We start from the raw sequence: 52044 nt of genomic DNA on the forward strand, positions 1-52044 counted from the left end.
CGTCAACTCGGCGATCTGCTGCAACGTCGCACCGATGTCCGACGTCCTCGTCGTGGTCATGGACTGCACCGAGACGGGTGCGTCCCCGCCGACCGCCACGGAACCGACCTGGATCTGACGGCTCTTGCGACGCTCGGCCAGCCTGGTCGGTACGGACGGCATTCCCAGTGAAATCGCAGTCATCTGCTGTGCAACCCCAAGGTGTGGATCAAGGTCCCGAGATCGGCGGGCTCCAGCCTTCGAGGTTACGTCACCCTGAGGGCCCCGAGCACACGGTGCCCCCAGAGTTCACGCGAAGGGGCGGCCCGGGCACGCTGTGCACCCGGGCCGCCCCCGTCCGCGTACGCCGACGACGTACATCGGCCACGTACGGCAGACCTCTCCCCCGCGACCGGCTAGGTGATCTTCACCGGGTTCACCACGTCCGCCACGAGCACGAGCAGCGTGAAGCAGATGAAGATTCCGGCCACCACGTACGCGACCGGCATCAGCTTCGCCACGTCGAACGGGCCCGGGTCGGGGCGCTTGAGGACGCGGGCCAGGTTGCGGCGCAGCGACTCCCACAGGGCGCCCGCGATGTGGCCGCCGTCCAGCGGCAGCAGCGGCAGCATGTTGAACAGGAACAGCGAGAGGTTGAAGCCCGCGAGCAGGAACAGGAACGTCGCGATGATGTTCTGTGTCGGGGCGTCCAGGTTGAGCACCTCGCCGCTGAGGCGGGCCGCGCCGACCACGCCGACCGGGGAGTCGGCCTTGCGCTCGCCGCCGTCGAAGGCCGCGTTCCACAGGTCCGGGACCTTGCCGGGCAGGGCGATGATCGAGTGGACGCCGTTCTCGACCATGTCGCCCATGCGGTTCACGGAAGCGCCGAAGCTGAGCGGCTGGATCTCGGTCTTGGCGGCGAAGCCGAGGTAGCCGGCCGGGACGTACTGGTCGGGGACGGGCTGGCCGTCCGAGTCCTTCTTGGCCACCATGTTCTTGGCGAGCGTGGCGTGCAGGACGACCTGCTGGCCGGCGCGCTCCACGGTGATCGTGGCCGGGCCGATGGTCTCGCGGATGCGGTCCGAGAGGTCGGACCAGTCCTTCACGGGCGTCCCGTTGAAGGCGACGATCTTGTCGCCGGTCTTCAGGCCGGCGGCCTCGGCGGGCGAGACCGCGTCGCCCGCCTTGCAGGTCTCGCGCTTCTCGCTCTGCGCGATCACGCACTTCTGGACGCCCGCGACCTGGGTGGTCTGGGTGGCCATGCCGAAGCCCATGAGCACGGTGAGGAAGATCGCCACCGCGAGGATCAGGTTCATGAACGGGCCGGCGAACATGACGATGACGCGCTTCCAGGGCTTGCGCGTGTAGAAGAGCCGGTCCTCGTCGCCGGGCTGGAGCTCCTCGAAGGCCGCGGCCCTGGCGTCCTCGATCATGCCGCGGAACGGCGAGGTCGACCGTGCCTCGATGCGGCCGTCCGCGCCGGGCGGGAACATGCCGATCATGCGGATGTAGCCGCCGGCCGGCACCGCCTTGATGCCGTACTCCGTGTCGCCCTTCTTGCGCGACCAGATGGTGGGGCCGAAGCCGACCATGTACTGGGGCACGCGGATGCCGAAGAGCTTGGCCGTGGAGAGGTGGCCGAGCTCGTGCCACGCGATGGAGATGAGCAGCCCCACGGCGAAGAGCGCTATGCCGAGGACCGTCAACAGGATCGTCATGCGCGTGCCTCCGCTGTTGCCTTCACCGCGAGTTCCCGGGCCCGGGCTCGTGCCCAGGTCTCCGCTTCCAGGACGTCCGAGACCGTGAGGGAAGTTCCCGCCCGCGGCGTTCCGTGTTCGGCGACGACCTCCGTCACCGTCTCCATGATCCCGCTGAAGGGGAGCCGCCCGGCCAGGAACGCGTCCACGCATTCCTCGTTCGCGGCATTGAACACCGCCGGAGCCGTCCCGCCCAGCTCCCCGACGTGCCGGGCGAGTCCCACCGACGGGAACGCCTCGTTGTCGAGCGGGAAGAACTCCCAGGTCGAGGCCTTGGACCAGTCGAAGGCGGGCGCCGCGTCCGGGATCCGCTCGGGCCAGCCGAGACCGATCGCGATCGGCCCGCGCATGTCCGGCGGGGTCGCCTGCGCCAGCGTGGAGCCGTCGGTGAACTCGACCATGGAGTGGACGTAGGACTGGGGGTGGACGACGACCTCGATGCGCTCGAAGGGGATGTCGTAGAGCAGGTGGGCCTCGATCACCTCCAGGCCCTTGTTGACCAGGGTCGCCGAGTTGACCGTGATGACGGGGCCCATCGCCCAGGTGGGGTGGGCCAGCGCGTCGGCCGGGGTGACGTCGGCGAGTTCGCTCTTGGTACGTCCCCGGAACGGCCCGCCGGACGCGGTCACGACGAGCTTGCGCACGTCGGCGCGCTTGCCGGCGGCCAGCGCCTGGAACAGTGCGGCGTGCTCGGAGTCGACGGGGATGATCTGGCCGGGCCCGGCGATCGCCTTGACGAGCGGGCCGCCGACGATCAGCGACTCCTTGTTGGCGAGCGCGAGCGTGCGGCCGGCCCGGAGCGCGGCCAGCGTGGGGGCGAGCCCGATCGAGCCGGTGATCCCGTTCAGGACGGTGTGGCAGGGGGAGGCCGCGAGTTCGGTGGCCGCGTCGGGGCCCGCCAGGATCTCGGGGAGCGGCTCGCCGCCGTACTGCGCCGCCAGTGCCTCGCGCAGCGCGGGCACGGCGTCCTCGCGCGCCACCGCGACGGCGGCGACCCGCAGTCGGCGGGCCTGCTCGGCGAGCAGCTCGACCCGGCCGCCGGCCGCGGAGAGCGCGGTCACGCGGAAGCGGTCGGGGTTGCGCAGGACCAGGTCGATGGCCTGGGTACCGATGGACCCGGTGGATCCGAGGACCACCACGTCGCGTCGGCCTTCGGCTGGATCGAAGGCGATGTGGGGGTCGGCGAGGGGGGCTGGGCTGTCGCTCATGCCCCCCATTGTTGCCGCATCGGCTGTGCGCCCGAACAGCGCTCCTGCCAATAGGACCGCGATGAGTACGCGGGCGCCGTCCCGTACCCCGCTGTCGGGGCGGCGCCCGCGGGCCGGGCACCGGAGCGGAGCCGGCCGCTCCGGCCTTCACATCCCGTACGGGACCGGTCCGTACCGGCTCAGCGGATGGGGCGGTGGACGTTGTCGCGCTTGGCCGGGCCTGGGGTCGCGTCCGCGATCCAGGGGCCGTCGTCGGACGGGTCGAGGACGCCCTCCTCCAGCCAGGTGTAGGAACCGGCGAGGACCTCGCCGACGATCTTGCGGTCGAGGTCGTCGGTGTTGCTCCACAGCCGGGTGAAGAGCTCCTCCACGCGGATGCGGGACTGCCGGCAGAACGTGTCGGCCAGCTGGACCGCCTCGCGGCCGTTCTCGCCGGTCGCCCGCAGGTGCTCGGCCCGTACGCAGGCCGCGCTGATGGCGAACAGTTCGGCCCCGATGTCGACGATGCGGCCGAGGAAGCCCTGCTTGGTCTCCATCCGGCCCTGCCAGCGCGACATCGCGTAGAACGTCGAGCGGGCGAGCTTGCGCGCGGAGCGCTCGGCGTAGCGCAGATGCTGGGCGAGGGGCCCGAACTCGCCGTACGAGCGCGGGAGTTGACCCGGACCCGCGACCAGCTTGGGCAGCCACTTGGCGTAGAACCCGGCGGCGTTCGCACCCGCCTTGGCCTTGTCCTGGAGGGACTTGTCGGGGTCGATCAGGTCGCCCGCGACGGACAGGTGGGCGTCGACCGCCTCGCGGGCGATCAGCAGGTGCATGATCTCCGTCGAGCCCTCGAAGATCCGGTTGATCCGCATGTCGCGGAGCATCTGCTCGGCGGGGACGGCGCGCTCCCCGCGGGCGGCGAGCGAGTCCGCGGTCTCGAAGCCGCGGCCGCCGCGGATCTGGACCAGCTCGTCCGTCATCAGCCAGCCCATCTCGGACCCGTACAGCTTGGCGAGGGCGGCCTCGATGCGGATGTCGTTGCGGTCCTCGTCGGCCATCTGCGCCGAGAGGTCCGTCATGGCTTCGAGGGCGAACGTGGTCGCGGCGATGAAGGAGATCTTCGCGCCGACCGCCTCGTGCCGGGCGACCGGACGGCCCCACTGCTCGCGTACGCCCGCCCATTCGCGGGCGATCTTCAGGCACCATTTGCCGCTACCCACGCACATCGCGGGCAGCGAGAGGCGGCCGGTGTTGAGGGTGGTCAGGGCGATCTTGAGGCCGGAGCCCTCGGGGCCGATCCGGTTGGCGGCCGGGACGCGGACCTGGTGGAAGCGGGTGACGCCGTTCTCGATGCCGCGCAGGCCCATGAACGCGTTGCGGTTCTCGACGGTGACGCCCGGCGAGTCCGCCTCTACGACGAACGCCGTGATGCCGCCCTTGTGCCCCTCGGACCTGGGCACCCGGGCCATCACGACGAGGAGGTCCGCGACGACGCCGTTGGTGGTCCACAGCTTCACGCCGTCCAGGACGTACTCGTCGCCGTCGGGCACCGCCGAGGTCGCGAGCCGGGCCGGGTCGGAGCCCACGTCGGGCTCGGTGAGCAGGAAGGCCGAGATGTCGGTACGGGCGCAGCGCGGCAGGAAGGTGTCCTTCTGCTCCTGGGTGCCGAACAGCTTCAGCGGCTGGGGCACCCCGATCGACTGGTGCGCGGAGAGCAGCGCGCCGATCGCGGGGCTCGCCGAACCGGCCAGCGTGAGCGCCTTGTTGTAGTAGACCTGGGTCAGCCCCTGGCCGCCGTACTTCGTGTCGATCTTCATCCCGAAGGCGCCGAGCTCCTTGAGCCCGTTCACGACCTCGTCGGGGATCCGCGACTCGCGCTCGATGAGGCGGCCGTCCACACGGGTCTCGCAGAAGTCGCGCATCTTGGCGAGGAAGGCCTCGCCTCGCTCCACGTCGTCGGGGGCGGGCAGCGGATGGGGGTGGATCAGATCGAGGCGCAGCCGGCCGAGGAAGAGTTCCTTCGCGAAGCTGGGCTTGCGCCAGTCCTGCTCGCGGGCGGCCTCGGCGACCTGGCGCGCCTCGCGCTCGGAGACCTTGGGCGTGTGCTGTGGTGCGGTCATTGAGGGGTTCTCCTCGCCGCGGGCTGACGGGTGCGGGCGGCTGCCCGTTACCGGGTGGTGCTACTCGTCCGTATGTACCCGATTCCCGGCGCTTGGACCACCCCTCGCGCCCGCCCGGACGTACGACGGCGGCCGGAACCCCCGCACAGTGGGTTCCGGCCGCCGGTCTCGTGGCGCGGTGTCCTAGAGGGCGAGGCCCGTCAGGACGAGGACGCGCTCGTAGGTGTAGTCGTCCATCGCGTAGCGGACGCCCTCGCGGCCGACGCCGGAGGCCTTGGCGCCGCCGTACGGCATCTGGTCGGCGCGGTAGGACGGCACGTCGCCGATGATCACGCCGCCGACCTCCAGGGCCCGGTGGGCGCGGAAGGCGGTCTGCAGGTCGTGCGTGAACACCCCTGCCTGGAGGCCGTACTTGGAGGAGTTGACCGCGGCGAACGCCTCGGCCTCGCCGTCCACCTTCTGTACGGTCAGGACGGGTCCGAAGACCTCCTCGCAGGCGAGGGTGGTGTCGGCGGGCAGCTCGGTGAGCACGGTGGGCGCGTAGCTCGCGCCGTCGCGCTTGCCGCCGGTGAGCAGCTTGGCGCCGGCCGAGACGGCCTCGTCGACCCAGGACTCGACGCGCTTGGCGGCGTCCTCGCTGACCAGCGGGCCGACGTCGGTGGCCGAGTCGGACGGGTCGCCGGTGACCTGTGCCTCGACGGCGGCGACGACCTTGGGCAGCAGCCGGTCGTAGACGGCGGCGTCCGCGATGACCCGCTGCACCGAGATGCAGGACTGGCCGCCCTGGTAGTTGGAGAAGGTGGCGATGCGGGTGGCCGCCCAGTCCAGGTCCTCCTCCGAGGCCCAGTCGGCGAGGACCACGGCCGCGCCGTTGCCGCCGAGCTCCAGGGTGCAGTGCTTGCGCGGCACCGAGTCCATGATCGCGTAGCCGACCTTGTCGGAGCCGGTGAAGGAGATGACCGGGAGGCGGTCGTCCTGCACCAGGGCCGGCATCTTGTCGTTGGCGACCGGCAGGATGCTCCACGAGCCGGCGGGCAGCTCGGTCTCGGCGAGCAGTTCGCCGAGGACGAGGCCCGAGAGCGGGGTCGCGGGGGCGGGCTTCAGGATGATCGGGGCGCCGACGGCGATGGCCGGGGCGACCTTGTGGGCGCACAGGTTCAGCGGGAAGTTGAACGGCGCGATGCCGAGGACGACGCCCTTGGGGAAGCGGCGGGTCAGGGCGAGGCGGCCCACGCCGCCGCCGTCGGTGTCCAGGCGCTGGGCCTCGCCGCCGTTGAAGCGGCGGGCCTCCTCGGCCGCGAAGCGGAACACGGACACCGCGCGGCCGACCTCGCCGCGGGCCCACTTGATCGGCTTGCCGTTCTCGGCGGAGATCAGCTGGGCGATCTCCTCGGTGCGCTCGGCGAGCCGCTTCGATACGTGGTCGAGGGCTGCGGCGCGGACGTGCGCCGGGGTCGCCGCGAACTCCTCCACGACGGCGTGCGCCGCTGCCACGGCCTCCTCGACCTGGGCGTCGGTGGGCACGCTGACCGAGGCGACGTGACGGCCGTCCCAGGGCGAAGTGACATCGAAGCGGTCGTCGCCGGTGGCCTCGCGGCCGGCGAGCCAGAAGGCGTGGGTAGAAGTCATGCCCTCACGGTAGGCCGGGGGGCGGGGGTGCGCGTTTGTCCGGGGTGGAGTGATCGGAGCGCGGGTTGCGCCGCTTTGTCATCCCGACCGGGCGGAGCGAGCTGGGGCTCCGCCCCAGACCCCGGGAGCCCCCACCCCACCCCTTCCCGAAACCCGCCGGGGGAGTTCGTTCGGCTGCGGACCGTGCGTGGCTGGGCGCGCAGTTCCCCGCGCCCCTAGCAGGATGGTGCTGGCCCGGATCGGCATCTTCAGCCCGTCCGGCGATTGAGGACGAGCGCCCTTAAGGCGCGAACGGGGTCTGGGGCGAAGCCCCAGAAGGCCAGTTCAGCCCAATCCATACCCCCGGAGGGTCTCGGGAAGGGGCGGGGTGGGGAAACCTCAGGCGTCCGGCGCCGAGGTCGCCTTCAGCGCCAGCCACAGCTCCATGCGGACGTCGGGGTCGTCCAGGGAGCGGCCCAGGATTTCCTCCACGCGGCGCATCCGGTAGCGCAGGGTGTGCCGGTGGACACCGAGGTCCGCCGCCGCGTCCCACTGGCCGTGCCGCGACAGCCACGCCCGCAGCGAGGCCACCAGATCGCCACGCCCCGTCGCATCGTGCTCGTGCAGCGCACGGAGCATGCCGTCAGCGAAGGCCCGCACCGCGTCGTCCGCGAGGAGCGGCAGCACGGACCCCGCCACCAACTGCTCGTGTTCCACGAGTAGTTGGCCCCGCCGCCGCGCCACCGACAGCGCCTGCTCGGCCTGCTTGTACGCGGAGGCCGCCGCGATCGGCCCGGCCGGCGCGGAGAGGCCGATGACGAGTTCCTCGCCCTCGGCGGCCTCGTGGGACTGGCAGGCCGCGACGGCCTCGCCGCCGTCCGCCGCCAGCACCACCAGCCGCGCCCCCTCGGGCACCACGAGCACCGCCTCGCCGCAGCGCGCCGCGGCCGACTCCATCGCCTCGGCGAGCGCGCCGAGCCCCGCGGGGTCGCCCTCCCCCGCGGGTTCGGCGATGACCAGCCGGAACGGCGCGTCCAGGAGGCCGCCGTAGAGATCGCCCGCCACCGCGCGCGCGTGGTCCTGCTGCCCGGAGAGCAGCATCCGGAGCACGGCCGCGCCCAGGCGCTGCTCGGCGGACTGGAGCGAGCGGGAGCGTTCCGTCGTCAAGGTCAGCAGAGCGACTGCCGAGTGCACCGCGTACCGTTCCGCCGTGCCGAGGGGCGCCCCCGTACCCACGGCCAGGGCGCCCCGCACGCGGCGTCCCGTGCCGAGCGACTGGAGCTCGACGCGGTCGCCGGACGAGTCGTCGGCGCCGACGACGGCGCTGGCCGGGGCCGCGCGTTCGCGCAGCCGGGCGACGTCCGGGGCGAGCCGGGCGGCGCGCCGGGCGGCCCACTCCGGGGCTGCCGCCACGACCGCGCCGGAGGTGTCGTACAGCGCGGCCCAGCCGTCGACGTGCGCGGCGAGCTTGGTGATCAGGACGGCCGGACCGTCGGACAGCGCCGCCTTCGTCAGCTCGCGCTGCGCCTCGAACCCGGCGGTGACCGCGCGGTACTGGTCGGCCGAGATGGCCGCCGAGACCGCCTTGGAGATGGCCAGGAACGGGGTGCGCCGGGGCACCTCAAGGAGCGGGAGGTCCTCCTCGCGGGCCGCGGTGAGCAGCGCCTCCGGCACGGTGTCGTAGTTGACGCCGATCGCGAAGCCGATCCCGACCACCCCGGCCCTGGCCAGCCTGCGCACGTACCGGCGCATGGCCTGGGGGTCCTCGGCGTCCAGCGTCATCGCGGTGATGAGCAGCAGCTCGCCGCCCTCCATGTACGGGACGGGGTCGGCGAGTTCGCTGACGTGGGCCCAGCGCACCGGGCGGTCCAGGTGGTCCTCCCCCGCGCGCACGGTGAGCTTGAGGGCCGAGTGCTGGACGAGCGAGGCGAGCGTGGGCGGCATGGGACCGGGTTACCTTCGCGGCAGGAAGTCAGGAACTACGGGACGCGGCGATGGCACGTAATTGCGTAATTGCTACGTCCCGTATGAACGGGCAACTCCATTTTGCCAGCTCGGCCAGGTTCCGCCGAGCCGGTCAACCGCTCAGTACCGGTCTCAGGCCCGTAGGTCCACCAGGAGCGGCGGCGCGTGCTCTCCCTTCACGGTGGTCAGCGAGAGCACCGCGTGCCCGGCGGGCACCTGGTGGGCGAGCTCGGAGGCCGACCAGCGCTCCCGTTCGACCTTGCGCACGGTGACGGCGTCGGTGGTGACGGCCTTGCCGGTGACGAGTTTGCGCAGCGCGTGGACCGCCCGGGTGAGCGGCTGGTCGGCGAAGACGGTGTGCTTGGCGACCTCGGTGGTCTCCACCCACTCGGTGCCCCATGCCTGCGCGAAGAGCCGCCCGTCCCAGGTGGTGACCCCGGAGAACGTCATGTGGCAGCCGACCGAGCCGAGCAGCGAGGTGTGCAGCTGTTCCGGTACGTCGCCGAGCGCCCGCAGGGTGAGCAGCACCCCGGCGTTGCAGTTCCGCAGCCGTTGCAGGGCCCGTACGGACTCGGCGGTGACGGCGTGCGTGGCGTCGTCGACGGCGAGGAAGGCGAAGAGCGAGCGGTCCCGGCGGGCGGCCGCGCCGGCGGTGAACTGGGCCAGCATCAGCCGGGTCAGCAGGTGCGCCGCCTCCGGGTGGCCGCGTTCGGGCACGTCGACGCGGACCCGCAGCGGGTGTTCGAGCGAGCGCAGCGAGAACGGCCGGGTCTCGCCGGTGGTGTCGAAGAAGCCCTCGAAGGCAGGGCGGTCGAGCACCGCGACGCGCGCGGCGAGCGCGAGCCCCGGGTCGCCCGGGGTGCCCAACTGCCGCTCCCTGGCGTCGAGTTCGCGATGATAGGAGCGGTGCTCTTCGGCGTCGAGGCTCGCCCGGAGCTCTTCGATGGCGCCGGGTGATCCGTCGAGCAGCTCGCGCAGGACGGGGACGGCGGGGAAGCGTCCGTGGGCCGCGCGGTAGGGGCCGAGCAGTTGCGCGAGGGCGGTCGCGGCCCGCCGCGAGTCGACCTCGGGGATGTCCCCGGCGAAGGCCTCGGCGAGCAGGCCGGCGGCCTCGTCGGGGTCGGCGGTGCCGCCGTACAGGTCGAGGTCGTACGCCGAGGAGGCGTCGCCGGGCTTGATCACCACGTCGTAGCCGTCGTCGGCGCCGAGCGGGGTGCCCGCCGCGCACACCGCGACGACGGCGGCCTTCCCGGCCAGCGCCTGGAGCGCGAGCGACTCCACCACGGGCCGCACCAGGTGCCGGGTCTTGCCCGAGCCGAACGGTCCGACCGCGAGCAGCGAGGAGCCGAGCGCGGCCGGGTCGACGGCCGCGCCCGCGCCCCTGCGGGCAACCGGGGTGCGCTCGGCGTCCGGGTAGCGGCCGAGCCGGACCTGCGAGGTGAGGAGGTCGTGGGTGGCCGCGCGGGCGGGCAGCTCGCGATCGCCCGAGGGGTGCAGACAGGCCCGCGCGCCCTGCCCGGCGACCGCCTCGGTGAACGCGCCGAGCCGGGCCGGGTCGGCCTTCACCGATGCCCAGGCCCGCCGGATCCGTACGCAGTCGACGTCGTTCATCCGCCCGGACCGCTCCTCGGCCACCAGCCGGTCGGCGGCCGCGGCGAGACCCGCTGCCCGCAGCTGGGGCCAGTCGGCCGGGGAGGCGACAGAGGTGGGGGGTGCGGACGCCTGCGCCGCGGGGTCGGCCTTGCGCTTGCGGAAGTGGCCGAGCCAGTCGCCGGCCTTGGCGAAGGGCCACAGCACGGCGCCTCCGACCAGCACGTACAGCGCGTAATTGACGAACGTGGCCACCGCCCGGTCGCCGTTGCCGGTGGTCCAGGACAGCGGGAACAGGCTCCAGACGGTGAAGAAGAACGGGAACAGGCTGGTCCCTATCACCAGCCATACCGCCACGCCGCCGGCCAGCGCGGTGCGCAGGGTCCGCTCGGGCTGGGGGCAGTCGACCGCGTACCGCCGGAACACCTCCAGCCAGTTGCCCATCCGGCCGAACACGTAGATCAGCAGCGCCGCGAAGAGGCTGTTGTAGACCTCGATGGCGGTGATCGCCTCGGGCGGCCTCGGATACCTCCACCACTGTGTCGGCGTGAACAGCTCAAGCAGCACCCGGCTGTGCGGGACGTACCCGTTGGTCCACAGCGACCAGACGAGGGTGGCCGCGAGCAGGGCCACGAGCGCGCCGACGAGGAGGGCCCGGTCGGGCACCCGGTCCGGGTCGGCGTCGGGGCGCGGCTTGTGGCCGAAGCGCCACAGGCCGGGTTCGGCCGGGGCGCGCGGGGTGCGCAGCCAGTCACCGAGGGCGGGCGCGGCCGCGGGCGCCTCGACGGGCCGAGGCGGGAGCGGCGGGCGCGGCGGCGGCACTACGGGGCGCGGGACCGCCCCCGAACGGGTGCCGCGTGCGTCCTGCGTGCCTTCGGTGTCCATCGACCCCTTGCCCCCTGACCAGCCAGGTCCGTTCCGAGCGCTGCGAACGCTCAATCTAGCGGCAGGGCACGAGCGTTCACCGCCGCAGCGCACCACATGCTCGCCCGGGGGAACTGTCCGCCGAGGACAACGGACACACCCCCACCACTACCGAACGGCGCATGCCACGGCCCGTTCGTGCGCCTTAGCCTGCCAAGAAAGCCAAGGAAGCGTCCGAATCCCCACGAAAATCTCCAGGAGCCCCTCATGAGCGCGATCCCGCAGGAGCGCCGCGTCGTCACCGCCATCCCCGGCCCGAAGTCGCAGGAGCTTCAGGCCCGCCGTCTCGCGGCCGTCGCCGCCGGTGTGGGCTCCACGCTGCCCGTCTTCACCGCGCGCGCGGGCGGCGGCATCATCGAGGACGTCGACGGCAACCGCCTGATCGACTTCGGTTCCGGCATCGCGGTGACGTCGGTGGGCGCCTCCGCCGAAGCCGTGGTGCGCCGCGCCAGCGCCCAGCTGCAGGACTTCACGCACACCTGCTTCATGGTCACGCCGTACGAGGGCTACGTCGCCGTCGCCGAGCAGCTCGCCGAGCTGACCCCGGGCGACCACGCCAAGAAGTCCGCCCTGTTCAACTCGGGCGCCGAGGCCGTCGAGAACGCCGTCAAGATCGCCCGTGCGTACACCAAGCGCCAGGCCGTCGTCGTCTTCGACCACGGCTACCACGGCCGCACCAACCTGACGATGGCGCTGACCTCCAAGAACATGCCGTACAAGAACGGCTTCGGACCGTTCGCGCCCGAGGTCTACCGCGTGCCGGTGGCCTACGGCTACCGCTGGCTGACCGGCCCGGAGAACGCCGGCGCCGAGGCGTCCGCGCAGGCCATCGACATGATCAACAAGCAGATCGGCGCGGACAACGTCGCCGCGATCATCATCGAGCCGGTGCTCGGCGAGGGCGGCTTCATCGAGCCGGCCAAGGGCTTCCTGCCCGCGATCAGCCAGTTCGCCAAGGACAACGGGATCGTCTTCGTCGCGGACGAGATCCAGTCCGGCTTCTGCCGCACCGGCCAGTGGTTCGCCTGCGAGGACGAGGGCATCGTCCCGGACCTCATCACCACCGCCAAGGGCATCGCGGGCGGCATGCCGCTCGCCGCCGTGACGGGCCGCGCCGAGATCATGGACTCCGCGCACGCGGGCGGCCTCGGCGGCACCTACGGCGGCAACCCGGTGGCCTGTGCCGCCGCCCTCGGCGCGATCGAGACGATGAAGGAGCTCGACCTCAACGGCAAGGCCAAGCGCATCGAGGAGGTCATGAAGGCGCGCCTGGCGACCATGGCCGAGAAGTACGACATCATCGGCGACATCCGCGGCCGCGGCGCCATGATCGCCATCGAGCTTGTCAAGGACCGCGCCTCGAAGACGCCGAACCCGGAGGCCGCGGGCGCGCTCGCCAAGGCCTGCCACGCGGAGGGACTGCTCGTCCTGACCTGCGGCACGTACGGCAACGTGCTGCGCTTCCTGCCCCCGCTGGTCATCGGCGAGGACCTCCTGAACGAGGGCCTCGACATCATCGAGCAGGCCTTCACCAGCGTGTGACGCTGAGTAGTCGGCACCGCCTGTGAAGAACGTGTGGGGGGGCAATGGCGGGATGGAGTTCCCGCTGTCGGTCCCCCGCGGTCTGCCGTACGGTTTCTGCAGATGAGAGAAACACCCCGCCCGCAGGGGACTGCGGGCGATTCCAGGGCGGAGCATCCCCAGCCTTGCCCTGGTCGTGCCCTCGCGCACACCACTGGAGCCTCCGGCTCCGGAACTCCTCACCGATCGGATGGCCGTCCGCCCCACACCCCCCGGGGCGAGCGGTACGCCGGTCAAGGCGGCCGCCCCGGAACCTCCCCCCCTGTTCCGGGGCGGCCGGCTTTCCTCTTCGCCACGCTGCTCTGCGTGTTCGCGGTCATCACCTGGCAGGTCGCATCCGGTGGCCCGCTGCGCCGTCTTGACGAGCGCCTGGACCGGGCGGTGACCGGCCACGGCCCGGCCGCCCTCGCGGAAGCCCTCGCCGACCTCGGCAGCATGCCGGTCGCGCTCCCCGTCCTCGCCCTGGCCATCGCGTACGCCCTGTGGCGCGGCCTGCGCCGGCAGGCGTTGATCGCCGCCGTGACGATGGCGCTCGTGCCGCTCCTCATCGTGCCGCTGAAGGACTGGATCGCCCGGCCGGGTCCACTGGAGGCCGCCACCGGCTACTACCCCTCGGGCCATACCGCGACCGCGATGGTGGCCTATGGCGGGGCCGCGCTCCTGCTGTCTCCGCACGTACGCCGCAGGTGGCTGATGCCCGTCGCCGCGGGGGCACTCACCGCGGCGACGGGCATCGGTCTGGTCCTGCACGGCTACCACTGGCCCCTGGACGTGCTGGCCAGCTGCTGCCTGTGCGGGGCGCTCCTGGTGGTCAGCTCCACGGGTATGCGTCGAAGTTCTTCGAGAACTCGCCGCCGTTGAACCGGTCCCAGTTGATGGACCACGTCATCAGGCCGCGCAGGCCCGGCCAGGTTCCGTGGGTCTGGTACGCGCCGCAGTTCGCCTTCTTCGTCAGGCAGTCCAGGGTCTTGGCGACCTCGGTCGGGCTGGTCCAGCCGTTGCCGGCCTGAGTGGAGGCGGGCAGGCCGATGGCGACCTGGTCGGGGCGCAGCGCGGGAAACGTCTTCGAGGTGTCGCCCGCGACCGGGAAGCCGGTGAGCAGCATGTCGGTCATGGCGATGTGGAAGTCCGAGCCGCCCATCGAGTGGTACTGGTTGTCCAGGCCCATGATCGAGCCCGAGTTGTAGTCCTGGACGTGCAGCAGCGTGAGCGAGTCGCGCAGCGCGTGGATGACCGGAAGGTAGGCGCCGCAGCGCGGATCCTGCCCGCCCCAGGGGCCCGAGCCGTAGTACTGATACCCCAGCTGAACGAAGAACGTCTCCGGGGCCATCGTCAGGACGAACTTGGAGCCGTACTTGGCCTTGAGGGTCTTCAGGGCGTCAATGAGGTTGACGATGACGGGAGTTGTGGGGCTCCTGAAGTCCGTGTCGCCGGTGTTCAGGGACAGGGAGTGGCCCTCGAAGTCGATGTCGAGGCCGTCCAGGCCGTAGTCGTCGATGATCTTCGAGACGGAGGAGACGAAGGTGTCGCGGGCGGCGGTCGTGGTGAGCTGGACCTGGCCGTTCTGGCCGCCGATCGAGATGAGCACCTTCTTGCCCGCGGCCTGCTTGGCCTTGATGGCGGCCTTGAAGTCGGCGAGCGGCTCGACGGTCGGGCACTCGCTGACCGGGCACAGGTTGAACCGGATGTCGCCCGAGGTCGCCGAGGTCGGTTCGCCGAAGGCCAGGTCGATGATGTTCCAGTCGTCGGGCACGTCCGCCATGCGCGTGTAGCCCGCGCCGTTGGCGAAGGACGCGTGCAGATAGCCGACCAGCGCGTGGCCGGAGGGCGGCGGGGTGGTTCCGCCCGTGGTGGCCGCGGTGACGGCGGCCGACTTCGGGGACTCCCCCGCAGAGTTGGTCGCGGCGACCTGGAAGGCGTACGAGGTGGTGGGGGTCAGACCCGTGACGGTGGCCGAAGTCCCGCTCACCGAGGCCGCCTTGGCGCCGTCGCGGTAGATGTTGTAGCCGGTGGCGCCGGTGGCCGGGGACCAGCTCAGGCCGATGCTGGAGGAGGTGGCGCCGGAGGCGGTGAGCCCGGCGGGGGCGGCCGGTATCTGGACGGGGGCGCCGCCGGGGCCGATCAGGCTCACATCGTCGGCCTCGTAGGCGGCGGTGCCGTACCAGCCGTGCGTGTAGACGGTCACCGAGGTGGTGCTCGCGCCGGTCTTGAAGGTGGTCGTCAGCTGCTGCCAGGAGGGCGCGGACTGGGTCCAGGTCGACACGTCGGTGGTGCCGGTGCCGGAGGCGCCGAGGTAGACGTAGCTGCCCTGCACCCAACTGCTCAGCGTGTACGTGGAGTTGGGCTGCACGGCCACGACTTGGGAGCACTGCGCGTTGTCGCTCCCGGCCGGTGTGGCCTTCAGGGCGCCGGTGCCGCTGTGCACGGGCGAGGAGACGGCGACGCCGCTGCCCGCGGTGCAGTTCCAGCCGTCGAGTCCGGATTCGAAGCCGCCGTTGCGCATGAGGTCGGCGTCGGCGGCGTGCGCGGACGGCGCCACGGCGACGAGTCCGGCCGCGGCGAGGGTGGCCGCCGTGAGGGCGGCGAAAAGGGATGACCGTAGGGCCGGATGTCTGGTGCGGTCCACAACTGCCTCCTGGCAAGGGCGTATTGAGACACGAAGCCCGCACAACATGGTCCAGACCAATCGGGTTGTCAAGACCTCTGGCACTGAGCCGTCCCGGTCAGTCCCGGCTGCCCCCGTCCCGTGCGATGTGAGCCGCCGCCTCGTGCATCGCCAGCTCCAGGAGGGTCGGGTCGGTGAGGGTGCCCGAACCGTCCGGCGGCACCAGCCAGCGCACCCCGCCGGTCGCCCGGCCCGGGTACGGCACCACGATCCAGGTGCCGGCGCCCGCACCGCGCACCCCCGTGCCGAGCCACCGCGCGACGGTGCCCGGCGGCACGAAGAAGCCGATGCGCGCGTCACCGAAGTCGGCGAGCACGGGGCCCGGCCGGTCCACGAGCCGGGTCAGCACATCGAGGGCGTGGCTTCCCAGCTCGCCCGGCAGGATCAGTACGTCCCAGCGCCTGCCGGCCGGAAGGAGTGCGACCCCCAGGGGGTTCCGCTCCCATTCCCATCGGCAGGCGTCGGGATCCGGCGCCACCGACGCCAGCCATTCCACCGCGGTCTTCGACCCCGAGGCAGTCATTGCCGTCCTCCGTCCGGTCCCACTCCACTGGGCACAGCCAGTGCGTCCACGAAGGAGAGGGGCGACAGGGCGGGCTATGACGCGACTTCGGGCACCTCGAAGGAGTGAACCGGGTCACACCGCGATCGAAGGACGTGCGCCCCCGGCGTGACCAGGGGCGTGTGACCGGGGGCGTATGACCGGGGGCGCACGAAATGATCAAGCACGCGAACCGTGTCAGGAGTCGAAGCCGAGGCCGACGCGGTCCATCGCCTTGAGCCACAGGTTGCGCCGGCCGCCGTTCTCGTCGGCGCGGGCCAGCGACCACTTGGTGATGCCGATGCCCGCCCAGGCCACCGGCTCCGGCGGGAACGGCAGCGGCTTGGTGCGCACCATCTCCAGTTCGGTGCGCTCGGTCTGCTCCCCCGCCAGGAGGTCGAGCATCACATCGGCGCCGAAGCGGGTCGCCCCGACCCCGAGCCCGGTGTACCCGGCGGCGTACGCGACCCGTCCGGCGTGGGCGGTGCCGAAGAACGCCGAGAAGCGCGAGCACGTGTCGATCGCGCCGCCCCAGGCGTGGCTGAAGCGCACCCCCTCCAGCTGCGGGAAGCAGTGGAAGAACTGCTCGGCGAGCTTGGCGTAGGTCTCGGGCCGGTCGTCGTACTCGGTGCGCACCTTCCCGCCGTACTGGTAGATCGCGTCGTAGCCGCCCCACAGGATGCGGTTGTCGGCGGACAGGCGGAAGTAGTGGAACTGGTTGGCCGAGTCCCCGAGCCCCTGGCGCCGGTGCCAGCCGATGGAGGCGAGCTGGGCGGCGTTCAGCGGCTCGGTCATCAGCGCGTAGTCGTACACCGGGACCGTGTACGGCCGCAGCCGCTTGACCAGCGAGGGGAACACGTTGGTGCCGAGCGCCACGTGCTCCGCGCGGATCTTGCCGTACGGGGTGCGTACGCCCATGCCGGTGCCGACCCGGGCCAGCGAGAGGCCCGGGGTGTGCTCGTAGATCCGTACGCCCAGATCGAGGCAGGCCCGCTTGAGGCCCCAGGCGAGCTTGGCCGGGTGGAGCATGGCGACGCCTTCGCGGTCCCAGAGCCCGCCGAGGAAGGTGGGCGAGTCGACCTCGGCCCGCAGGGCTTCCTCGTCGAGGAGTTCGAGCCCGCCGAAGCCGAGGTTCGTCGCCTCGTCGTACATCTCGTGCAGCTCTTCGAGCTGGTGGGGCTCGGTGGCGATGTCGATCTCGCCGGTCCGCTCGAAGTCGCAGTCGATGTCGTAGCGGGCGACGGCGGCCTGGATGGCGTCGAGGTTCGCCGCGCCCAGCTTTTCGAGCCGGGCCAACTCGCCCGGCCAGCGGGCGAGTCCGTTGCCGAGGCCGTGGGTGAGGGAGGCGGCGCAGAAGCCGCCGTTGCGGCCGGAGGCGGCCCAGCCGATCTCCTTGCCCTCGATGAGGACGACGTCGCGGCCGGGCTCGCGCTCCTTCGCGATGAGCGCGGTCCACAGCCCGCTGTAGCCGCCGCCGACGACGAGGAGCTCGCACTTCTCGTCGCCGGTGAGGGCGGGCAGCGCCTCGGGGCGGCCGGGGTCCTCCAGCCAGAAGGGGACGGGCTTCGCGCCCGCCAGGGACTGTCGTGCTGCACTGTTCATGGCTCGGGTCACGGCCATGATTTCCAACTCCCTCAGGAACTGCGTACGGTTACGCTTTCGCGCTGTTCTTGCGCCGGTTCGCAATGAATTGTCCGGCGGTGACCACCACGACGGCAATGATGAACATGGCCGTCCCGATGACGTTGATCTGCACGGGCGTGCCGCGCTGCGCCGAACCCCAGACGAACATGGGGAACGTCACGGTGGAGCCCGCGTTGAAGTTGGTGATGATGAAGTCGTCGAAGGACAGCGCGAAGGCGAGCAGGGCGCCCGCCGCGATGCCGGGCGACGCGATCGGCAGCGTCACGCGCAGGAACGTCTGGACGGGACCTGCGTAGAGATCGCGCGCGGCCTCTTCGAGCCTCGGATCCATGGACATCACCCGCGCCTTGACGGCGGTGACGACGAAGCTGAGGCAGAACATGATGTGCGCGATGAGGATCGTCCAGAAGCCCAGCCGCGCGCCCATGTTGAGGAAGAGCGTGAGCAGGGACGCGGCCATCACGACCTCGGGCATCGCCATCGGCAGGAAGATCAGCGAGTTGATCGCGCCGCGCGCCCGGAACCGGTAGCGCACCAGGGCGAACGCGATCATCGTGCCGAGCACGGTCGAGCCGATCGTGGCCCAGAGGGCGATCTGGAGCGACAGCGAGAGCGAGCCGCACATGTCGGCGACCCCGCACGGGTCCTTCCAGGCGTCGGTCGAGAACCGCGTCCAGGAGTAGTTGAAGCGCCCGTTCGGCTTGTTGAACGAGAACACCATCACGACGACGTTCGGCAGGATCAGATACGCGAGGGTCGCGAGCCCCGCGATGACCACGAGGTTGCGGCGCAGCCACTTGAGAACGGGCATCAGACCAGGTCCTCCGTCCCGGCTCGGCGGATGTAGACGGTGACCATGACCAGGACGACCGCCATCAGGATGAAGGAGAGGGCGGCGGCCGTCGGATAGTCCAGGACCCGCAGGAACTGCGACTGGATGACGTTGCCGACCATCTTCTGGTCGGTGGATCCGAGCAGTTCGGCGTTCACGTAGTCGCCGCTGGCCGGGATGAAGGTGAGCAGGGTGCCGGAGACGACGCCGGGCATCGACAGCGGGAAGGTCACCTTGCGGAAGGTGGTGGCGGGCGTCGCGTACAGGTCGCCGGCCGCTTCGTGCAGCCGGGAGTCGATGCGTTCGAGGGACGTGTACAGCGGCAGGATCATGAACGGCAGGAAGTTGTACGTGAGTCCGCACACCACCGCCATCGGCGTGGCCAGGACCCGGTTTCCCTCGGTCCAGCCCAGCCAGTTGGTGACGTCCAGGACGTGCAGCGAGCTCAGCGCGTGCACCACGGGACCGCCGTCGGCCAGGATCGTCTTCCAGGCCAGGGTGCGGATCAGGAAGCTGGTGAAGAACGGCGCGATGACCAGGACCAGCACGATGTTGCGCCAGCGGCCCGCCTTGAAGGCGATCAGATAGGCCAGCGGATAGCCGAGCAGCAGACACAGCAGGGTCGCCGTTCCCGCGTACAGCAGGGAGCGGATGAACTGCGGGTAGTACTCCTTGAAGGCGTCCCAGTACGTCTGGAAGTGCCAGGTGACCTGGAAGCCCTTCTCAAGTGAGCCTGTCTGTACGGAAGTTGAGGCCTGGTACACCATCGGCAGCGCGAAGAACACGATCAGCCAGAGGATGCCGGGCAGCAGCAGCCAGTACGGGACGAGCCGCTTGCGGGTGGACGCCTTGCGCACGACGGGCTCGGCGGGCGCCTCGGCCAGGGCGGTCACGCGGCGTCCTCGACCTTCTCGACGCCCGCGTCGATGGCCTGCGCCGCGTCGAGGCCGAAGGTGTGCGCCGGGTTCCAGTGCAGGACGACCTCGGCGCCGGGGGTGAGCCGGGTGTCGCGCTCGATGTTCTGCTCGTACACGGAAAGGCCGCTGCCCGCCGGGGAGTCCACCAGGTACTGGGTGGAGACGCCGATGAAGGACGAGTCGACGATGCGGCCGGTGACGCGGTTGCGGCCCTCCGCGATGGCGCCCTCGTCGTCGCGGTGGGCGAGCGAGATCTTCTCGGGGCGTACGCCGACGAGGAGCTTGCCGCCGCTGGTCGTGGGGGCCGAACATCGCCCGCCGGGCAGCCTCAGCTTGGCGCCGCCCGCGGTGACGACGAGGTCGTCGCCGCTCTTCTCCGCCACCTCGGCCTCGATGAGGTTGGAGGTGCCGAGGAAGTTCGCTACGAACGTGGTCTGCGGGTTCTCGTACAGGTCGGCCGGGGCGCCGAGCTGTTCGACCCGGCCGCCGTTCATCACCGCGACCGTGTCGGCCATCGTCATGGCCTCCTCCTGGTCGTGGGTGACGTGCACGAAGGTGATGCCGACCTCGGTCTGGATGCGCTTGAGCTCCAGCTGCATCTGGCGGCGCAGCTTGAGGTCGAGGGCGCCGAGCGGCTCGTCGAGGAGCAGCACCTGGGGGTGGTTGATGAGCGCGCGGGCGACCGCGACGCGCTGCTGCTGGCCGCCGGAGAGCTGGTGCGGCTTGCGGTGGGCGAAGTCGCCGAGCTGCACGAGCTCCAGCATGTCGTCGACCTGCTTCTTCACCGACTTGATGCCCCGCCGGCGCAGCCCGAAGGCGATGTTCTCGGTGACGTTCAGGTGCGGGAAGAGCGCGTACGACTGGAAGACGGTGTTCACCGGCCGCTTGTACGGCGGCAGGTCGGTGACGTCCTCGTCGCCGAGGAAGACCGTGCCGGTGGTCGGCTCCTCAAGCCCGGCGATCATGCGGAGCGTGGTGGTCTTGCCACAGCCGGACGCGCCGAGCAGGGCGAAGAACGAGCCCTGCGGGACGGTCAGTTCGAGCGGGTGGACGGCGGTGAAGGAGCCGTACGTCTTGCTGATCCCGGTGAGGCGGACGTCGCCGCCGGCGGTGCTGTCAGTCATGGGTGGGGTCCCAGGGTGTTGAGGGGGAAGGGGGGACTCTGATCAGGGGGCGGGCGGCTCAGGCTCCGATGAGCTTGGAGAACTTCTGCTCGTACGCCGTCTCCTCGGCCTCGCTGAGCGAGCGGAAGGAGTGGGACTTCGCGGTCATCGCCCGGTCCGGCAGGATGAGTTCGTTCTGTGCGAGCGCCGGGTCGATCTTGGCGAGTTCGTCGCGGACCCCGTCGACCGGGCACTGGTAGTTGATGAACGCGGCGAGCTTGGCGGCCACCGGGAGCTCGTAGTAGTAGTCGATCAGCTTCTCCGCGTTGCTCTGGTGCCGTGCCTTCGCCGGGACCAGCAGGTTGTCGCTGGAGGTCATGTAACCGGCTGCCGGGATCGCGTACTTGATGTCCGGGTTGTCGGAGCGCAGCTGGGTGACGTCGCCGCCCCAGGCGACACATGCCGCGAGGTCGCCCTTCACCAGGTCGCCGGTGTAGTCGTTGCCGGTGAAGCGGCGGATCTGCTTGGAGTCCACGCCCTTCTGGAGCCGCCCGATCGCGGCGTCGAAGTCGGCGTCGGTGAACTTCGCCGGGTCCTTGCCGAGGTCGAGCAGGGTCATCCCGATGGTGTCGCGCATCTCGGAGAGGAAGCCGACCCGGCCCTTGAGGCTCGGGTCGTCGAGCAGCTGGGTGACGGAGTCGACCTTCTTGCCGCCGGTCGCCTTGGCGTTGTAGGCGATGACGGTCGGGATGCCGGTCCAGGGGTAGGAGTAGGCGCGGCCCGGGTCCCAGTCGGGCATCCGGAACTGGGGCGCCAGGTTGGCGTAGGCATGGGGCAGACGGGCGGGGTCGAGCTGCTGCGCCCAGCCGAGGCGGATGAGCCGGGCTGCGAGCCAGTCGGTGAGGACGACGAGGTCCCGGCCGGTGTCCTGGCCGGCCGCGAGCTGCGGCTTGATCTTGCCGAAGAACTCGACGTTGTCGTTGATGTCCTCGGTGTACTTGACCTGGATCCCGGTGCGGCGGGTGAACTCGTCCAGCGTCGGATGGTGCTTCTTGTCGTCGCTGATGTCCATGTACTGCGTCCAGTTGGAGAAGTTGATCTCCTTCTCCTGGGCGGAGTGGTCCGCGTTGGACGGTCCGGTGCCGTTCTCCTTCTTGGCCGCCGGGATGCCACAGGCGCTCAGGCCGGCGAGACCGCCGACGGTGAGCGCGCCGACGCCCGAGGCGCGCAGCAGGGAACGGCGGGTCAGGGCGCCCCGGCCGTTGGTCATGCTGCGCCGGATGGCGGTCAGTTGGGCCGCGGCGAGGGGGTCCCTCCCTGCTCGAACGGAGTCGAGGGCTTGGGGGACGGCGGGCTCGTACTGCTCCATGTGCTGTATGCCCTTTCGGGTGGGTTCGGTGGCCTGGTCGGGCCGCCTCTGCTATCGGTCCCCGAAGATCGTGCGGTGCCAGTCCTTCCTGGCGACCGCTGTGTTGTCGTACATCACATGCTTGACCTGCGTGTACTCCTCGAAGGAATACGCCGACATGTCCTTTCCGTAACCGCTCGCCTTGTAGCCGCCGTGCGGCATCTCGCTGATGATCGGAATGTGGTCGTTGATCCACACACAGCCCGCCTTGATCTCGCGGGTGGCACGTCCCGTTCGGTACACGTCCCGGCTCCAGGCGGAGGCGGCGAGACCGTAGGGGGTGTCGTTGGCGAGCGCGATGCCCTCGTCGTCGCTGTCGAAGGGCAGCACCACCAGGACCGGGCCGAAGATCTCGGCCTGGACGGCCTCGCTGTCCTGGGGGGCGTCGGCGATGAGGGTGGGCCGGTAGTAGGCGCCGTCGTTCTTGGGGGCTTCGCCGCCGGTGACGATCCGGGCGTAGCCCTTGGCCCGCTCGACGAAGGCGGCGACGCGGTCGCGGTGGGTGTGCGAGATCAGCGGGCCGAGGTCGGTGTCCGCGCTGAACGGGTCGCCGATCCGGACGGTCTCCATGAGCGCCGCGGTCTGCTCGACGAAGGCCTGGTACAGCGGGCGCTGGACGTAGGCGCGGGTGGCGGCGGTGCAGTCCTGGCCGGAGTTGATGAGGGACGCGGCGACCGCGCCGTGCACGGCGGCCTCCAGGTCGGCGTCGTCGAAGACCACGAAGGGGGCCTTGCCGCCGAGTTCGAGGTGGAGGCGCTTGACGGTCCTGGTGGCGATCTCGGCGACCCGCTTGCCCACTCCGGTCGAGCCGGTGAAGGAGGTCATCACGACGTCCGGGTGGCCGACGAGGTGCTCGCCGGCGTCCTTCCCGGCGCCGGTGACGATGTTGACGACCCCGTCCGGGATCCCGGCCTCCTTGGCGGCCTCGGCGAACAGGAGCGAGGTCAGCGGGGTGGTCTCGGCGGGCTTGAGGACGATGGTGTTGCCCGCCGCGATCGCCGGGAGGATCTTCCAGGCGGCCATCTGGAGCGGGTAGTTCCAGGGCGCGATGGACCCGACGACGCCGATCGGCTCGCGGCGTACGTAGGAGGTGTGGTCGCCCGAGTACTCCCCGGCCGACCTGCCTTCCAGGTGCCGGGCCGCGCCCGCGAAGAACGCGGTGTTGTCGATGGTGCCGGGCACGTCGAACTCGCGGCTCAGCTTGATGGGCTTGCCGCACTGGAGGGACTCGGCCTGCGCGAACTCCTCGGCGCGCTCGGCGAGGACCTCCGCGAGGCGGTGCAGGGCGGCCGAGCGCTCGCCGGGGGTCGCGCCGGACCAGCCGGCGAAGGCCTCCTTGGCCGCGGCGACCGCCGCGTCGACATCGGCGGGACCCGCGAGCTCGTAGTCGTACACCGTCTCCCCCGTCGCCGGGTCGACGACCGCGTGGCGGCGCCCGGAGGTGCCGGGGCGCAGCCGCCCGCCGATGTACTGGGCACCGGCCGCGAAGCGGTCCTGCGCCGGGAAGCGGGGTTCTGCCGGGGTGCGATTGCCGTTGCCGCTGTCGGTGTCCATGTCGCCCACGTTCTTCGTAGCTCCAGCTGGATTTGAGTGACGATCCTGACAGAGGCACATCTGGCCAACAAGTGATTCCGTTGTTGCCTTTTGGTTACGCGACGGAATCTGTCGACCATGTGTCGCGTCGGGGCGGTCATGGCCCGACGTAGTGTCAGTGGCGCCTGTCAGACTCGCGTGCATGGAAGAAATCACGGGGGACCGCGCACCACTCGACGAACTGATCGCGCAGGTCAAGAACGGTGACCGGATCAAGTTCCTGCATTTCTGGGGACACCGTCCGACGCGGGACGGCTCACTCGGCCCGAGCTGTTTCAGTCAGTGGTGGCCGTCACGCTTCATGGTCGACGGTGTCGAGTACGCGACGGCCGAGCACTGGATGATGGCATCGAAGGCGCGGCTGTTCGGAGACCCGGAGGCGGAGCGCGCGGCGCTCACGGCGGCGAACCCGGCGCTCGCGAAGAAGGCCGGGCGCCTGGTGCGCGGCTTCGACGACGCGGTGTGGCAGCGGGAGCGGTACGGGATAGTCCTGGCCGGCAGCCTGCACAAGTTCGGCCAGGACGAGGCGCTGCGGGAGTACCTGCTCGGCACCGGCGACCGGGTGCTGGTCGAGGCGAGCCCGTTGGACCGGATCTGGGGCATAGGCCTGGCGGCGGACGCCCCGGAGGCGGCCGATCCCGCGCGCTGGCGTGGCCTGAACCTGCTGGGCTTCGCGCTGACGGAGGCGCGGGAGCGGCTGCGCTGACGTCCTGCGGCTTGGCCCCGGCACAGCGGAGGGGGCCGGTGGGGCCCCCTCCGCCGAGCTGAGGTTCCTGGACGTACCTCGGGCGTTCCTCAGCGGGCCGATACGGCCAGCGACAGGAAGTTCGAGTAGTCGTCGTAGCCGCTGTAGTCGCTGTGGTGCGAGGGCGCGTTGGCCACCAGCACGATCAGCAGCACGAGGATCACGATGCCGAGCACGATGCCGGCGATGCCCATGATGATGCCCGCGAGCGCCTGGCCGCGGTTGTTGGCCTCGCCGCGGGTGACCCGGCCCTTGCCGAGCAGGCCGAAGATCAGCGCAAGGGCGCCGAGCACGATGCCGGCGATGCCCCAGGAGCAGATCATGAGCACACACGCGGCGATGCCGAGCACCATCGCGGCGACGCCGAACCCGTTCTGCGGGGCGGGCATCCCGGTCCAGCCGGGGTAGCCGTAGGCGGCCTGCTGCTGGCCCGGGTATCCGGGGTAGCCCTGGGCGGGCTGCTGCGGGTAGCTGGGGTAGCCGTAGCTGCCGGGGACCGCCTGGCCGGGCGGCGCGGGCGGCGGCGTCGGGCCGCCGAAGCCGGGGCCGGGAGCCTGCTGCCCGGGCGCTCCCGGGAAGGGGCCCTGGGCCGGGGCGCCGCCGGGGGCTCCCTGCGCCGGGGCGCCGTTCTGACCGTCGGCACCGGGCATCGAGACGACCGTCTGCTGGTCGTGCACCGGCGGCTTGTCCAGCGGAACCTTGTGCTCCGGCGGCGCCCAGGGGTCGCGGGGCTCCTGGCCTCCCGACGGCTGCTGGGTGTTGTCTGACATGGGCCTCCCCCATCGTGGTTCCGTCATGCTACGGCCCCGGGTTTCAGCCGGGACCGCCCGGCCTACCATGATCCCCGACGGGCGAAGGCCCTGCGCCGCCGACCGCGCGAGGACCCTCGCGGCAGACCCATGGAGGACCCCATGACCGACCTGCACCCCTTCATCGCGGGGCTGCCCAAGGCCGAGCTCCACGTGCACCACGTGGGCTCCGCCTCGCCGCGCATCGTGGCCGAACTGGCTGCCCGCCACGCGGACTCGAAGGTTCCCACCGACCCCGAGGCGCTCGCCGACTACTTCACGTTCACGGACTTCGCCCACTTCATCGAGGTCTACCTCTCGGTCGTCGACCTGATCCGCACCCCGGAGGATGTGCGCCTTCTCACCTACGAGGTGGCCCGGGACATGGCCCGGCAGAACATCCGCTACGCCGAGCTGACCATCACGCCGTTCTCCTCCACCCGCCGCGGCATCGACGAGCACGCGTTCATGGACGCGATCGAGGACGCCCGCAAGGCGGCCGCGACCGAGTTCGGCACGGTTCTGCGCTGGTGCTTCGACATTCCGGGCGAGGCCGGCCTGGAGGCCGCCGCCGAGACGGCCCGGCTCGCCACCGAGGACGGGGTGCGCCCGGAGGGCCTGGTCTCCTTCGGCCTGGGCGGCCCCGAGATCGGGGTGCCACGGCCGCAGTTCAAGCCGTACTTCGACCGCGCCATCGCCGCGGGGCTCCACTCCGTACCGCACTCGGGCGAATCCACCGGGCCGCAGTCCATCTGGGACGCCCTGATCGAGCTGCGCGCCGAGCGCATCGGCCACGGCACCAGCGCCACCCAGGACCCGGCGCTCCTCCAGCACTTGGCCGAGCGGCGGATCGCCCTGGAGGTCTGCCCGACGTCCAACCTGGCGACCCGGGTGGTGCCCGACCTGGACCAGCACCCCATCAAGGAGATGGTGGCCGCGGGCGTGCTCGTCACGATCAACAGCGACGACCCGCCGATGTTCGGCAGCGACCTCAACAACGAGTACGCGGTCGCCGCCCGCCTTCTCGACCTGGACGAGCGGGGCCTGGCGGACCTCGCCAAGAACGCCGTCGAGGCGTCCTTCCTCGATCCGGCGGGCAAGACCCGGCTCGCGGGCGAGATCGACGACTACACCGCGAAGTGGCTCGCGCGCTGAGAACCGCGTCCGACTCCCGGGACCCGGCGCCGGCTGGCTGACCCCGGCGCCGCTCAGCACAATGGCCCCATGCGCACCGTGACAGCCGTGGCCCACCGCGGCGACCCGTACCGCGTCCGCGAGAACACGCTCCCCTCCATCGCCTCGGCCCTGGAGCGGGGCGCGGACGCGGTGGAGATCGACGTCCGCACCACCCGGGACGGCGTGCCCGTGCTGCTGCACGACGCGACGCTGAAACGGCTGTGGGACTTCGACCGCCCGATGGCCGAGCTGCCGTACGAGGAGGTGCGGGAGGTGACCGGCGGCGGGGTCCCCACCCTGCGCCAGGCGCTGATCGCGGTCGGCGCGCACCGGGTGATGCTCGATCTGCCGGGCGCCACCGAGGCGTCGGTGCGCAAAGCGGTGAACACGGTGCGCGAGTGCGGTGCGGGGGAGCGCGTCTACTACTGCGCGGGGCCGGTCACCATGCTGTGGGTGCGTGCCGCCGACCCGAACGCCGAGATCGCCCTGACCTGGACGAAGCCCGCCCCGCCGCGGCCGGCCCTGGTCGACGCCATCAAGCCGCGCTGGCTCAACTACCGCTTCGGGATTGTGAGTTCGGAGCTGGTGGAGCGGGTCCACCGGGACGGGATGCTCGTCTCGGCGTGGACCGCGGACACCACGCGCACGCAGCGTCGGCTCATCGAGCACGGGGTGGATTCGATCACCACCAACCGGGTGGACGCGCTGCGCGGGATCCTGTCCCGGCGTTGAACGGCCGCGCTTCAGGGGGACAAAGGGGGGCACAGGGTGGGTGCGCAAAGCCTGACGGCACGGCTGCAGGCGGCGAACGGGTGGGCCGTCGACATCGGGCTCGCCCTGCTGGTGCAGGTGGCGATGTCGATCCCGTTCGTCGTCGAGCGGCCCGACGGGCTGCGCCCGGCCACCTGGGCGGACTACGCCCTGACCTCGCTGGCCGTGCTGCCGCTGGTGTGGCGGCGGCGCGCCCCGGTCGCGGTGACGCTCGCGGTCCTGGCGGCCGGAGCGGCGTACAAGCTGACTCTGGACGGGCCCGGTCAGCCGCTGCCCTACCCGGGGCTCGTCGCTCTCTACTCGGTGGCCGCGCTGTCCCCGGTGCGCAAGCGGGTCTCCGTCGCCGCGTTGGTCGCGGTCCTGATCGCGCCCTCGGTGGCGCTCAACACCGAGGACGCCAAGGAGTTGCTGTTCTCCTTCTTCGTCTTCGGTGCCGCGTACGCGCTCGGGCGGCTGACCCACACCCGGCAGGCCTACACCGCGGCCGTCGAGGACCGCGCGGCGCAGCTGGAGCGGGCCAACCGGATCGAGGCCGAGCAGGCCACGGCGCGCGAACGGGCCCGGATCGCGCGGGAGATGCACGACATCCTCTCGCACGCCGTCAGCATCATGATCGTGCAGGCCGAGGCGGGCCCGGTCGCGGTGCGGGCGGCGCCCGCGCGGGCGGAGGCGGCGTTCGAGGCGATCTCCGAGACGGGCCGGGACGCGATGGTGCAGCTGCGCCGGATGCTGGGGGTGCTGCGGGAGGAGACCACCCCGGACGCCCCGCGTGAACCGCAGCCGGGCACGGCGGCGCTGCCCGCGCTGGTCGAGCGGGTCTCCCTGGGCGGCGGCCCCTCGGTCACGTACGAGACGAAGGGCGCGGCCCGCCCGCTCCCCCAGGCCACCGGGACGACCGTGTACCGGATCGTGCAGGAGGCCCTGACGAACGCGGTGAAGCACGCGGCGGCGACGACCGTGTCCGTACAACTGGCTTACTCCGAGCAGGAGTTGACGATCACGGTCCGGGACGACGGAGGCGGACCCGGCACCGCACTCGTGGCCGGCACCGCGCCGGGCCCCGGCACCGGCCACGGCCTGATCGGCATCCGCGAACGCGCGGCGGCACACGGCGGCACCGCATCGGCGGGACCGGGCCCGGACGGCCGGGGCTTCGAGGTCAGGGCCGTCATCCCGCTGACCACCACGTCCTCGATAGCCTCCTGTCCGGAGGTGGGGAGATGACGATCCGCGTGGTGGTGGCCGACGACCAGGAGCTGGTGCGCAGCGGTTTCGCCCTGATCCTGGACGTGCAGCCGGACATCGAGGTGGTCGCCGAGGTGGGGGACGGCGCCCAAGCCGTCGACGCCGTACGCCGGTTGGCGCCCGATGTGGCGCTGCTCGACATCCGGATGCCGCACCTGGACGGCATCGAGGCGTGCCGGGCGATCAGCGCGGCGAGCGCGTGCCGCACCGTGATGCTGACCACCTTCGACTCGGACGAGTACGTGTACGAGGCGCTGCACGCCGGGGCGAGCGGCTTCCTCCTCAAGGACGTCCGGCGGGACGATCTGGTGCACGCGGTACGGGTGGTGGCGGCGGGGGACGCGCTGCTCGCGCCGTCGGTGGCGCGGCGACTGGTCGCCGAGTACACGTCGAGACCCGCCGCGCCGGCCCCCTCCGGTCGCCTCGACGCGCTGACCGCCCGCGAACGCGAAACGCTGCTGCTGCTCGGCCGGGGCCTGTCCAACGCCGAGATCGCGGCCGAACTGACGGTGTCCGAGCACACGGTGAAGACGCACGTGGGCAATGTGCTGGCGAAGCTGGGCCTGCGCGACCGCGTCCAGGCGGTGATCTGCGCGTACGAGACGGGGCTGATCTCGGCGGGTTCCCCCGCGTGAAGGGCGCCATCGCCTGAGGGGCAGGCCTCCCGAGATGCCGTCCCTCGCGAGGGGAACCTCCCTCCCCGGAGGGAGGCGGCACCGCCCGACTCCCCCGCACAGGCGAGGAATCACGGCGGGCAGAACCCCCCGTCACGGCGATCCGCGCGAGCCCCGCGATCAGCAGGATGGGACCCCTCAGCACAGCAACCCCATCCGATCACGGAGACCCCGCCATGAATGCCCGCACCCGTACTCGCACCACGCTCATAGCCACCACCCTCGTCCTCGGGCTCTCGATGGGCCCGGCCCTCGCCGCCGCCCCGGCGCCCGCCGCGAGCCGGACCGCCGCCCGGCACACCGCCGACGCCCTCGAAACCGCAGCCCTGCGCGCGGCCATCGCGGGCGCCGGAAAGCCCGGCGCGGACGCGACCGCCGCGCTGGTGAGAGTCGGCGGCACCGAGGGTGGCTGGCGCGGCAGTGCCGGGGTGCACGATCTGGCGGGCAATACCCCGGCGGACCCGAACGCGCGGTTCCGGGTGGGGTCGGTCACCAAGGTCTTCACCGCGGCCATGGTGCTGCAACTCGCGAGCGAGGGCCGGGTCGACCTGAACCGGCCGGCGCGCGCCTACCTGCCCGACCTGATTCCGGCGGGGTACCGCGATGTGACGGTGCGTCAGCTCCTCAACCACACGAGCGGCATCCCGTCCGTCGGCTCGCCCGACGACTCCCTGGACCACCTCTACGCGCACCGCTTCGAGAGCCGCGACCCGGCCGACGTGGTGCGTGCGGCGACCGCGCGGAAGCGGGACTTCGCGCCCGGCACCATGCAGCACTACGACAACATCGGTTACACCGTGGCCGGCCTCCTGATCGAGCGGGTCACCGGCGACTCGTACGCCCACCAGCTCTCCACCCGCATCCTGCGGCCCCTGCGCCTGAACGACACCTACGTCCCCGGCGCCGCCGACCCCACCATCCGCGGCCCGCACAACCACGGCTACCAGGTGTTCACCGAGCCGGGCGGCTCGACCGAGTTGCGGGACGTGACGGTGTGGGGCGCCGGGGACACCTTCGCGGCGGGCGATCTGATCTCCACCACGGCCGACCTGGAGCGCTTCACGCGGGCCCTGTTCACCGGCCAGGTGGTGCGCGGCGCGCAGCTGAAGGAGATGTTCACGCTGCCCGGCCCGTCGGTGCGCGACATGAAGACGGGCAAGCCGGCCGCGTACAGCGTGGGCCTGTCGACGATACGGCTCGGCGGCCACGACGTGTGGGGCAAGACGGGCGGCCGCTGGGGCTACAACTCGGCGATCGCGGCGACGGTGTCGCCCACCGGGACGCTCACACGCACCCTGGTGTACAGCGTCAACTCCACGGACGCGAAGGGCTCGGACATGAATCCCACCGCCCTGCGCCTCATGATCGCCACCTTCGGCGCGCCGGACCCGGCCTGACCACCCGCCCCCCTCAAGCAGGGACGGGCACCCGCTCCCCCATCGCCTCCAGCACCTTGATCTTGCGCCGCACCACGTAGAGCGGGATCACCCCGAACACCCCGAAGGACATGTCGATCACCGACCACCAGAAGGGGATTCCCCTGATGGGCCCGCAGATCAGGGCGAGCGGGACGATCCCCGCACAGGCGATCATCCCGAACTCGACGACCCAGATGTTGCGGACGGGATCACGCAGCACCCCGTAGAAGGCGACGGCGATGACGAGGTGGGCGAAGGCCAGCCAGTCCGTCCCGTACAGCAGGAACGGGTACTCGGCATCCGCCGAATCAAGCCCGTCCCGCACCCGGTCGATCCAGCTGCTGAGCCCCGGCAGCCAGTCACCGAGCGGTGTGTTCCGCAACAGGGACTGCGTCCAGTGCAGTTCGTGGACCAGGGGAAAGGCGGTCAGTCCGCTCAGCACGAGACAGACGATGAAGACGACCAACCACACGCGGGTACGCCGCAACAGGGCGCTTCGCTCGCTCATGATCGCAAGCGTACGCCTCTGTTGAACGCGTTCAAAACGCAGGTCGGCCCGCTACAGCCCCACGATCGCGTTCCACCGCTTCGCGAACTCCACCCGTTCCTCCGACGTGATGTCCCGCGCGATCGCGAGCCGCTTGCGCATCGCGTCGTCCGGGAAGATCAGCGGGTCCTCGGCGAGTTCGGCCTCGTCCTTGTCCTTGGAGGAGGCGAGGACCTCGCGGGCGGCCGGGACCGGGCAGACGTAGTTGACCGAGGCGGCCAGCTCGGCGGCGACCTGGGGGTCGTAGTAGTAGTCGACCAGCGCCTCCGCGTTCGCCTTGTGGCGGGCCAGGTTGGGGATCATCATCGATTCCGCCCAGAGTTCCGCGCCCTCCTCGGGCACCACGAACTCGATGTCGGGGTTGTCCGCCTTCAGCTGGAACACGTCGCCGCTGTAGGCCTGACAGGCCAGCACGTCGCCCTTGTTGAGGTCGCTGGTGTAGTCGTTGCCGGTGAAGCGGCGGATCTGCTTCTTCGCGACCAGCTTCTCGACCTGGTCGCACATCCGGTGGAAGTCGGCCGCGGTCCACTTGGTGATGTCGACGCCGTCGCCCTGCATCAGGAGCGCGAACGACTCGTCGAGTCCGGAGAACAGCGTCACCTTGCCCGCGAGCCGCGGGTCCCACAGGTCGCTGACGTGCTTGAGCTCGCGCCCGAGCTTCTTCTTGTTGTACGCGATGCCGGTGATCCCGGACTGCCACGGGACGCTGTGCAGGCGCCCGTTGTCGAAGGCGGGGGTGCGCAGCTGGGGGTCGAGGTAGCGGGTGACGTTGGGCTGCTTGGCGCGGTCCATCTCCTGCACCCAGCCGAGCCGCACGAACCGGGCCGCCATCCAGTCGCTGATCACCATCAGGTCCCGGCCGGTCTCCTGGTGGTTCATCAGCGCCGGGCTGATCTTCCCGAAGAACTCGTCGTTGTCGTTGATCTCCTCGGTGTACGTGACGGAGATCCCGGTGCTCTTGGTGAACGCGTCCAGGGTGGGGCGCTTGGAGGCGTCGTTGTCGTCGACGTCTATGTAGAGCGGCCAGTTGGCGAAGGTGAGGGACTTGTCGGCCGCCGAGCGGTCGCGCCCGGCCCGGTCGCCCGGTTCGACGTACGCCGCGGGAACCCCGCAGCCGGCCAGGGCGGCCAGCGCGGCGCCGCCGCCGAGGGCGCGCAGCAGGCCGCGGCGGGAGAGGGGGCTGGTGGCGGGGAACGCGGTCGGTCGCATTCCGGCAGGATGCCCGCGCAGGGCACCGGGTTCAATGGACGCTGCGTACAGCCGTACGCCCCAGGCCAGACACCCTGTCGGGGGCGCGGGGCGGCGAAAAAGGGGCGGGGGATCAACTCCCCCGCCCCTTCGGCGCGTTCAGGCCCTGGCTCAGCCTTCGATGGACGTCATCACGTGCTTGATGCGGGTGTAGTCCTCGAAGCCGTACGCCGAGAGGTCCTTGCCGTAGCCGGACTTCTTGAAGCCGCCGTGCGGCATCTCGGCGACCAGCGGGATGTGGGTGTTGATCCACACGCAGCCGAAGTCGAGGTTCTTGGACATCCGCATGGCGCGGGCGTGGTCCTTGGTCCACACCGAGGAGGCGAGCGCGTACTCGACGCCGTTCGCGTACTCCAGGGCCTGGGCCTCGTCGGTGAAGGACTGGACGGTGATGACCGGCCCGAACACCTCGTTCTGGATGATCTCGTCGTCCTGCTTGAGGCCCGAGACGACGGTCGGGGCGTAGAAGTAGCCCTGCTCGCCGACCCGGTGGCCGCCCGCCTCGACCTTGGCGTGCGCGGGGAGGCGGTCGATGAAGCCGGAGACCTGCTTGAGCTGGTTGGCGTTGTTGAGCGGGCCGTACAGCACGTCCGCGTCGTCCGGCTGCCCGGTCTTGGTGTCGGAGGCGGCCTTGGCGAGCGCGGTCACGAAGTCGTCGTGGATCGACTCGTGCACGAGGACGCGGGTCGCGGCCGTGCAGTCCTGGCCCGCGTTGAAGTAGCCGGCGACCGCGATGTCCTCGACGGCCTTGGCGATGTCGGCGTCCTCGAAGACGACGACCGGGGCCTTGCCGCCGAGCTCCAGGTGGACGCGCTTGACGTCCTTGGCGGCGGACTCGGCGACCTGCATGCCGGCCCGTACGGAACCGGTGATGGAGGCCATCGCCGGGGTCCTGTGCTCCACCATCGCGCGGCCGGTGTCGCGGTCGCCGCAGATGACGTTGAAGACGCCCTTGGGGACGATCGCGCCGATGATCTCGGCGATGAGGACGGTCGAGGCGGGGGTGGTGTCCGACGGCTTGAGGACGACGGTGTTGCCCGCGGCGAGCGCCGGGGCGAACTTCCACACGGCCATCATCATCGGGTAGTTCCACGGCGCGACCTGCGCGCAGACGCCGACCGGCTCGCGGCGGACGATCGAGGTCATCCCCTCCATGTACTCGCCGGCGCTGCGGCCTTCGAGCAGCCGGGCCGCGCCCGCGAAGAAGCGGATCTGGTCCACCATCGGCGGCACTTCTTCGGTGCGGGTGAGCTCGATCGGCTTGCCGGTGTTCTCCGACTCGGCGGCGATCAGCTCCTCGGCGCGCTCCTCGAAGGCGTCGGCGATCTTGAGCAGTACGCGCTGGCGCTCGGCGGGCGTGGTGTCGCGCCAGGCCGGGAACGCGGCGGCGGCGGCCGCCATGGCGGCGTCCACGTCCTCCTGGCCGGAGAGCGGCGAGGTCGCGTACGCCTCGCCCGTGGCCGGGTTGACCACCTCGATGGTCCGCCCGTCGGCAGCATCGCGGAACTCTCCGTCGATGTAGTTGCGCAAACGACGCAGTTCGGTGGTCACTTCGCTGGCCTCCCGGTCCGATGTCCGATGGGTGAGACAGCCCACCCTAGCCGGTGAGGCGACGCTTTCGACAGACCCAACGCCCTCGAACTTCGGATTCAGTTCTCTGGAGGTCACGGAACAACGAATTTCATCGCTTTGGGGTTGCGGGACGGACGAGTCGGGTGCACAGTGGCTCCGTGGCCAGCCGAAGCACAGAACCCAGGATCGGGAACGGACAGTCCCCGTCGATCGATGCCGTCTCCCTGGCGATCATCGAGCAGCTCCAGGAGGACGGGCGCCGCCCGTACGCAGCGATCGGAAAGGCCGTCGGCCTGTCCGAGGCGGCCGTGCGCCAGCGCGTCCAGAAGCTCCTGGACCAGGGCGTCATGCAGATCGTCGCCGTCACCGACCCGCTCACCGTGGGATTCCGGCGCCAGGCGATGGTCGGCATCCGCGTCGAGGGCGACCTCGACCCCGTGGCGGAGGCGCTGACGGCCATGGCCGAGTGCGAGTACGTGGTGATGACCGCGGGCTCCTTCGACCTGATGGTGGAGGTCGTCTGCGAGGACGACGACCACCTTCTCGAAGTGATCAACAAGAGGATCCGCGCGCTCCCCGGCGTGCGTTCCACCGAGAGCTTCGTCTATCTCAAGCTGAAGAAGCAGACCTATATGTGGGGAACCCGATAGCCGTGAGCAAGGACCTCAGCCAGACCGCCTACGACCACCTGTGGATGCACTTCACCCGCATGTCGTCGTACGAGAACGCGCCCGTTCCCACCATCGTCCGTGGCGAGGGCACCTACATCTACGACGACAAGGGCAAGAAGTACCTGGACGGCCTGTCGGGCCTGTTCGTCGTCAACGCCGGCCACGGCCGTCACGAGCTCGCCGAGACCGCCTACAAGCAGGCGCAGGAACTGGCCTTCTTCCCGGTCTGGTCCTACGCCCACCCCAAGGCCGTCGAGCTCGCCGAGCGCCTCGCGAACTACGCGCCGGGCGACCTCAACAAGGTCTTCTTCACCACCGGTGGCGGCGAGGCCGTCGAGACCGCGTGGAAGCTGGCGAAGCAGTACCACAAGCTCACCGGCAACCACACGAAGTACAAGGTCATCTCGCGTGCGGTCGCCTACCACGGCACCCCGCAGGGCGCCCTGTCCATCACCGGTCTGCCCGCCCTGAAGGCGCCCTTCGAGCCGCTGGTCCCCGGCGCGCACAAGGTGCCGAACACCAACATCTACCGCGCCCCGATCCACGGCGACGACCCGGTGGCCTTCGGCCGCTGGGCCGCCGACCAGATCGAGCAGGAGATCCTCTTCGAGGGCCCCGAGACCGTCGCCGCCGTCTTCCTGGAGCCGGTGCAGAACGCGGGCGGCTGCTTCCCGCCGCCGCCCGGCTACTTCCAGCGCGTGCGCGAGATCTGCGACAAGTACGACGTGCTGCTCGTCTCCGACGAAGTCATCTGCGCCTTCGGCCGCCTGGGCACGATGTTCGCCTGCGACAAGTTCGACTACGTGCCGGACATGATCACCTGCGCCAAGGGCATGACCTCGGGCTACTCCCCGATCGGCGCCTGCATCATCTCCGACAGGCTCGCCGAGCCGTTCTACAAGGGCGACAACACCTTCCTGCACGGCTACACCTTCGGCGGCCACCCGGTCTCCGCCGCGGTGGGCCTCGCCAACCTCGACATCTTCGAGAAGGAGGGTCTCAACCAGCACGTGCTCGACAACGAGGGCGCCTTCTTCGACACCCTCAAGAAGCTGCACGACCTGCCGATCGTCGGCGACGTCCGCGGCAACGGCTTCTTCTACGGCATCGAGCTCGTGAAGGACAAGGCCACCAAGGAGACCTTCAACGACGAGGAGACCGAGCGCGTCCTGTACGGCTTCCTGTCGAAGGCGCTCTACGACAACGGCCTGTACTGCCGGGCGGACGACCGCGGCGACCCGGTCGTCCAGCTCGCCCCGCCGCTGATCTCCGACCAGGGCACCTTCGACGAGATCGAGGGCGTCCTGCGCGAGGTCCTGACGGAGGCCTGGACGAAGCTCTAGCCCAGTACGCCGTCCGCACCGGCCCGGTTGCGCCCATCGAGTGAGATGGGCGGGACCGGGCCGCGTGCTGTCCGGACAGCCACGCCCCACTCCCTAGCGTGCCCAGTGACCGATCGGCCCTGCCTTCGTTCCCCCGTACGGGGAGCAGGAATTCTGATCTGAACCGAGGTATGCACCATGGTGGCTCCGCCGGACAGCGACGTGTTGTGGGCGCGTTCCCTGCACCATTCCCACAGCGGCTCGCCCGCCCTGACCGGCGTCAGCGTCGGGGTCCGCGAGGGTGAGATCCTCGCCGTCGGCGGCCCGCGCGGCAGCGGCAAGACGACCCTGCTGCGCTGCCTGTCCGGGTCCCTCGTGCCGGACGAGGGCGAGGTGTGGTTCAACAGCGGGCCCGTGCACACCCTGGGCGCCGTCGCCCGTGAGCGGCTTCGGCGCGACCGGTTCGGCTGGATCGACCCCGAGCCCGCCCTGGTCCCCGAGCTGAACGCGTGGGAGAACGCGGCCCTGCCCCTGTTGTTGCGCGGCATCGGGCACCGCGCCGCCAAGAAGGCCGCCCTGGAGTGGCTGGAGCGGCTCGACATCGACATGTGCGCCAAGAAGCGCCCGCACGCCCTGCTCCAGGCGCAGCGTCAGCGCGTGGCGCTCGCCCGCGCCCTGGTCACCGGGCCTGCCGTGCTGTTCGCCGACGAGCCGACCGCGACCCTGCACCGCGCCGACCGCGCGCAGGTGTTGCGGACCCTGCTCACCGCGGCCCGCTCGCACCGGATCACCACGGTCATGGCCACCCACGACACCGATGTCGCGGCGCTCGCCGACCGCACGGTGGTCCTCATCGACGGCTGCCGCGTCAACTCCCGTGGAAACACCGGCACTTCGGATGCGGAGGGTATCTCGGCGTGCTCGCTCTCCGTCTAGCCCGCGGTTCCCATCCCCTGGTCCTGCTGCGCCGCCTGCTGGTGTCCGCCGCGTCCGCCGGGGTCGGGTTCCTCCTGCTGTGCACGCTCGGTTACGCGGTCGGCCATCCCGGCGCTTCGGGGCTGCGGCTGCTGTGGTGCGTGGTTCCGCTGGCCGCCACGGCGCAGTTCGCGGTCGCCGTGGCCCGCACCGACCCGAGCACCCGGCCCCGCGAAGGGCTCTCCGCGGTGGGTCTGGGCCCGGCCCGGCTCGCCGCGGTCGCGGCCGTGTCCACGGCGGTGTCGTGCACGCTGGGCTCGGCGGTCGCGCTCCTGGTCTATCTCCACCTGCGCGGTGACATCACCGGGCTCCCCTTCGACGGGGAGGCCGCCGGGCTGCTCGCCGCCGACCAGCCGATGCCGCTGGCGGGTGCCCTGACCCTGCTCGCCGCCCTGCCGGTCACGGCGTCGGTGGCAGCCGGGCTCGCCCTGCGCCCGCGCACCCTGCGTCCCGGCGACGTGTGCGACCCGGTGCACCCCGAGGAGCCCGCGCCGACGCCGAGCGGCCTGCCGTGGGGCTTCGCCCTCGTCGCGGCGGGCCTCGCGGTCCAGACGTACGTGAGCCGGGGCGACCGGGCTTCCTCCTTCCCGATGCCGGGCCACCCGGGGGCCAGCCCGGCCGGGGTGCTCGGCGGCTGGGCGCTGACCGCGGTCGGCCTGGCACTCGCGGGTCCTGCGGTGGCCCACTTCAGCGGGCGGCTGCTGCAGCTGGTCCGCCCGGGCGCGGCCCGCCTGCTCGCGGGCCGGATCCTGATGTCGGAGGCCCGCCGCATCGGGCGCCCGCTGGGGGTGGTGTGCGCGGTGGCCTCCGGGGGGATCGCGGCGGCCACGCTGTACGGGGACCGGGCCGGGCCGCACCCCTTCGGCCCGCTGACCGGGCTCGGCGCGGCCCTGGTGATCAGCTGCCCGCTCGCCACGCTGCTGACCGCGGCCCTGGAATCCCGCCACGCCCGCGCCGACACGACCCAGTCCCTGGTGGCCCTGGGCACCCCGGCGGCCCTGCTCCGAACCGCCGCGTCCCTGCGAGCCCTGGCCCTGCTGGTCGTCTTCACCCCGCTGACGGTGACGATCGCGGCACTGGCGGCACTGCCGCTGCGGTAGGGGGCGGTGCCGCTGGGGCTGCGCCCCAGACCCCGGGATGCCCCACCCCACCCCTTCCCGAAACCCGCCGGAGGTTGTCGTTCGGCTGCGGCCCGGTGGTCGTTCCTGGGGCTCCGCCCCACACCCCGTTCGCGCCTGAAGGGCGCTCGTCCTCAAACTCCCCCAAGGCCTCAAGGGCCAGGGGCCCCCATGACGGGCTGGGATGCCTGTACCCGGCGCTGCCAGGGGCGCGGGGAACTGCGCGAGCAACCACGCACGGTCCGCTGTCGAAGGCCCGGATCCGCGCAATCCACGCAGCGCCTAGCATGGTCGCCGTGCCGGACGAAGACGCGAAGTTTCCCGCGGGCAGCGACACCGAGATCGAATCGCTGGCCGAGTTCGACGCGGCGGCGGCGCACGCGACGCTGGCCGGATTCAGGGTGCAGTCGGTGGACCTGACGGCCCGTACGCCCGTACTGCTGCGCACCGACACGGCCGGCGCCGTGTTTCTCGGCTGCGCCATGGAGCCGGACGCCGCCGCGAAGGTCAGGGCCGACGGCGCGCTGGTCTTCCCGCCCGTCCCGCACCTGCCCTTCGACCCGTACCGGGGCACGCTCTACTCCCCCGCCGAGCTCTTCGAGGGGCTCGCCGCGGGCTACGAGCGGACCCCGGACGCGCTCTCGTACGCCTGGTTCCAGCGGACCAAGGCGGACGGCGACATCTTCTCCTCGATGCTGCGTTCCATCCACGACGAGGCGATCTCGGACGCCCTGGACGAACTGCTCGTCGGGGCGAGGGTGGTGGGTGTGATGGGCGGCCACACGATGGGCCGAGGCACGGCCGAGTACGAGGGTGCGGCGGTGCTCGGGCGCACGCTGGCCCGCGCCGGGTTCACCGTGGCGACGGGCGGTGGCCCGGGTGCGATGGAGGCCGCGAACCTGGGTGCGTACGCGGCGCCCTTCGACGACGCGATGCTGGGCTCGGCCCTCGAACTCCTCGCCGAGGAGCCCTCGTTCAGGCCCTCCGTGTCGGCGTGGGCACGCGCCGCCTTCGAGGTGCGTACGAAGTGGCCGCGCGGCGGCACCTCCGTGGGCATCCCGACCTGGTTCTACGGGCACGAGCCGCCGAACGCCTTCGCGGGCGCGATCGCCAAGTACTTCGCCAACGCCACCCGCGAGGACGGCCTGCTCGCCCGCTCCAACGCGGGGGTCGTCTTCCTGCCGGGCGCGGCCGGCACCGTACAGGAGATCTTCGACAACGCGACGCCGAACTACTACGAGTCGCGGGGCACCCCGACGCCGATGGTCCTGGTCGACCGCGCGCACTGGACCGAGCGCCTGCCCACCTGGCCGCTGCTCGAAGCGCTGGCCGAGGACCGGCCGATGGCGGGCCGGATCGCCCTGGTCGACTCGGTGTCCGAGGCGCCCGGGGCGCTGGCCCGCATGTCGCGCTAGCGCTGGGCGAGGTGGCCGGCGAGGGTGTCGAAGAAGTGCGCCCAGCCGCCCCTGGCCTGCTCGTACTGCTCGGCCGTGAGGTTGCCGCCGCGCTGGGTGAAGACCATTTCGGTCTTGTCGCCGTGGTCGGCGAAGGTGACGGTGACGATCTCGCCCTCGATGTCGGCGGGCGCGGACGCGTCCTTGAGCGTGAAGACGAGCCGCTCCGGCTCGACGACCTCCTTGTAGACGCCGCCGAACGGCATCTCGCCGTGGCCGGGGACGAGCATGACGAGGCTCCAGGCGCCGCCGGGGCGCACGTCCAGAGAGATCCGGTCGAGCGGGACCTCGGCCGCGCCGCCGTACCAGGCGGCGAAGTGCTCGGGGGTGGTCCAGGCCCGGAAGACCAGGTCGCGGGGGGCGTCGAAGACGCGGGTGATCTCGATGCCGTCGTTCACGTTCTCACTCATCGTTGTTCTTTCCTTTCTGGAGCTGTCGCAAGTGTTCCGCGAGAGCGTCGAAGCTGCCTTCCCAGAACCGCCGGTACCGCTCCAGCCAGTCGGTGGCGTCCGCGAGGGGCGCCGCCTCAAGCCGGCAGGGCCGCCACTGGGCCGAGCGGCCGCGGGTGATCAGTCCGGCCTTCTCCAGCACCTTCAGGTGCCGGGAGACGGCCGGGAGGCTCATCTCGAACGGCTCGGCGATCTCACCGACCGCGGCCTCCCCCTCGGCGAGCCGGGCGAGGATCGCGCGGCGCGTGGGGTCGGCCAGGGCGGCGAAGACGGCGCTGAGCCGGTCGGTCGCGTCCGCCATGCTACTTAACCACCTCGTTAATTAACCAGTACGTTAAATGTAGCGGTGAGGGCCGGACGGCGCAAGGGAACGGCGAGCGGGCAAGAGGTCGCCCCACTCAGGCAACTCCCAAGGGGCGGTAAACGTCTGGTAAAGCGGAGTGGGGCGAACGGGTTGCCCCCGCCAGGAACGGAGTCACTTGTGCTGCTCGGTCTGCTGACCGCCATCGCCGCCTCGGTCTGCTACGGCACGGGTTCGGTCCTGCAAGCCGTCGGGTCCCGCAAGTCCGCCCGCCGCGACGCGGCCGCGAGCGACCGGACCCAGCACGGCGGGCCCAGCCTCTCCTCCACCGCGAAGGCGGCGACGACCTGGGAGTTCATAGTCGGGACCATCCTCGACTTCGTCGGGTTCGGCCTCGGCGCGCTGGCGGCCCGGCTGCTCCCCCTCTTCCTGTCCCAGACGGTGATCAGCGCGAACCTGGTCATCACGGCGGTCCTCAGCGTGAAGCTCCTCGGCATCCGGCTGAGCCGCGCGGAGTGGACGTCGATCGGCGTGGTCTGCTCGGCCCTGGTCCTGCTCGCGACGGCGGCGGGCCACGAGGGCAGCGGCCACACGGAGATGTCAACGCACTGGTGGCTCCTGGCGGTTGCGCTGGTGCTGATGGCAGGAGGCACGGTGGTGGTACGCCTCATGGGCGCCCGCGCCGCGATCCTGGCGGGCCTCCTGTCCGGTCTGGGCTTCGGCGCGCTCGGCGTCGGCGTCCGCGTCCTGAACGGCATCGACCCCTTCGACGCCGGCGCCCTGCTCACCGACCCGGCGCTGTACGCGATCCTGGTGGCCGGCATCGGCGGCATGTACCTGCACACGGTGGCCCTGCAGATCGGCTCGGTGAACGGCGCGACGGCGGCGCTGGTGGTGGGCGAGACGGTGCTGCCGGGCGCGATCGGGGTGCTGTGGCTGGGGGACGCGTCCCGGGCGGGCCTGGCGTGGATGGCCGTCCTGGGCTTCGTCCTGGCGGTGGCCGGGGCGGTGGCGGTGGCGTGGTTCGGCTCGCCCGAGGGCCACGGGGCGGCTGAGCCGACCCGGGCGAAGGAACTGACCCCGGCGGGGTGAACGCGGGCCCTCCGCCCTTACGGCTGGGGCTCGGCCCCGGACCCCGATGGCCCCACCCCGCCCCTTCCCGAGACCCTCCGGGGGGAGTGAATCGGGGGCGCCGGCGGGTGGTTTTTGGGGCTGCGCGCCCAACGGCTGGATGAGCGGACGGTTTCGACCGCGGACCGTGCGTGGTTGCTCGCGCAGTTCCCCGCGCCCCTAGCAGGGTTGGTCCTGGCCAGCACCGGCATCTTCAGCCCGTCATGGGGGTCCCCCCTGGCCTTTAAGGCCTTGGGGGAGTTTGAGGACGAGCGCCCTTAAGACGCGAACGGGGTCTGGGGCAGAGCCCCATCAGCCACCGGGCCGCAGCCGAACAATCTCCCCCGGAGGGTCTCGGGAAGGGGCGGGGTGGGGAAAGCCCCCCTACTCCTCCCCGAGCACCACCACTCCCCCAACCCCAAAGGCAACGCCAACCGCCGCCCCCACCTCCGGCGCCCCCTCCAACCCGCACTCCGCCTCCAGCAACGGCCCCCCGCCGGGCCGCAGCCGGAGCGCCACGTGGTTGCCCCGGAACGTCCGCCCCACCACCTCGCAGGGCAACCCCTCCCGCTCCCCCACGAGCCGGACGCCCGCCGGGCGGACCAGGACGCGCACCGGGCCCTGCGGCGAGCCGGCCGGGACCGGGACCTTTCCCCAGGCCGTGTCCGCGGCCTCCCCCGAGACCGTCGCCGGGACCACGTTCTCGAAGCCCAGGAAGCGGGCCACGAATTCGGAGGCCGGGTGCTGCCAGACCTCCAGCGGCGTGCCGGTCTGCGCGATGCGGCCGTCCCGCATCACCACCACCCGGTCGGCCAGCGCGAACGCCTCGCCCTGGTCGTGCGTGACGGCCAGGACGGTGGTGCCCAACCGGCCGAACAAAGAACGGAGTTCGACCACCAGGCGCTCGCGCAGCGTGCGGTCCAGCTGGCCCAGCGGCTCGTCCAGCATCAGGAGGCGGGGGGAAGGTGCCAGCGCCCTCGCGAGCGCGACGCGCTGCTGTTCGCCGCCGGACAGGGCCGCGACGGCCCGCCCGCCCGCGCCCGGCAGCCCGACCAGGTCGAGCAACTCGCCCACCCTGCGCGCCTGTTCACCCCGCGAGGCCCCCCGCATGCGCAGCCCGAACGCCACGTTCCCGGCGACGTCGCGCTGCGGGAAGAGCTGGTGGTCCTGGAACATCAGGCCGAGACCGCGTTTGTGTACGGGTACCCCCGACTGGTCGGCGCCGCCCAACAACACCCGCCCGCCGGTGAGGGGTTGAAGGCCCGCGACGACCCGCAGCAGCGTCGACTTGCCGCTGCCGCTGGGACCGAGCACGCACACCGTCTCGTGGTCGGCGACCTCCAGGTCGACCGCGTCGAGCGCGGCCCGCTGTCCGAACCGTACGGTCACACCGTCGAGCTTCAGCATCAGAACTCCCCGCTCCGGTCGGTCCGGATGCGTTCCAGGACGAGCAGCGACACCGCGCACACCACCATCAGAATCGTGCTGAGGGCCATCGCCTGGCCGTAGTTGAGGTCGCCGGCCCGGCCGAGGAGGCGGGCCACGGCGACGGGCAGCGTCGGGTGGTCGGGCCGGGCGATGAACACGGTCGCCCCGAACTCGCCGAGCGACACCGCGAACGCGAAGCCCGCCGCGACCAGCAGCGCCCGCCGCACCAGCGGCAGATCCACCTCGCGCCAGGCCCGCAGCGGGGACGCCCCGAGCACGGCCGCCGCCTCGCGCAGCCGCCCGTCCACCGCGCGCAGCACCGGCAGCATGATCCGTACGACGAAGGGGGTGCCCACCAGCGCCTGGGCGAGCGGCACCAGGATCCAGGAGGTCCTCAGGTCAAGCGGCGGCTCGTCGAGGGTGATCAGGAAGCCGAAGCCGACGGTCACGGCGGAGACGCCGAGCGGCAGCATCAGGAGGGCGTCGAAGCCCCGGATCAGACGGCCGCTGCCGCGCCGGGTCAGGGCGGCCGCCGCGAGCCCGCCGATGAGGAGCGCGATGGCGGTGGCGGCGAGGGCGTACTGGAGCGAGTTCCAGATCGCCTCGATGGGCGGCACGAGGAAGCTGCCGTTGTCCCCGGCGGCCTGGAGCGCCCGGTAGTAGCCGAGGCCGTAGCCGTCGGGGGTGTCCAGGGAGCGTTCGATCAGTACGCCGACGGGGAGCAGGATCAAGAGCGCCACGACGGCGAGGACCGAGGCGAGCAGCGTCCACTGTCCGGCGCCGCGCGGGCGCCGCGCGGTCTGGGCGGGGTCGACGAGTTTCAGCGCACTCTCGCGGCGGCGCACCGTCCGGGCGTGCACGGCGAGGATCGCGCCGACCGCCACGAACTGCACGAGGGTGAGGACGGCCGCGGTCGGCAGGTCGAGGAGTTCGGCGGTCTGGCGGTAGATCTCCACTTCGAGGGTGGAGAAGGTGGGGCCGCCGAGGATCTGGACGACGCCGAACGAGGTGAAGGTGAAGAGGAAGACCATGAGGGCTGCGGCGGCGACCGCGGGGCCGAGCGCGGGCAGCGTCACCTTGCGCCAGGCAGCGAACCGGGAGGCGCCGAGGACGCGGGCGGCCTCTTCCTGGCGGGGGTCGAGCTGCGACCACAGGCCGCCGACGGTGCGGACGACCACCGCGTAGTTGAAGAAGACGTGGGCGAGCAGGATCGCCCACACCGTGGTGTCCAGGCGCACCCCCCACAGCTGGTCGAGCAGCCCGCCGCGGCCGAGCAGCGCGAGGAACGCGGTGCCCACGACGACGGTCGGCAGCACGAACGGCACGGTCACGACGGCCCGCAGGAGCTGCTTGCCAGGGAAGTCGAGGCGTGCGAAGACGTACGCGCCGGGCAGCGCGATCAGGAGGGTGAGCGCCGTGGAGGCGAGCGCCTGCCAGGTCGTGAACCACAGGACGTGCCCGATGTCGGGGTCGCTCAGGACCTCGCCGATCCGGCCGAACTGCCAGGCGCCGTCCGCCTTGAGCCCGCGGCCGACGATGGCGGCCACGGGCCAGGCGAAGAACACGGCGAAGAACACGACGGGCAGGGCCATCAGGCCGAGCCGCACCGCGTTCCGCCGCAGTTTCGGGCCTACTTCAGGACGAGCGAGGACCACGTCTTGACCCACTGGTCACGGTTCTTGGCGATCTTGTCGGGGGCGACGGTCGCCGAGTCCGTGATCTTCGCGCCGAACTTGGTGAACTCCGGCGGGACGGCGGCGTCCTTGGCGACCGGGTCCACGAACATCTGGAGCGGCATGTCCTCCTGGAACTTCTTGGAGATCAGGAAGTCCAGGAGCGCCTTGCCGCCGGCCTCGTTCTTGGCGCCCTTGAGCAGGCCCGCGAACTCGGTCTGGCGGAAGCAGGTGCCGGTGGCGACGCCGGTGGGGGCCTCGGTGGGCCTGGGGTCGGCGTAGATCACCTCGGCGGGCGGGCTGGAGGCGTAGGAGACGACGAGCGGCCGGTCGCCCTTGGCCTTCTTGCCGCCGGCCGAGCCGGAGAAGTCCGTGTTGTAGGCCTGCTCCCAGCCGTCGACGACCTTGACGCCGTTGGCCTTCAGCTTCTTCCAGTAGTCCTGCCACCCGTCGTCGCCGTATTTGGCGACGGACCCGAGCATGAAGCCGAGCCCGGGCGAGGACGTCGCCACGTTCTCGGTGACGAGCAGGTCCTTGTACTCGGGCTTGATCAGGTCGTCGAAGGTCTGCGGAGGGCTGAGCTTCTTGTCCGCGAAGTACTTCTTGTCGTAGTTGACGCAGATGTCGCCCGTGTCGATGGGCGTGACCCGGTGCTTGTCCTTGTCGAGCTGGACGTCGGCGGGAATCCGGTCCAGGCCCTTGGCCTCGTACGGCGTGAAGATGCCGTTGTCGAGGGCGCGCGAGAGCAGCGTGTTGTCGACGCCGAAGAACACGTCGCCGCGCGGGGAGCCCTTGGTGAGGATCTCCTGGTTGAGCGCGGCCCCGGCGTCCCCGCTCTTGAGGACCTTGACGGTGTAGCCGGTCTGCGCGGTGAACGCCTTGAGCACCGGATCCGAGGCGTTGAACGAGTCGTGACTGACCAGCGTCACCGTCTTGCTGCCGGATCCGCTTGCCTCGCCGGAGGTCTTCTTGCCGTCCGAGCCGCCGCAGGCCGCCAGCGTGGTGACCCCGAGGGCGGCGGCGACCGCGCCGGCCGCGAGCCTCTTGGTACTGCGCATTTCTTCATTCCTCCTGGAGATGACCAGGAAGAGACGCGGCCCTGCCCGCACGACTTCAGGTCGTGCGGGCAGGGCGCAACAGCTTGAGTAATCGCCGAACTTCCTACCCCGAATGACCGGGGCAAGGTTCAGAGGGTCTGCGGTCCGTGTCCCTTGCGGGCACCGCACTCTCAGCGCTGTGGCGCTCCCCTGTCGGAATATGCAGATGTTGCCAGCCAGGTTACACGGGGCCCCTGACAGGCCCCCGGCCGTTCTGCCCCTCGGACTCCGGCCCGCTCGGACTACCGCTCGTCGGACTACCGCTCGGAGGCGGCGAGCTGCCCACAGGCTCCGTCGATCTCCTGGCCCCGGGTGTCGCGGACGGTCACGGGCACGCCGTGGGCCGCGATGGCCTCGACGAACGCCTTCTCGTCCTCGGGCCGCGAGGCCGTCCACTTGGAGCCCGGCGTCGGGTTCAGCGGGATGAGGTTGACGTGCACCCGCTTGCCCTTGAGGAGCCTGCCGAGCAGATCGCCGCGCCACGCCTGGTCGTTGATGTCGCGGATCAGGGCGTACTCGATGGAGATGCGGCGCCCAGACTTCTCGGCGTACTCCCACGCGGCGTCGAGGACCTCGCGGACCTTCCACCGGGTGTTGACCGGTACGAGGGTGTCGCGGAGCTCGTCGTCGGGAGCGTGCAGGCTCACCGCGAGGCGGCACTTGAAGCCCTCGTCGGCGAAGCGGTGCATGGCGGGCACCAGGCCCACGGTGGAGACGGTGATGCCGCGCTGCGACAGGCCCAGGCCGTCCGGCTCGGGGTCGGTGAGCCGGCGGATGGCGCCGACGACGCGCTTGTAGTTGGCGAGCGGCTCGCCCATGCCCATGAAGACGATGTTGGACAGGCGGGCAGGTCCTCCCGGGACCTCGCCGTCGCGCAGCGCCCGCATGCCGTCGACGATCTGGTGCACGATCTCGGCGGTCGACAGGTTGCGGTCGAGGCCCGCCTGGCCGGTGGCGCAGAACGGGCAGTTCATGCCGCAGCCGGCCTGCGAGGAGATGCACATCGTCACCCGGTCCGGGTAGCGCATCAGGACGGACTCGACGAGCGTCCCGTCGTGCAGCTTCCACAGCGTCTTGCGGGTGGTGTCGTCGTCGCAGGAGATGTGGCGGACGACCGACATCAGGTCGGGAAGGAGCTCCTCCTGGAGCCGGCCGCGCGCGGCGAGCGGGATGTCCGTCCACTCCGCCGGGTCGTGGGCGTACCGCGCGAAGTAGTGCTGCGAGAGCTGCTTGGCGCGGAACGGCTTCTCGCCGATCGCGGCGACGGCTTCCTTGCGCTCGGCGGGCGAGAGGTCGGCGAGGTGCCGCGGCGGCTTCTTGGCTCCGCGGGGGGCGACGAAAGTGAGTTCTCCGGGCTTGGGCATGGTTCCTCAAGTGTCTCAGACGTACGGAAAAGGGCTCGCCGTCCTGTGGACGACGAGCCCTCACCGTTCAAAGCGATACAAAAACGCAGGTCAGCCGTTTCCGACGAACACCACGAGCAGCAGCCACACCACCGGAGCCGTCGGCAGCAAGGAGTCGAGCCGGTCCATGATGCCGCCGTGGCCCGGAAGCAGCGTGCCCATGTCCTTGATGCCGAGGTCCCGCTTGATCATCGACTCGCCGAGGTCGCCGAGCGTGGCGCTGCACGCGACCGCGAGGCCGAGCAGCAGTCCCTGCCACCACGTGCCGTCGTCGATCAGGAACTGCATGCACAGCGCGCCCGCCACCATCGCGAACGACACCGCGCCGAACAGGCCCTCGCGGGTCTTTCCGGGGCTGATGCGCGGCGCCAGCTTGTGCCTGCCGAAGCGCCAGCCGATCGCGTACGCGCCCGTGTCGCTGACCACGGTCAGGAGCAGGAAGGTGAGCACCCGCCAGGGTCCGTCGTCCGCGGTGAGCAGCATCGCGACGAACGTGGCGAGGAACGGCACGTAGAACGCCGCGAAGACGCCCGCCGTGACGTCCCGCAGATAGCCCTCGGGCGGTTCGGTCATCCGCCACACGAGGACCGCGAGCGAGGTGAGGGCCATCGCGACCCAGGCCCCCTCGGCGCCGCTGACGTACCCGGCGACGACCATCGCCGCGCCGCCGACCGCGAGCGGTACCAGCGGCGCCTTGATCTGCTTGCGTTCTTCGAGGCGGCTGGTCAGCTCCCACAGCCCGACGACCACGGCGACCGCGATGACGCCCACGAAGACGGCCTTCACGATGAAGAGCGACGCGAGGATGACCGCGCCGAGCCCCACGCCGACCCCTATCGCGGCCCGCAGGTCGCGGCCCGCCTTCTTCTTCTCCGGCTGGGCGGGCACGGGGGGCACGGGCGGAGGGCTTGCCATGGGCTCCTGCGGCGTCTCGTCGCGGAAGTCAGGGCCGCCCGGCAGAGCGGCCCCCAAGTCGTGTACGCGGCCTTCGGCGTCTCTGCCCGCATCGGGCAGGACGGGCATCTGCTGCGTCCTCGACACGGGCGGGGCGTCATACGCATCGTATGCAGGCCCCGCCGGGAACGCCCCCTGGGAAGGCCCCTCGGGGGTTCCCCAGTATTCGGGTCTCGGCGGAGCCCCCCAGGAAGAGTCGTTCATCAGACCTCGAGCAGCTCGGCTTCCTTGTGCTTGAGCAGCTCGTCGACCTGCGCCACGTACTTGGCGGTGGTGTCGTCGAGCTCCTTCTCCGCACGGCGGACCTCGTCCTCGCCGGACTCCTTGTCCTTGACGAGCTTGTCGAGGGCGTCCTTGGCCTTGCGGCGCACGGCGCGGATCGAGACCTTGGAGTCCTCGGCCTTGGTGCGCGCGACCTTGATGTAGTCCTTGCGGCGCTCTTCGGTCAGCTCCGGGAAGTTCACGCGGATGATGCTGCCGTCGTTGCTCGGGTTGACGCCGAGGTCCGAGTCGCGGATGGCCTGCTCGATGTTGCGCAGCGCGCTCTTGTCGAACGGGGTCACGACCGCCATGCGCGGCTCCGGGACGGAGAACGAGGCGAGCTGGTTGATCGGCGTCAGCGCACCGTAGTAGTCCGCCACGATCTTGTTGAACATCGCCGGGTGCGCACGCCCGGTGCGAATCGCGGCGAAGTCCTCCTTGGCGACCACCACGGCCTTCTCCATCTTCTCCTCGGCCTCGAGGAGGATTTCTTCGATCACCACTTGCTCCTGCATGTCTTGGGTGGGCCGGGAGTTCTCAGTGCGACCTGATCCCTTGGGCCCTGGATAACCAGCGTCTTTCCCTGCACGGTGTCCGACCGGCAGGGGATTGTCCATCCCCCGGTCAGGCCCGGGTGCCCTGGTCGCTCACGAGAGTGCCGATCTTCTCACCCTTGACGGCGCGCGCGATGTTGCCCGCCGTCAGGAGCTCGAAGACGAGGATCGGGAGGTTGTTGTCGCGGCACAGGGTGATCGCGGTCATGTCGGCGACCTTCAGGTCCCGGGTGATGACCTCGCCGTACTCAAGGGCGTCGAACTTCACCGCGTCGGGGTTGACGCGGGGGTCGGAGTCGTAGACGCCGTCCACCCCGTTCTTGCCCATCAGCATGGCCTCGGCGTCGATCTCCAGGGCACGCTGGGCGGCGGTGGTGTCGGTGGAGAAGTAGGGCATGCCCATGCCGGCGCCGAAGATGACGACGCGGCCCTTCTCCAGGTGGCGTACGGCCCGCAGCGGGATGTACGGCTCGGCGACCTGGCCCATCGTGATGGCGGTCTGGACGCGCGAGTCGATGCCCTCCTTCTCCAGGAAGTCCTGGAGGGCGAGGCAGTTCATGACCGTACCGAGCATGCCCATGTAGTCGGAGCGGGCCCGGTCCATGCCGCGCTGCTGGAGCTCGGCGCCCCGGAAGAAGTTGCCTCCGCCGATGACGACGGCGATCTGTGCGCCGTCCCGGACGACTGCGGCGATCTCGCGGGCGATGTTGTGCACGACGTCGGGATCGACACCGAGCCCCCCACCGCCGGCGAACGCCTCACCGGAAAGCTTCAGCATGAAGCGCCCGGCCACCTTGCCGTCATCGCGCTTGTGGTCGGCCGAGTGATCGGCCTTGGCGGCGTCCGCGCCCTGATTCATGGGGATCTCCTCGTGCACATACGAAGAAGGCCATTGCCGGTGGGTACTCGTGGTCCCTAGCGGCAATGGCCTCCTCGTCAGATCTGCGGTCGTCCGTCGCGTGCGCGGCCGACGACTGCCTCAGACCCTAGCGGGGTCTAGTGTCGAACGCTGAACAGACTCAGATGCCGACCTTGATGCGCGAGAAGCGCTTCAGGGTGACACCGGCCTCCTTCAGAACCTGCTCGACGGACTTCTTGTTGTCCAGCGCGTACGGCTGGCCAAGCAGCGTGGCGTCCTTGAAGAAGCCGTTGACGCGACCCTCGACGATCTTCGGGAGCGCGGCCTCGGGCTTGCCCTCGGCGCGGGTGGTCTCCTCGGCGACACGACGCTCGGTCTCGACGACCTCGGCCGGAACGTCCTCACGGGTGAGGTACTTCGGCGCAAAAGCGGCGATGTGCTGCGCGACGCCCTTGGCGATCTCGGCGTTCTCCTGGTCGAACTCGACGAGGACACCGATCTGCGGCGGCAGGTCAGGCATGGTGCGGTGCATGTACGCGGCCACATAACCGCCCGTGAACTGCGCGAAGCGGTCCAGGACGATCTTCTCGCCGAGGTTGGCGTTGGCCTCGTCGACGAACGCCTGGACGGTCTTGCCGGCCTCGATCTCGGAGGCGAGCAGCGCGGCGATGTCGGCCGGGGAGGTGGCGGCGACGTGCTCGGCCAGCTTGGCGGCGACGGCCTGGAACTTGTCACCCTTGGCGACGAAGTCCGTCTCGCACTTCAGCTCGACGAGGACGCCGGAGGTCTTGTCCTCGGAGATGAGGGAGACGACGGCGCCGTTCTCGGCAGAACGGCCCTCGCGCTTGGCGACGCCCTTCTGACCCTTGATGCGCAGGGCCTCGACGGCCTTGTCGACGTTGCCGTCGGCCTCGTCCAGGGCCTTCTTGCAGTCCATCATGCCGGCGCCGGTGAGCTCACGGAGCTTCTTGACGTCAGCGGCGGTGTAGTTCGCCATGAGTCTGTGTTTCTCTCTCGGAGTCTAGAAAGATCTACGAAGATCTGCGGGGCTACGGGTCGACGGCGGGGGCTTGTGGCCCCCGCCGTCAACTACCGAACCTGTGGGTCCCTGTAAAGGGTCAGGCCTGCTCGGCGTCCGCGACCGGAGCCTCGGTGGCCTCAGCGGTCTCGGCAGCAGCCTCGGCCGGCTTCTCGGCCTCGGCGGCCGGAGCAGCCTCGGCCGCGGGGGCCTCGGCGTCGTCGGCCTTCTTCTCACCCTCGAGCAGGTCGCGCTCCCACTCGGCGAGCGGCTCGCCGGCCGCCTTCTCGCCCGGCTTCGAGTCGCCGGCCGCAGCGCCGGAACGGGCGATGAGGCCCTCGGCGACGGCGTCGGCGATCACGCGGGTGAGCAGGGTGACGGAGCGGATCGCGTCGTCGTTGCCCGGGATCTTGTAGTCGACCTCGTCGGGGTCACAGTTCGTGTCGAGGATCGCGACGACCGGGATGTGGAGCTTGCGCGCCTCACCGACGGCGATGTGCTCCTTCTTGGTGTCGACGATCCAGACGGCGCTGGGAACCTTCGACATCTCGCGGATACCACCGAGGGTCTTCTCCAGCTTGGCCTTCTCGCGCGAGAGGACCAAGAGCTCCTTCTTGGTGAGACCCGAAGCCGCGACGTCCTCGAAGTCGATCTGCTCAAGCTCCTTGAGGCGCTGCAGACGCTTGTAGACGGTGGAGAAGTTGGTCAGCATGCCGCCGAGCCAGCGCTGGTTGACGTAGGGCATGCCCACGCGCGTCGCCTGCTCGGCGATCGCTTCCTGCGCCTGCTTCTTGGTGCCGACGAACATGATGGAGCCGCCGTGCGCGACGGTCTCCTTGACGAACTCGTAGGCGCGGTCGATGTACGACAGCGACTGGAGCAGGTCGATGATGTAGATGCCGTTGCGCTCCGTGAAGATGAAGCGCTTCATCTTCGGGTTCCAACGACGGGTCTGGTGACCGAAGTGGACGCCGCTCTCCAGCAGCTCCCGCATCGTGACGACGGCCATGGCCGTACTCCTTGAGGTACTCGGTTACCGCGGCCGCCGGTCGGCTGCCGCGCCTGACGCCCCGGTGCGCCGTGCCCTGAACCCTGCGCGGGTAAGGACCGAGAGGCGCGGCCGGCGATGGTGGTGAGACCGCCGGCGGGGCGTGCGAAGTCGATCCGGTCACCCGGATCGCCACAAGAAGTGTACGGGACCCGCACAGTGCCGGGTGACGGCGCTGTCCACAACCCCTCAGTACTCCACAGCTCAAGACCAAGATCCCCACGGATCAGCTCACGCCGGGACCCTGTTCCCCATGTACCGAACACTCCTGCTGGCCCTGACCGCCGCCGCCACCTGGCCCGTCCTCCCGCCGACCGTCATCCACCCATGGGCCCCGCCGGCCACGCCCTACGGCCCCGGCCACCGGGGCATCGACCTGGCCGCACCCCCGGGCACCCCGGTACGCGCGGCCGCCGCGGGCCGGGTCACCTTCGCCGGCCAGGTAGCGGGCCAGGGAGTACTGACGATCACCCTGCCGGGCACGGCGTCCCCACCCTTGAGAACGACCTACGAGCCGGTACGAGCCCTGGTGAAGGAAGGCTCGGACGTCACCGCCGGCCAGATCGTCGCCACCGCCGCCGACACCCCGTCCCACTGCCCGGACGGCTGCCTGCACTGGGGGCTGCTGAGAGGCGACATCTATCTGAACCCGCTGCTGCTCCTGCACCGACAGGCACCCTCACGGCTGCTGCCTGTCGTGGGGGTGGTCGAGCCGGGGTGAGGGGGGCGTTGGGAGGGGTGGGGAAGG

At 70.9% G+C, this 52044-nt stretch carries 45 protein-coding genes and 1 riboswitch; of the genes, 15 read left to right on the forward strand and 30 right to left on the reverse strand.

All coding sequences use genetic code 11. The features are described 5' to 3' along the window. The 7 genes from ADK54_RS44000 to ADK54_RS31825 form a co-directional block, all read right to left on the reverse strand. On the reverse strand, positions 1–183 hold a 183-nt coding region (locus tag ADK54_RS44000), incomplete at its 3' end, for a flavodoxin-dependent (E)-4-hydroxy-3-methylbut-2-enyl-diphosphate synthase (RefSeq protein WP_159047960.1). Positions 184–395: 212 nt separating this feature from the next. Further along, positions 396–1697: a M50 family metallopeptidase gene (locus ADK54_RS31800; RefSeq protein WP_053729234.1), complete on the reverse strand. Its 1302-nt coding sequence runs from the start codon at positions 1695–1697 to the stop codon at positions 396–398. Next, positions 1694–2944, reverse strand: coding sequence for a 1-deoxy-D-xylulose-5-phosphate reductoisomerase (gene dxr / locus ADK54_RS31805; protein WP_053729273.1), 1251 nt, complete (start codon positions 2942–2944; stop codon positions 1694–1696). Before dxr ends, ADK54_RS31800 begins: the two co-directional genes overlap by 4 nt. Positions 2945–3123: 179 nt before the next feature. After that, a complete protein-coding gene (locus tag ADK54_RS31810; RefSeq protein ID WP_053729235.1) occupies positions 3124–5046 on the reverse strand; it encodes an acyl-CoA dehydrogenase family protein in 1923 nt (640 codons plus the stop codon). A 183-nt stretch (positions 5047–5229) separates the two neighbouring features. After that, complete coding sequence (locus tag ADK54_RS31815; protein WP_053729236.1) at positions 5230–6675, reverse strand: aldehyde dehydrogenase family protein; 1446 nt, start codon at positions 6673–6675, stop codon at positions 5230–5232. A 378-nt stretch (positions 6676–7053) separates the two neighbouring features. Next, positions 7054–8598, reverse strand: a complete 1545-nt coding sequence (locus ADK54_RS31820) for a PucR family transcriptional regulator (RefSeq protein WP_053729237.1) — start codon at positions 8596–8598, stop codon at positions 7054–7056. A 153-nt stretch (positions 8599–8751) separates the two neighbouring features. After that, a complete protein-coding gene (locus tag ADK54_RS31825; RefSeq protein WP_053729238.1) occupies positions 8752–11094 on the reverse strand; it encodes a hypothetical protein in 2343 nt (780 codons plus the stop codon). Between the two features lie 246 nt (positions 11095–11340). On the opposite strand from ADK54_RS31825, the gene gabT reads away from it, so the two are divergent. Together gabT and ADK54_RS31835 are read left to right on the forward strand one after the other, a co-directional pair. After that, positions 11341–12675, forward strand: a complete 1335-nt coding sequence (gabT, locus tag ADK54_RS31830) for a 4-aminobutyrate--2-oxoglutarate transaminase (protein ID WP_053729239.1) — start codon at positions 11341–11343, stop codon at positions 12673–12675. 102 nt (positions 12676–12777) lie between these two features. After that, entirely contained in the window at positions 12778–13575 is a 798-nt protein-coding gene (locus ADK54_RS31835) for a phosphatase PAP2 family protein (RefSeq protein ID WP_078966789.1), read from the forward strand. Here ADK54_RS31835 and ADK54_RS31840 read toward each other — a convergent pair. The 8 genes from ADK54_RS31840 to ADK54_RS31875 form a co-directional block, all read right to left on the reverse strand. Continuing rightward, positions 13526–15340 carry a chitinase gene (locus ADK54_RS31840; RefSeq protein ID WP_053729240.1) on the reverse strand — a complete coding sequence of 605 codons (1815 nt, stop codon included), beginning with the start codon at positions 15338–15340 and terminating at the stop codon, positions 13526–13528. The two genes, ADK54_RS31835 and ADK54_RS31840, sit on opposite strands and share 50 nt — an antisense overlap. A 97-nt stretch (positions 15341–15437) precedes the next feature. Further along, on the reverse strand, positions 15438–15902 hold the full coding sequence (locus ADK54_RS31845) for a hypothetical protein (protein ID WP_053729241.1): 465 nt from the start codon (positions 15900–15902) through the stop codon (positions 15438–15440). Between the two features lie 216 nt (positions 15903–16118). Further along, positions 16119–17540, reverse strand: a complete 1422-nt coding sequence (locus ADK54_RS31850) for an NAD(P)/FAD-dependent oxidoreductase (protein WP_053729242.1) — start codon at positions 17538–17540, stop codon at positions 16119–16121. A 31-nt stretch (positions 17541–17571) separates the two neighbouring features. Beyond that, entirely contained in the window at positions 17572–18375 is an 804-nt protein-coding gene (locus ADK54_RS31855) for an ABC transporter permease (protein WP_053729243.1), read from the reverse strand. Then, positions 18375–19289 carry an ABC transporter permease gene (locus ADK54_RS31860; protein WP_053729244.1) on the reverse strand — a complete coding sequence of 305 codons (915 nt, stop codon included), beginning with the start codon at positions 19287–19289 and terminating at the stop codon, positions 18375–18377. Before ADK54_RS31860 ends, ADK54_RS31855 begins: the two co-directional genes overlap by 1 nt. Continuing rightward, a complete protein-coding gene (locus ADK54_RS31865; protein WP_053729245.1) occupies positions 19286–20437 on the reverse strand; it encodes an ABC transporter ATP-binding protein in 1152 nt (383 codons plus the stop codon). Before ADK54_RS31865 ends, ADK54_RS31860 begins: the two co-directional genes overlap by 4 nt. Before the next feature lie 58 nt (positions 20438–20495). Next, complete coding sequence (locus ADK54_RS31870; protein ID WP_053729246.1) at positions 20496–21785, reverse strand: polyamine ABC transporter substrate-binding protein; 1290 nt, start codon at positions 21783–21785, stop codon at positions 20496–20498. Between the two features lie 51 nt (positions 21786–21836). Then, positions 21837–23378: a gamma-aminobutyraldehyde dehydrogenase gene (locus ADK54_RS31875; protein WP_053729275.1), complete on the reverse strand. Its 1542-nt coding sequence runs from the start codon at positions 23376–23378 to the stop codon at positions 21837–21839. 151 nt (positions 23379–23529) lie between these two features. Here ADK54_RS31875 and ADK54_RS31880 point away from each other — a divergent pair, with 151 nt between their 5' ends. Then, complete coding sequence (locus ADK54_RS31880; RefSeq protein ID WP_078966790.1) at positions 23530–24123, forward strand: NADAR family protein; 594 nt, start codon at positions 23530–23532, stop codon at positions 24121–24123. A gap of 89 nt (positions 24124–24212) precedes the next feature. On the opposite strand, the gene ADK54_RS31885 is transcribed toward ADK54_RS31880, so the two are convergent. Beyond that, a complete protein-coding gene (locus tag ADK54_RS31885; protein WP_053729248.1) occupies positions 24213–24932 on the reverse strand; it encodes a DUF4190 domain-containing protein in 720 nt (239 codons plus the stop codon). Between the two features lie 141 nt (positions 24933–25073). Here ADK54_RS31885 and ADK54_RS31890 point away from each other — a divergent pair, with 141 nt between their 5' ends. The 5 genes from ADK54_RS31890 (at position 25074) to ADK54_RS31910 (ending at position 30213) form a co-directional block, all read left to right on the forward strand. Further along, positions 25074–26105 (forward strand): adenosine deaminase, encoded by a 1032-nt coding sequence (locus ADK54_RS31890; RefSeq protein WP_053729249.1) that lies wholly within the window; start codon positions 25074–25076, stop codon positions 26103–26105. A 69-nt stretch (positions 26106–26174) separates the two neighbouring features. Then, positions 26175–26858 carry a glycerophosphodiester phosphodiesterase gene (locus tag ADK54_RS31895; protein ID WP_053729250.1) on the forward strand — a complete coding sequence of 228 codons (684 nt, stop codon included), beginning with the start codon at positions 26175–26177 and terminating at the stop codon, positions 26856–26858. 36 nt (positions 26859–26894) lie between these two features. Beyond that, a complete protein-coding gene (locus tag ADK54_RS31900) occupies positions 26895–28121 on the forward strand; it encodes a sensor histidine kinase (protein ID WP_420717429.1) in 1227 nt (408 codons plus the stop codon). After that, a complete protein-coding gene (locus ADK54_RS31905) occupies positions 28118–28777 on the forward strand; it encodes a response regulator (protein ID WP_053729251.1) in 660 nt (219 codons plus the stop codon). Before ADK54_RS31900 ends, ADK54_RS31905 begins: the two co-directional genes overlap by 4 nt. Before the next feature lie 215 nt (positions 28778–28992). Then, on the forward strand, positions 28993–30213 hold the full coding sequence (locus tag ADK54_RS31910; RefSeq protein WP_053729252.1) for a serine hydrolase domain-containing protein: 1221 nt from the start codon (positions 28993–28995) through the stop codon (positions 30211–30213). 13 nt (positions 30214–30226) lie between these two features. Here the strand turns inward: ADK54_RS31910 and ADK54_RS31915 are convergent, their stop codons facing one another. From ADK54_RS31915 to ADK54_RS31925, 3 genes are all read right to left on the reverse strand, one after another. Further along, positions 30227–30742, reverse strand: a complete 516-nt coding sequence (locus ADK54_RS31915) for a hypothetical protein (protein ID WP_053729253.1) — start codon at positions 30740–30742, stop codon at positions 30227–30229. 51 nt (positions 30743–30793) lie between these two features. After that, positions 30794–31990, reverse strand: a complete 1197-nt coding sequence (locus ADK54_RS31920) for an ABC transporter substrate-binding protein (RefSeq protein ID WP_053729254.1) — start codon at positions 31988–31990, stop codon at positions 30794–30796. A 150-nt stretch (positions 31991–32140) separates the two neighbouring features. After that, a complete protein-coding gene (locus ADK54_RS31925) occupies positions 32141–33580 on the reverse strand; it encodes a gamma-aminobutyraldehyde dehydrogenase (protein WP_053729255.1) in 1440 nt (479 codons plus the stop codon). A gap of 179 nt (positions 33581–33759) precedes the next feature. Between ADK54_RS31925 and ADK54_RS31930 the strand changes: the two genes are divergently transcribed. From ADK54_RS31930 to ADK54_RS31950, 5 genes are all read left to right on the forward strand, one after another. Then, the gene (locus ADK54_RS31930) at positions 33760–34251 is read left to right on the forward strand and encodes an Lrp/AsnC family transcriptional regulator (protein ID WP_199827074.1); all 492 of its coding nucleotides are present in this window, start codon (positions 33760–33762) and stop codon (positions 34249–34251) included. Next, entirely contained in the window at positions 34236–35615 is a 1380-nt protein-coding gene (locus ADK54_RS31935) for an aspartate aminotransferase family protein (RefSeq protein WP_053729257.1), read from the forward strand. The genes ADK54_RS31930 and ADK54_RS31935 overlap by 16 nt, the downstream gene beginning before the upstream one ends. Before the next feature lie 177 nt (positions 35616–35792). Beyond that, on the forward strand, positions 35793–36530 hold the full coding sequence (locus ADK54_RS31940; RefSeq protein WP_053729258.1) for an ABC transporter ATP-binding protein: 738 nt from the start codon (positions 35793–35795) through the stop codon (positions 36528–36530). Then, positions 36512–37669 (forward strand): hypothetical protein, encoded by a 1158-nt coding sequence (locus ADK54_RS31945; RefSeq protein WP_053729259.1) that lies wholly within the window; start codon positions 36512–36514, stop codon positions 37667–37669. The genes ADK54_RS31940 and ADK54_RS31945 overlap by 19 nt, the downstream gene beginning before the upstream one ends. 314 nt (positions 37670–37983) lie before the next feature. Continuing rightward, a complete protein-coding gene (locus ADK54_RS31950; RefSeq protein ID WP_420717430.1) occupies positions 37984–39102 on the forward strand; it encodes an LOG family protein in 1119 nt (372 codons plus the stop codon). Here ADK54_RS31950 and ADK54_RS31955 read toward each other — a convergent pair. Beyond that, positions 39099–39551 (reverse strand): SRPBCC family protein, encoded by a 453-nt coding sequence (locus tag ADK54_RS31955; protein ID WP_053729261.1) that lies wholly within the window; start codon positions 39549–39551, stop codon positions 39099–39101. The genes ADK54_RS31950 and ADK54_RS31955 overlap by 4 nt on opposite strands. Next, positions 39544–39891: an ArsR/SmtB family transcription factor gene (locus tag ADK54_RS31960; RefSeq protein WP_053729262.1), complete on the reverse strand. Its 348-nt coding sequence runs from the start codon at positions 39889–39891 to the stop codon at positions 39544–39546. Before ADK54_RS31960 ends, ADK54_RS31955 begins: the two co-directional genes overlap by 8 nt. A gap of 180 nt (positions 39892–40071) precedes the next feature. Between ADK54_RS31960 and ADK54_RS31965 the strand changes: the two genes are divergently transcribed. Beyond that, positions 40072–40983, forward strand: coding sequence for a hypothetical protein (locus ADK54_RS31965; RefSeq protein ID WP_053729263.1), 912 nt, complete (start codon positions 40072–40074; stop codon positions 40981–40983). A gap of 402 nt (positions 40984–41385) precedes the next feature. Here ADK54_RS31965 and ADK54_RS31975 read toward each other — a convergent pair whose 3' ends face one another. The 9 genes from ADK54_RS31975 to rpsB all read right to left on the reverse strand — a co-directional run bounded on the left by ADK54_RS31975 (position 41386) and on the right by rpsB (position 51257). Then, positions 41386–42408: an ABC transporter ATP-binding protein gene (locus ADK54_RS31975; RefSeq protein ID WP_053729265.1), complete on the reverse strand. Its 1023-nt coding sequence runs from the start codon at positions 42406–42408 to the stop codon at positions 41386–41388. Then, positions 42408–44021: an ABC transporter permease gene (locus tag ADK54_RS31980; protein ID WP_053729277.1), complete on the reverse strand. Its 1614-nt coding sequence runs from the start codon at positions 44019–44021 to the stop codon at positions 42408–42410. The genes ADK54_RS31975 and ADK54_RS31980 overlap by 1 nt, the downstream gene beginning before the upstream one ends. A gap of 38 nt (positions 44022–44059) precedes the next feature. Then, positions 44060–45160 (reverse strand): thiamine ABC transporter substrate-binding protein, encoded by a 1101-nt coding sequence (locus tag ADK54_RS31985; protein WP_053729266.1) that lies wholly within the window; start codon positions 45158–45160, stop codon positions 44060–44062. 82 nt (positions 45161–45242) lie between these two features. Continuing rightward, a riboswitch (TPP riboswitch) is annotated at positions 45243–45361 on the reverse strand. A 95-nt stretch (positions 45362–45456) separates the two neighbouring features. Then, positions 45457–46563, reverse strand: a complete 1107-nt coding sequence (gene rlmN / locus ADK54_RS31990) for a 23S rRNA (adenine(2503)-C(2))-methyltransferase RlmN (RefSeq protein WP_053729267.1) — start codon at positions 46561–46563, stop codon at positions 45457–45459. A 90-nt stretch (positions 46564–46653) separates the two neighbouring features. Continuing rightward, a complete protein-coding gene (locus tag ADK54_RS31995; protein WP_078966791.1) occupies positions 46654–47760 on the reverse strand; it encodes a phosphatidate cytidylyltransferase in 1107 nt (368 codons plus the stop codon). Further along, positions 47760–48317, reverse strand: a complete 558-nt coding sequence (gene frr / locus ADK54_RS32000; RefSeq protein ID WP_053729268.1) for a ribosome recycling factor — start codon at positions 48315–48317, stop codon at positions 47760–47762. The genes ADK54_RS31995 and frr overlap by 1 nt, the downstream gene beginning before the upstream one ends. A 124-nt stretch (positions 48318–48441) precedes the next feature. Then, a complete protein-coding gene (gene pyrH, locus ADK54_RS32005) occupies positions 48442–49230 on the reverse strand; it encodes a UMP kinase (protein ID WP_053729269.1) in 789 nt (262 codons plus the stop codon). Positions 49231–49390: 160 nt separating this feature from the next. Continuing rightward, complete coding sequence (gene tsf / locus ADK54_RS32010; RefSeq protein WP_053729270.1) at positions 49391–50227, reverse strand: translation elongation factor Ts; 837 nt, start codon at positions 50225–50227, stop codon at positions 49391–49393. A gap of 121 nt (positions 50228–50348) precedes the next feature. After that, complete coding sequence (gene rpsB, locus ADK54_RS32015; protein WP_053729271.1) at positions 50349–51257, reverse strand: 30S ribosomal protein S2; 909 nt, start codon at positions 51255–51257, stop codon at positions 50349–50351. Between the two features lie 292 nt (positions 51258–51549). On the opposite strand from rpsB, the gene ADK54_RS32020 reads away from it, so the two are divergent. Further along, entirely contained in the window at positions 51550–52017 is a 468-nt protein-coding gene (locus tag ADK54_RS32020) for a M23 family metallopeptidase (protein ID WP_053729272.1), read from the forward strand. Positions 52018–52044 lie beyond the last annotated feature (27 nt).

Origin of the sequence: Streptomyces sp. WM6378 (assembly GCF_001279695.1) — a bacterium.
Classification (GTDB): Bacteria; Actinomycetota; Actinomycetes; order Streptomycetales; family Streptomycetaceae; genus Streptomyces.

Coding starts and splice junctions, on each gene's coding strand:
- ADK54_RS31890 (WP_053729249.1), top strand. CDS start 25,074: ATGACCGACCTGCACCCCTTCATCGCGGGGCTGCCCAAGGCCGAGCTC.
- ADK54_RS32020 (WP_053729272.1), top strand. CDS start 51,550: ATGTACCGAACACTCCTGCTGGCCCTGACCGCCGCCGCCACCTGGCCC.
- ADK54_RS31815 (WP_053729236.1), bottom strand. CDS start 6,675: ATGACTTCTACCCACGCCTTCTGGCTCGCCGGCCGCGAGGCCACCGGC.
- ADK54_RS31810 (WP_053729235.1), bottom strand. CDS start 5,046: ATGACCGCACCACAGCACACGCCCAAGGTCTCCGAGCGCGAGGCGCGC.
- ADK54_RS31820 (WP_053729237.1), bottom strand. CDS start 8,598: ATGCCGCCCACGCTCGCCTCGCTCGTCCAGCACTCGGCCCTCAAGCTC.
- rpsB (WP_053729271.1), bottom strand. CDS start 51,257: ATGGCCGTCGTCACGATGCGGGAGCTGCTGGAGAGCGGCGTCCACTTC.
- ADK54_RS31825 (WP_053729238.1), bottom strand. CDS start 11,094: ATGGACACCGAAGGCACGCAGGACGCACGCGGCACCCGTTCGGGGGCG.
- ADK54_RS31865 (WP_053729245.1), bottom strand. CDS start 20,437: ATGACTGACAGCACCGCCGGCGGCGACGTCCGCCTCACCGGGATCAGC.
- ADK54_RS31940 (WP_053729258.1), top strand. CDS start 35,793: ATGGTGGCTCCGCCGGACAGCGACGTGTTGTGGGCGCGTTCCCTGCAC.
- ADK54_RS31855 (WP_053729243.1), bottom strand. CDS start 18,375: ATGCCCGTTCTCAAGTGGCTGCGCCGCAACCTCGTGGTCATCGCGGGG.
- ADK54_RS31835 (WP_078966789.1), top strand. CDS start 12,778: ATGAGAGAAACACCCCGCCCGCAGGGGACTGCGGGCGATTCCAGGGCG.
- rlmN (WP_053729267.1), bottom strand. CDS start 46,563: ATGCCCAAGCCCGGAGAACTCACTTTCGTCGCCCCCCGCGGAGCCAAG.
- ADK54_RS31845 (WP_053729241.1), bottom strand. CDS start 15,902: ATGACTGCCTCGGGGTCGAAGACCGCGGTGGAATGGCTGGCGTCGGTG.
- ADK54_RS31910 (WP_053729252.1), top strand. CDS start 28,993: ATGAATGCCCGCACCCGTACTCGCACCACGCTCATAGCCACCACCCTC.
- tsf (WP_053729270.1), bottom strand. CDS start 50,227: ATGGCGAACTACACCGCCGCTGACGTCAAGAAGCTCCGTGAGCTCACC.
- ADK54_RS31985 (WP_053729266.1), bottom strand. CDS start 45,160: ATGCGCAGTACCAAGAGGCTCGCGGCCGGCGCGGTCGCCGCCGCCCTC.
- ADK54_RS31800 (WP_053729234.1), bottom strand. CDS start 1,697: ATGACGATCCTGTTGACGGTCCTCGGCATAGCGCTCTTCGCCGTGGGG.
- gabT (WP_053729239.1), top strand. CDS start 11,341: ATGAGCGCGATCCCGCAGGAGCGCCGCGTCGTCACCGCCATCCCCGGC.
- ADK54_RS31895 (WP_053729250.1), top strand. CDS start 26,175: ATGCGCACCGTGACAGCCGTGGCCCACCGCGGCGACCCGTACCGCGTC.
- ADK54_RS31870 (WP_053729246.1), bottom strand. CDS start 21,785: ATGGAGCAGTACGAGCCCGCCGTCCCCCAAGCCCTCGACTCCGTTCGA.
- dxr (WP_053729273.1), bottom strand. CDS start 2,944: ATGAGCGACAGCCCAGCCCCCCTCGCCGACCCCCACATCGCCTTCGAT.
- ADK54_RS31955 (WP_053729261.1), bottom strand. CDS start 39,551: ATGAGTGAGAACGTGAACGACGGCATCGAGATCACCCGCGTCTTCGAC.
- ADK54_RS31875 (WP_053729275.1), bottom strand. CDS start 23,378: ATGGACACCGACAGCGGCAACGGCAATCGCACCCCGGCAGAACCCCGC.
- ADK54_RS31885 (WP_053729248.1), bottom strand. CDS start 24,932: ATGTCAGACAACACCCAGCAGCCGTCGGGAGGCCAGGAGCCCCGCGAC.
- ADK54_RS31995 (WP_078966791.1), bottom strand. CDS start 47,760: ATGAACGACTCTTCCTGGGGGGCTCCGCCGAGACCCGAATACTGGGGA.
- ADK54_RS31960 (WP_053729262.1), bottom strand. CDS start 39,891: ATGGCGGACGCGACCGACCGGCTCAGCGCCGTCTTCGCCGCCCTGGCC.
- ADK54_RS31920 (WP_053729254.1), bottom strand. CDS start 31,990: ATGCGACCGACCGCGTTCCCCGCCACCAGCCCCCTCTCCCGCCGCGGC.
- pyrH (WP_053729269.1), bottom strand. CDS start 49,230: ATGAATCAGGGCGCGGACGCCGCCAAGGCCGATCACTCGGCCGACCAC.
- ADK54_RS31915 (WP_053729253.1), bottom strand. CDS start 30,742: ATGAGCGAGCGAAGCGCCCTGTTGCGGCGTACCCGCGTGTGGTTGGTC.
- ADK54_RS31850 (WP_053729242.1), bottom strand. CDS start 17,540: ATGGCCGTGACCCGAGCCATGAACAGTGCAGCACGACAGTCCCTGGCG.
- ADK54_RS31980 (WP_053729277.1), bottom strand. CDS start 44,021: ATGGCCCTGCCCGTCGTGTTCTTCGCCGTGTTCTTCGCCTGGCCCGTG.
- ADK54_RS31975 (WP_053729265.1), bottom strand. CDS start 42,408: ATGCTGAAGCTCGACGGTGTGACCGTACGGTTCGGACAGCGGGCCGCG.
- ADK54_RS31905 (WP_053729251.1), top strand. CDS start 28,118: ATGACGATCCGCGTGGTGGTGGCCGACGACCAGGAGCTGGTGCGCAGC.